Here is a 44,921-nt window from a genome sequence, read left to right as displayed (position 1 = left end):
ACTTCTTGCAGCAGTGACAGGAGGACTCCTTATCTCTAAAAAACGTAAGGAAGAAGAGTAAGCCATTACTCAAATAAAGCAAATCTAAGAATCTTGATTCTATGAGATTGCTAGAAAAACCGTAAGAAGAAATTCTTACGGTTTTTTGATTGGGCTACTTAATGGAAAAGTGGTAAAAAGTAAATTTTTAAAATGCTAGAAAATTATAGAAATTAAAGTGGAGAATTTCTATCGAGTATCATTAGGATGGTTGCTATAAAATAAAAGTTAACTATTTATTTTTAAAATATGGAGATAGAGCCTTGTAAACTAGGCAAACAAAAAAGAGGTTGGGACAAAAGATCCCGACCTCACTTTTTATTAGGAATCAAACTTTGACGCGGTAGCTGATTGAACTTTTTGTTCGTCTTTTAGACTCCAAAAAGCTCCTAATCATCCTCGCGGGGCTGGGACTACGAAATCGAGACTTTGTCTATCGATTTCTGTCCCACCGCCTTTTTAAAATATAATGGAGCCGGTGGGAGTCGAACCCACGTCCAAACACCTGCTAACATATTTGTCTACAACCATAGGTTATGTATTGTTTTAACAGCTCCTTGACACATAACTCAAGCCTAGAAACTGCGAGTCTATAAATCTCTTATCAAACTGCTAGACAAAGTTTGATCGTATCTCGCTAATAATAAGACCTGTCATTGAACACGAGCAATCCAAATCGGGTCACGCCTGCTGGTTTTTAGGCAGCTAGAGCGTAAGAAGTGTTATTTTTTGCAGTTATATTTAACTGAGCGTTTACGTCGCCACACGAGTCGCAAAATATGCCTCATAATGCCTGTCGAATCCGTAACGACCCCAAAAGACAATACAATTATTATACCTTATCTGAGGGGAAATTGCAAAAGTCAAGTAAAAAAAGGAATGACACTTTGGCATGTATATGTTTTAAAAGTGACTGTTTAGAGCGATGAAGAGTCATCAAATTAGTTAGAAAATCAAGAGAAAAACTGAAAATCATGTTATAATAAAACGATAGAATCGTAAGAAAGAGTGGATGATTTTTTTGATAATTCCTACTTATAATTGGCAATTTGCTCCGCAAGTTGAAGATGCGGATTTTACAAAGATAGCTAAGAAAGCTGGTTTGGGACCTGAAGTAGCTCGTTTGTTATTTGAACGAGGCATCAAGGATGAGACCAGTCTGAAAAAATTTTTAGAACCTTCTTTGGAGGATTTGCATGATCCCTACCTTCTGCATGATATGGAAAAGGCAGTGGAGCGGATTCGCCATGCTATTGAGCAAGGGGAGTTGATTCTCATTTACGGGGACTACGATGCGGATGGGATGACTTCTGCTTCCATTGTTAAGGAAAGTTTAGAACAGTTGGGTGCTGAGTGCCTGGTCTATCTTCCCAATCGCTTTACGGATGGTTATGGTCCAAATGCCAGTGTCTACAAATATTTTATCGAACAGCAGGGTGTGTCTTTGATTGTGACGGTGGACAATGGTGTGGCGGGGCATGAAGCCATTGATTTGGCTCAGTCTATGGGAGTGGACGTTATTGTGACCGATCACCATTCTATGCCTGAAGTTTTACCAGATGCCTATGCTATTATTCATCCTGAACATCCAGGGGCGGACTATCCTTTCAAACATCTAGCGGGTTGTGGAGTTGCTTTTAAGCTAGCTTGTGCCCTTTTGGAAGAAGTGCAGGTTGAGTTGTTAGACTTGGTTGCTATCGGTACAATTGCCGATATGGTCAGTTTGACTGACGAAAATCGTATCATGGTCCAATATGGTCTTGAGGTCTTGCGCAATACTCAACGAATGGGCCTGCAAGAAATGTTTGAAATCGCTGGGATTTCGAGTAGCGATGTGACAGAAGAGACGGTTGGTTTTCAATTGGCACCACGTTTAAATGCCCTAGGACGCCTGGATGATCCCAATCCAGCTATTGATTTGTTGACTGGATTTGACGATGAGGAAGTGCATGAAATCGCCCTTTTGATTCATCAAAAGAATGAAGAACGTAAGGAAATTGTTCAGTCGATTTACGATGAAGCTAAAGGCATGGTGGATCCTGAGAAAAGTATTCAAGTTTTGGCTAAGGAAGGCTGGAATCCGGGAGTTCTTGGAATTGTAGCTGGGCGCTTACTTGAAGAACTGGGTCAGACAGTCATTGTCTTGAATATCGAAGGTGGACGCGCCAAGGGGAGTGCTCGAAGCATTGAAGCAGTCGATATCTTTGAAGCCTTGGACCCGCATCGAGAACTATTTATCGCCTTTGGTGGTCACGCAGGCGCTGCAGGTATGACCCTTGAAGCGGATAAGTTGGAAGTCTTATCTGATATTTTGGAAGCCTATATCCGAGAAAAAGGCGCAGATGCCCAAGGTAAAAACAATCTATTTTTAGATGAAGAACTGGATTTAGAGACCTTGAGTCTGGAGACGGTGAAAAGTTTTGAACGTCTAGCTCCTTTTGGGATGGATAACCAAAAACCTGTCTTCTATATTCGAGATTTTCAAGTTGAAAATGCTCGCGTTATGGGGGCTGGTAATGCTCATCTCAAGCTGAAAATTTCCAAAGGTGAATCCAGTTTTGAGGTGGTCGCTTTTGGTCAAGGGAAATGGGCGACTGAATTCTCACAGACCAAGCAATTGGAATTGGCGGTGACTCTCTCTGTCAACCAATGGAATGGACAAACCACCTTGCAGTTGATGATGGTTGACGCCCGTGTAGAAGGTGTCCAGCTCTTTAACATTCGTGGCAAGAATGCCCTGTTACCAGAAGGGGTAGCCGTTTTGGATTTTACGCAAGAGCTACCTGATGTGACCTCTTGTTCAGCTATTGTCGTGAAGAATATTCCTGAGGATATATCCCTCCTTAAGAAAATCTGTCAGGAGCAGGAATTTTCAGCTCTTTACTTTAAAAATGATATAGCCAAGGCTTACTATTTGACGGGCTATGGCACAAGAGAGCAGTTTGCAAAATTGTATAAAACCATCTATCAGTTCCCAGAGTTTGACATTCGCTATAAACTCAAGGATTTGGCGGCCTATCTCAAGATTGAGCAAATCTTGTTAGTCAAAATGATTCAGATATTTGAAGAGCTTGGTTTTGTGACCATTGAAAATGGAGTCATGAGGGTGAATAAAGAGGCTGAAAAGCGTGATATAGCTGAGAGTCAGATTTATCAAAAGCTGAAACAAACTGTTAAAGATCAAGAGATTATGGCTCTTGGAACAGTCCAGGAAATCTATGATTTCTTAATGGAAAAAAATGAATAGAAATAGAAAGAGTTGGCTTGCTGACTCTTTTTATATTCATGAATAAGCTCCAATTGGAGTCGGTTTTGTGTTATAATGAGGAAAGAGGACTAGTTGGCAGATAAACTGGTCAAAGGAAAGTCTAGAGGTGTCAAATGGATAAGCTGAAGAAAAAGAGATTACGAGCGGACTATAAAAAGCAAGAAAGACAAAAATTCGAAGAAAGTTTGCCCCTGTCTAGGGAGCTCTTTTTTGACTTGTTTGACTTTTTGGATGTATAGCTTGAATATCAAACTTGTCAGGACGATTTTTTATTAACACAAACATTTCTAGAAGAGCACAATGTGGATGTCGAAACAGTTAGAGACTTTTTAGAAGCAAATGGAGCCTACTGTGACTGCGAAGTGCTATTCAATGTCGCGGAAAGATTTGAAGAGTGACAGGCAGCTAGTCAGAAAACATTCTTTTGAGGAGCTTGTAGTTCTCACTTGTTTGTGCATTTGAGAAGAGTTATTGATAGTTCTTTAACTGGAAACCTTAATTTTGAAAATTAGTAAAAAAATGGTATAATGAATGGAAAAGATTCGGCTGAAAGTGAATTGAACTTTCAGAAAAAGAGAGCATTAAAAGCTCTACAAACAGTAGAAGTGACTATTCGGAGGAAAAATGAATACTATTAAACTAACAACACTTGGGGGTGTACGTGAAAATGGTAAAAACATGTACATCGCAGAAATTAACGACTCGATTTTTGTATTAGATGCAGGCTTGAAATATCCTGAAAATGAACAGTTGGGTGTCGATGTCGTTATTCCAAATATGGACTATTTGTTTGAAAATAGCGACCGTATTGCTGGAGTTTTCTTAACACACGGGCATGCGGATGCGATTGGGGCCCTTCCTTATCTCTTGGCAGAAGCTAAGGTTCCTGTATTTGGCTCAGAATTGACTATCGAACTGGCTAAACTCTTTGTTAAGGGAAATGACAGCGTCAAGAAATTTGATGATTTCCATGTGATTGATGAAAATACAGAGATTGATTTTGGTGGAACGATAGTGTCCTTTTTCCGTACAACCCACTCTATCCCAGAAAGTTTGGGTGTGGTTTTGAAAACATCTGAAGGCAACATCGTCTATACAGGAGATTTCAAGTTTGACCAAACAGCTAGTGAATCTTATGCCACTGACTTTGGACGTTTAGCCGAAATTGGTCGTGAAGGAGTCCTGGCTCTTCTAAGTGATTCTGCGAATGCAGATAGCAATATCCAAGTAGCCAGTGAAAATGAAGTTGGTGTAGAAATCACGCAAACCATCTCTGACTGGGATGGACGCATCATCGTTGCTGCAGTTGCAAGTAACCTTTCTCGTATCCAGCAAGTTTTTGACGCAGCTGCGGAGACAGGACGTCGTGTTGTCTTGACAGGATTTGATATTGAAAATATCGTCCGTACAGCGATTCGTCTGAAAAAATTGTCTCTAGCAAGTGAAAATCTTTTGATTAAACCAAAAGATATGACGCGTTTTGAAGATCATGAGTTGATCATTCTTGAAACTGGACGTATGGGTGAACCCATTAACGGCCTACGCAAGATGTCTATCGGTCGTCACCGTTATGTTGAAATCAAAGAAGGTGACCTAGTTTATATCGTTACAACACCATCTATCGCCAAGGAAGCGGTTATGGCACGTGTAGAAAATATGGTCTATCAAGCAGGTGGAGTTGTTAAGCCAATTACTCATAGCTTGCGTGTGTCAGGACATGGGAATGCGCGTGATTTGCAATTGATGATCAATCTCTTGCAACCTCAGTATCTCTTCCCGATCCAAGGAGAATACCGTGAGTTGGATGCCCATGCTAAGGCTGCTATGGCAGTTGGTATGCTACCAGAACGTATTTTTATCCCTAAAAAAGGGACTACTATGTCTTACGAGCATGGGGACTTTGTTCCATCTGGTGCAGTTACAGCAGGCGATGTTTTGATTGACGGGAATGCTATTGGAGATGTTGGGAATGTCGTTCTTCGTGACCGTAAGGTCTTGTCAGAAGATGGGATTTTCATTGTGGCTATCACTGTTAACCGTCGTGAGAAAAAAATCATTGCTAAAGCTCGAGTGCACACGCGTGGATTTGTCTATCTCAAGAAGAGCCGTGATATCTTGCGCGAAAGTACAGAGTTAGTCAATCAAACAGTAGAAGACTATCTACAAGGTGAAGAGTTTGATTGGGCGGAACTCAAAGGTAAGGTACGTGATCATTTGGCCAAGTTCCTCTTTGACCAAACCAAGCGTCGCCCAGCTATCTTACCAGTAGTCATGGAAGCAAAATAGGATCAAATAGCAAGAGAAAGTCGAGTTTCGGCTTTTTCTTATCTTAAATGAATAAGGAGCAAGTTATGGCAGTAATGAAGATTGAGTATTACTCAGAAGTTTTAGATATGGAGTGGGGAGTGAATGTTCTCTACCCTGATGCGTCTCGGGTTGAGGAGCCAGATTCTACAGATATTCCTATTCTTTATCTCCTTCATGGGATGTCAGGGAATCACAACAGTTGGCTCAAACGGACCAATGTAGAGCGCTTGGTGCGAGGGACCAATCTGATTGTTGTCATGCCTAATACAAGTAACGGTTGGTATACAGATACTCAGTATGGCTATAACTACTATACAGCTCTAGCAGAAGAACTGCCTAAAGTGCTCAAACGTTTCTTCCCTAATATATCTAGCAAGCGTGAAAAAACTTTTATCGCTGGCCTTTCAATGGGAGGCTACGGTTCCTTCAAGTTGGCTTTGTCAACCAATCGTTTCTCACACGCAGCTAGTTTTTCTGGTGCTCTCAGTTTTGAGGAATTTTCTCCTGAAAGTCAAGATTTAGGGACGCGTGCCTACTGGCGAGGTGTTTTTGGTAAGCTTGATAACTGGGAAACTAGCCCTTACTCACTTGAAACACTCGCTAAAAAGTCTGATAAGAAAACCAAGCTCTGGGCTTGGTGTGGTGAACAAGATTTCTTGTATGCTGCCAATAACCTAGCGGTGAAGAACCTCAAAAGGCTTGGTTTTGATGTGACCTATAGCCATAGTGCAGGAACTCATGAATGGTATTATTGGGAAAAACAATTGGAACGGTTTTTGGCTACACTGCCGATTGATTTTGTTTTGGAAGAGAGATTGAGCTAGTTTTTTATCGATAAAATAATATAGACTATTTCTCTAAGGTTAAAAATGAAAATGAGAGTTTATTTTCACTAGACTTTTTAATTGAAAGTAGTAAAATAGTAATGAGATACTAGGTGAAAGAGAGTGAGATATGTATCGTTATCAAATTGGTATTTCTTCGTTAGAGCATGATCGATTTATCGAACAACATGAGTTGGTCAATATATTACAAAGCAGTGCCTGGGAAAAAGTGAAATCTGATTGGAATCATGAGAGACTTGGTGTTTATGAAGGGAAAACATTACTGGCTGTGGCTAGTATTCTCATTAAGTCTCTGCCTTTGGGGTATAAAATGTTTTATATTCCAAGAGGTCCCATATTGGATTATAGGGATACAGAACTTTTAAAGTTTGTCCTGCAGTCTATTAAGTCTTATGCTCGCAGTAAGAGAGCGGTTTTTGTGACTTTTGACCCAAGTATTTGCCTATCTCAAAGTTTAATCAATCAGGAAAAGACAGAATATCCTGAAAATTTGGCTATTATTGATAGTTTGCAACAAATGGGAGTAAGGTGGTCAGGAAAAACGGAGGAAATGGGAGACACTATTCAACCTCGTATTCAGGCGAAAATATACAAGGAAAATTTTGAAGAAGATAAACTTTCTAAGTCAACAAAACAGGCTATTCGAACAGCGCAAAATAAGGGAGTAGAGATCCAATTTGGTGGAACTGAATTATTAGCGCCTTTTTCCTTTTTGATGAAAAAAACCGAGAAGCGAAAAGAGATTCATTTGAGGAATGAAGATTATTATAAAAAATTGTTAGATAATTTTAAGGACAAGGCCTATATCACGTTGGCAACCTTGGATGTCTCTAAACGTTCGCAAGAATTAGAAGAACAGTTAGCGAAAAATAGAGCCTTGGAAGAGACGTTTACTGAGTCGACTCGCACTTCAAAAGTAGAAGCGCAGAAGAAGGAAAAAGAACGTTTGTTAGAGGAATTGACTTTCTTGCAGGAATATATAGATGCAGGTCAAGCAAGAGTTCCTTTAGCAGCTACCTTGACTTTAGAATTCGGACAAACTTCTGTCAATCTATATGCTGGTATGGATGATGTTTTTAAACGTTATAATGCACCAATTTTAACTTGGTATGAAACAGCTCGCTATGCCTTTGAGCGAGGTATGGTGTGGCAAAATTTAGGTGGTGTTGAAAACTCTCTCAATGGTGGACTTTATCATTTTAAGGAGAAATTTAATCCAACGATTGAAGAATACTTGGGTGAATTTACAATGCCCACTCATCCTCTCTATCCTCTGTTAAGACTTGCTCTTGATTTCCGTAAAACATTAAGAAAAAAACATAGAAAGTAAGTACATGGCACTAATTACACTCACGAAAGAAGAGTTTCGTACTTACTTCTAATCAGGTTTCTTCTCGTTCCTTTATGCAATCTGTCCAGATGGGTGATTTGATAGAAAAAAGAGGAGCTCAAATTGTTTATCTTGCTTTAAAACAAGAAGGAGAAATTCAAGTTGCAGCTCTGGTTTATAGCTTGCCTATGCTAGGTGGTCTGCATATGGAGCTCAATTCGGGGCCGTTTTATACCCAACAAGATGCCCTTCCAGTTTTTTATGCGGAGTTAAAAGAATATGCCAAGCAAAATGGTGTATTAGAGTTGCTTGTAAAACCCTATGAGACCTGTCAAGCTTTTGACAGTGATGGGAAGCCAATAGATGAAGAAGAAAAAGTATTATCCAAGATTTGTGTAATTTAGGCTACCAATTTGATGGTTTGCCAACCGGTTATCCTAATGGCGAAGTTTTTTGGCATTTTATCAAAGATTTGGAGGGTTACGATGAGAAATCTTTGCTGAAATCCTTTAATAAAAACAGTATTCGAAATATTCAATCAGCATATGATTTTAATCTGATTGTAAGAAATATAGAACGAGATGAAATTTCAAAATTCAAACAAATTATTGAAGAAACAGGGAAGAGACAAGGGTTTAAGGATAAGAATTTAGATTATTACTGTAAATTGTATGATGCTTTTGAGGACAAGACGGCTTTTCTAATTGCTGAAGTGAATCCTAAAAAATCAATCGAAGCTCTCGATGTGAAGCAGGCTGGTCTTGATGAAAGGTCAAAGCAATTTAAACAGCAATATCAAGCTTTACAAAAGAAAAAAGATCTTTTGAGGAACTTGGATAGTGAATCTGACAACATTGCTTTAGCTTGTGCTTTAATCATTTACACAAATACGGAAGTAGCATATTTGTTTGGAGGCTCATTTACAGAGTATCAGAAGTTTTCTGCTCCGTTTTTGCTTCAATATCATGCAATGAAGCAGGCTCTGGAAAGAAAAATTGGCAAATACAATTTTCTGGGTATTCAAGGGATTTTTGATGGAAGTGATGGCGTATTACGATTTAAGTAGAACTTTAATGGTTATATTGTGAGAAAGGCAGGAACTTTCCGATATTATCCAAATCCAATCAAGTTTAAGTGTTTACAATTTTTGAAAAAAATAATCGGAAGATAAGTGAACAAAGTGGTTTTAGTTTTCTTTCAGCTTACTCGAGTAAAATAAGAAATCTATCTTTAGAATGGGAAACCTTGGCTAAAAGATAGATTCTTATTTTTTTAGAAAGGCGGGAAATCATGTTCTGGATTATACGTGTTCTATGTCGATTGTTACTAGGGATTTGGCGCATGTTCTGGCGCCTTGTGTGGACTCTGGTAGTCTTAATGCTCATTGCTTTAGGGATTCTCTGGTATGTGACGGGAGATTTATCTGGTGTCTTCAATCAAGCGGGGCAACTTGTTCAAGTTGGTCAAGCAGGTTGGCATCAATGGCAAGAAACTGGTAAGTTGCAAGGCTTGTCTCAGACCGATCATCATCAAGATTCAGGAGTAAAATGGTCCCAAGCGCAGGCGACAATTTATATTGATCCCCAAATGGATACAACCTTTCAAAAGGCTTATGCCGAAGCTATTGCAAACTGGAATCAGACTGGCGCTTTTAATTTTGTAGTTGTGACAGAACCTGACCAAGCAACTATTTTTGCGACTGAAATGAATGATGGTTCCACATCTGTTGCCGGTGAGGCGGAGAGTCAGACAAACCTCCTAACCAAACAATTCATTTCAGTGACCGTTCGCCTGAATCATTATTATTTATCTAATCAAAACTATGGCTATACCTACGACCGCATCTTGCATACAGCAGAGCATGAGCTAGGGCATGCCATTGGTTTGGAACATACCAATGAAGTTTCGGTCATGCAGCCAGCGGGGTCATACTATGGTATTCAGGCTCAAGATGTTCAAGCAGTTCAGAAACTTTACGGCTCTGGAGAATAAGTGTTTTTAAGCTCAAATAGGACTTCTTGATGTCAGCAATGGTAAGGAGTTTTTGCTATAATGGAACTATGAATAACTTGATCAAATCAAAACTGGAGCTCTTGCCAACTAGTCCAGGTTGTTACATCCACAAAGACAAGAATGGGACCATCATCTATGTGGGGAAGGCTAAAAATCTGCGTAATCGTGTACGGTCCTATTTCCGTGGAAGTCATGATACCAAGACAGAAGCCTTAGTATCTGAAATTGTGGATTTTGAGTTTATCGTTACGGAGTCCAATATTGAGGCTCTTCTACTTGAAATCAACCTGATTAAGGAAAACAAGCCTAAATACAATATTATGCTCAAGGACGATAAGTCCTATCCTTTTATCAAAATTACCAATGAGCGTTATCCTCGTTTGATTATTACCCGTCAGGTCAAGAAAGACGGAGGACTCTATTTTGGTCCCTATCCGGATGTGGGCGCGGCCAATGAAATCAAACGGCTATTGGATCGGATTTTCCCTTTTCGCAAGTGTACCAATCCTCCTTCTAAGGTTTGTTTTTATTACCATATCGGCCAGTGTATGGCTCATACGGTTTGTCGCAAGGATGAAGCTTATTTTAAAGCTATGTCCCAAGAAGTCTCTGATTTTCTCAAGGGACAAGACGATAAAATCATTGATGACCTCAAGGAGAAGATGGCTGTGGCAGCCCAAAGTATGGAGTTTGAACGTGCCGCGGAATACCGTGATTTGATTCAGGCTATTGGCACCCTTCGGACTAAGCAACGAGTCATGGCTAAAGACCTCCAAAACCGTGATGTATTTGGTTACTACGTGGATAAGGGTTGGATGTGTGTTCAGGTTTTCTTTGTCCGTCAAGGTAAACTGATTGAACGCGATGTCAATCTCTTCCCTTACTACAACGATCCAGACGAGGATTTCTTGACCTATGTGGGGCAATTTTACCAGGAGAAATCTCACCTGATTCCCAATGAAATCCTGATCCCTCAAGATATTGACGAAGAAGCTATCAAGGCTTTGGTGGATACAAAGGTTCTCAAGCCCCAACGAGGGGAGAAGAAGCAACTGGTTAATCTGGCTATCAAAAACGCTCGTGTTAGTTTAGAGCAGAAGTTTAATCTGTTAGAGAAATCAGTTGAAAAGACTCAAGGAGCTATTGAAAATCTTGGACGACTTCTACAAATTCCAACCCCAGTCCGTATCGAGTCTTTTGATAACTCTAATATTATGGGGACTAGTCCAGTCTCTGCCATGGTTGTTTTTGTTAACGGAAAACCGAGCAAGAAGGATTACCGTAAGTATAAAATCAAGACTGTGGTCGGACCAGATGACTATGCAAGTATGCGAGAGGTTATTCGTAGACGTTATGGACGAGTCCAGCGTGACGGTTTGACACCACCAGATTTAATCGTCATCGATGGTGGTCAGGGTCAGGTCAATATCGCTAAACAGGTCATTCAAGAAGAGTTGGGGTTAGATATTCCGATCGCAGGCCTGCAAAAGAATGACAAGCACCAAACCCATGAATTGCTCTTTGGAGACCCACTTGAGGTGGTAGAGTTGTCTCGCAATTCTCAAGAATTTTTCCTCCTGCAACGCATTCAGGATGAAGTCCACCGCTTTGCCATTACCTTCCACCGACAACTACGTTCTAAAAATTCCTTCTCCTCTCAATTGGATGGAATTGAAGGCTTGGGTCCAAAACGCAAGCAGAATTTGATGAAATATTTCAAATCTCTGACAAAAATCAAGGAAGCCAGTGTGGATGAGATTGTCGCTGTTGGTATACCAAGAGCAGTGGCAGAGGCAGTTCATCATCACCTGAATCCAGAAGTAGACTCAGGGCTAGCTCAAGTAGCTGAGAAGCCTGTCGAGTATAAGGAATAAAGCAACAGTGGAATGTTTTAGCTTTAGTGAGTGCAAGCTAGTCGGATTTGTGGTAAAATAGATAAGATATGACAAAAGAATTTCATCATGTAACGGTCATGCTCCATGAGACCATTGATATGCTAGATGTAAAACCTGATGGTATTTACGTTGATGCGACCTTGGGAGGAGCAGGACACAGCGAGTATTTATTAAGTAAGTTAAGTGAGAAGGGGCATTTATATGCCTTTGACCAGGACCAAAACGCTATTGATAATGCACAAAAACGTTTGGCGCCTTACATTGAAAAGGGCATGGTCACCTTCATCAAGGATAATTTCCGTCATTTGAAGGACCGCTTACATGACTTAGGTGTGACTGAAATTGATGGAATTTGTTATGATTTAGGTGTGTCAAGCCCGCAGTTGGATCAGCGTGAACGTGGTTTTTCCTATAAGAAGGATGCACCGCTGGATATGCGCATGAATCAGGAAGCTAGTTTGACCGCTTATGAAGTCGTTAATCACTACGACTACCATGATTTGGTAAGAATCTTTTTCAAATATGGAGAGGACAAGTTTTCCAAACAGATTGCTCGAAAAATTGAACAGGCGCGTGAACAGAAACCGATTGAGACCACGACGGAATTGGCAGAGATTATTAAATCTGCCAAACCGGCAAAGGAGCTCAAGAAAAAAGGCCACCCAGCCAAACAAATTTTCCAAGCTATCCGTATAGAGGTCAATGATGAACTGGGTGCTGCAGATGAATCAATCCAGCAGGCTATGGATATGCTGGCTCTAGATGGCAGAATATCAGTGATTACCTTCCATTCGCTGGAGGACCGCTTGACCAAACAGTTATTTAAGGAAGCTTCCACAGTTGAAGTTCCTAAAGGTTTGCCTTTCATCCCAGACGATCTCAAGCCCAAAATGGAATTGGTATCTCGGAAACCGATTTTACCAAGCAAGGAAGAATTGGAAGCCAATAATCGTTCCCACTCAGCCAAGCTTCGAGTGGCAAGAAAAATTCACAAGTAAGAGGAAATAATGGCAGAAAACAGAGGAACAACGAGCCAATTGCTACAAGCTCGTATAAAAAAATTTTCACGTGTTGAAAAGGCCTTTTACCTTTCAATTGCCATCACGGCTCTCGTCTTAGCAATCAGTGTAGTCTATATGCAGACTAAACTTTTGCAGGTCCAGAATGATTTGACAACTGTTAACACACAGATTGAAGAGAAAAAGACAGAGCTGGATGATGCTAAACAAGAAGTTAATGAATTAATCCGATCAGAACGTTTGACCGGAATTGCAAATTCACAAGATTTGCAATTAAATAATGAAAATATCCGATCGGCGGAGTAGTAAATGAAAAACTGGAAAGAAAGAATCATACACTTTGCCATTAAGAATCGCAGAACTCCTCTAGAAAACCGCAGACGAGTTGGGAAAAGCCTTAGTCTCTTGGCTGTCATTCTCTTTGCTGTTTTTTTGGTTAACTTTGCGGTGATTATTGGTACGGGAAAGAAGTTTGGTGTTGACCTGGTCAAAGAAGCTTATAAGGTTCATCAAACAACTCGAACAGTCCCTGCTAAGAGGGGAACCATTTATGATCGTAATGGAACTCCCATAGCAGAAGATGCGACCTCTTATAATGTTTATGCTGTAATAGATAAAGAATATAAGTCCGCTAATGGTGATGTTCTTTATGTAGAAGAATCTCAGTACAACAAAGTGGCAGAAATTTTTCATAAATACTTAGATATGGAGGAGACTTACGTCAAAAATCAACTCTCTCAACCAAATCTCAAACAGGTTTCTTTTGGTGCTAAAGGGAATGGGATTACCTATGCTAATATGATGTCCATTAAACAGGACTTAGAATCTGCTAAGGTTGAGGGTATTAATTTTACGACTAGTCCAAATCGAAGTTATCCAAATGGGAAATTTGCCTCATCCTTTATTGGTTTAGCACAGTTACATGAAAATGAAGATGGCACGAAAAGTCTAATTGGGACATCTGGTATCGAGAGTTCCTTAAATAGTTTATTGGCAGGGACAGATGGTATTATTACATACGAAAAAGACCGTCTAGGTAATATTGTTCCTGGTACAGAACAAGTCACCCAACAGACCGTAAACGGGAAAGACGTCTATACGACCCTATCTAGTCCTTTGCAGTCCTTCATGGAAACTCAGATGGATGCCTTTCTAGAAAAAGTAAAAGGTAAGTATATGACCGCGACCTTGGTCAGTGCAAAGACCGGTGAAATCCTCGCTACCACCCAACGACCTACCTTTAATGCAGATACTAAAGAAGGAATCACTGAGGACTTTGTTTGGCGTGATATTCTTTATCAAAGTAACTATGAACCAGGATCAGGCATGAAGGTTATGACGTTAGCTTCTTCTATTGATAATAATACCTTCCCAAGTGGAGAATACTTCAATAGCAGTGAATTCAAAATAGCGGATGCGACGACTCGAGATTGGGATGTTAATGAGGGTTTGACTACTGGTGGGATGATGACTTTCTTACAAGGTTTCGCTCACTCCAGTAATGTTGGAATGAGTCTACTTGAACAAAAAATGGGAGATGCTACTTGGTTGGATTATCTAAAACGCTTTAAATTTGGGGTTCCAACTCGCTTTGGCTTGACAGATGAATACGCTGGTCAACTTCCAGCTGATAATATTGTTAGTATTGCTCAAAGCTCATTTGGGCAAGGAATTTCAGTGACACAAACACAAATGCTTCGTGCCTTTACAGCTATTGCTAATGATGGAGTTATGCTGGAGCCAAAATTTATAAGTGCTATTTATGATACTAACAATCAGTCTGTACGTAAGTCACAAAAAGAAATAGTAGGAAATCCTGTTTCCAAAGAGGCAGCAAGCACAACTCGAAATCACATGATCTTAGTTGGGACGGACCCTCTATATGGAACTATGTATAATCACTACACAGGAAAGCCAATTATAACAGTTCCTGGACAAAATGTAGCAGTTAAATCCGGTACGGCTCAAATCGCTGATGAGAAAAATGGAGGATACTTGGTTGGTTCTACCAATTATATTTTCTCAGTTGTGACTATGAATCCTGCTGAAAATCCTGATTTTATCTTGTATGTAACGGTTCAACAGCCTGAGCATTATTCAGGTATCCAGTTGGGAGAATTTGCCACCCCAATCTTGGAGCGGGCTTCAGCTATGAAAGAATCTCTCAATCTTCAGTCTACAGCTAAAAATTTAGATAAAGTTACGACAGAATCTTCTTATGCAATGCCTAGCATCAAGGATATTTCACCTGGTGAGTTGGCGGAAGCCTTACGCCGAAATATTGTGCAACCAATCGTTGTAGGTACTGGAACAAAGATTAAAGAGACTTCTGTAGAAGAAGGGACCAATCTTGCACCAAACCAACAAGTTCTCCTTTTATCGGATAAGGTAGAAGAAATTCCAGACATGTATGGCTGGAAAAAAGAGACTGCCGAGACCTTTGCTAAATGGTTGGATATTGAACTGGAATTTGAAGGTTCAGGTTCCGTTGTTCAGAAGCAAGATGTTCGGACTAATACAGCTATCAAAAACATTAAAAAAATTAAATTAACTTTAGGAGACTAATATGTTTATTTCTATTAGTGCTGGAATTGTGACATTTTTACTAACTTTAGTAGGAATTCCGGCCTTTATCCAATTTTATAGAAAGGCGCAAATTACAGGCCAGCAGATGCATGAGGATGTTAAACAGCACCAGGCAAAAGCTGGGACTCCTACAATGGGAGGAATAGTCTTCCTCGTAACAAGTGTTTTAGTTAGTTTAGTTCTTGCACTTTTGACTAATCAACTAACCAACAATGTCGGAATGATCCTCTTTATTCTCGTTTTGTATGGTTTGGTTGGCTTCTTAGATGATTTCCTCAAGGTTTTTCGTAAAATCAATGAAGGGCTCAATCCTAAACAAAAGCTCTTGCTTCAATTAGTAGGAGGAGTTATCTTCTATCTCTTTTATGAAAGAGGAGGGGATGTCTTAAATGTATTTGGGTATCCATTGCACCTAGGCGTTCTTTACATTTTCTTTGCTCTCTTCTGGTTAGTTGGTTTTTCGAATGCTGTTAACTTGACTGACGGAATTGATGGGTTGGCAAGTATCTCAGTAGTGATTAGCCTATCTGCCTATGGAGTCATTGCTTATGTACAAAACCAATTGGATATTCTCCTAGTGATTCTTGCCATGATTGGTGGTCTTCTTGGTTTCTTTGTCTTTAACCATAAGCCTGCTAAAGTTTTTATGGGAGATGTGGGAAGTCTTGCTCTTGGAGGAATGTTGGCCGCTATTTCTATGGCGTTACACCAAGAATGGACCTTGCTCTTGATTGGGATAGTGTATGTTTTTGAAACAACATCTGTCATGATGCAAGTTACCTACTTTAAGTTGACTGGAGGAAAACGTATCTTCCGGATGACACCAGTTCATCACCATTTTGAGTTGGGTGGATTTTCAGGTAAAGGCCAAGCCTGGAGTGAGTGGAAGGTTGACTTCTTCTTCTGGGGTGTCGGTTTGTTCGCAAGTATTTTGGCTTTGGCTTTTATGTATTTGTTTTAATCATAGAAAAATAAATCATAATAAAGGAGAAGGATTAAACCTTCTCCTTTTCTGTTTATGAATCTCTTTCTCAAAAAAGTAAATTTATGATAAAATGGAAAAAAGAAAGATGAGCCTATGAGTTATTTTAAAAAGTATACATTTGATAAATCTAAGTTTAAGTTAGGGATGCGAACGTTTAAAACAGGAATCGCTGTTTTTTTGGTCCTCATGATTTTTGGTTTTTTTGGATGGAAGGGACTTCAGATTGGAGCTCTTACAGCCGTTTTTAGCTTGAGAGAAGACTTTGATAAGAGTGTCCACTTTGGGACATCACGTATTCTCGGAAATAGTATCGGTGGTTTTTATGCCCTGATTTTCTTTCTCTTAAATAATCTTTTTCATGGCGCCTTCTGGGTAACCCTTCTTGTTGTTCCGATTTGTACCATGTTAACCATTATGACAAATGTTGCCATGAACAATAAGGCAGGTGTTATCGGTGGAGTTGCGGCTATGTTGATTATTACCCTATCAATTCCGAGCGGAGAGACTGTTTTGTACGTGTTTGCTCGTGTATTTGAAACTTTTATGGGTGTTTTTGCAGCAATTCTTGTAAATTACGATATTGATCGTTTACGGAGCATTTTACTGAAAAAAACAAAATAATGTCACAAGATATAACATTATTGATTGACGATTGATTTTTTTTAGACTATAATAGACAGAAAGAAGAGGAAGTGCACATGAAGGAAAAAGAATTTCGTCGCAATATGGCAGTTTTCCCTATTGGTAGTGTTATGAAGCTGACCGATCTTTCGGCGCGTCAAATTCGTTATTATGAAGATCAGGAGTTGATAAAGCCTGATCGCAACGAAGGTAATCGCCGGATGTATTCTTTAAATGATATGGATCGGTTGCTTGAGATTAAGGACTATATCTCTGAAGGTCTGAACATTGCTGCTATCAAGAAAAAATATGCCGAACGTGAGGCGAAAGCCAAGAAACCAGTTAGTCAAACTGAGGTTCGTCGGGCCCTTCGGAATGAAGTTCTTCAACAAAGTCGCTTTGCTTCTCAACAATCACCTTTTGGTCGCGGTTAGGCAACCGCAAGTCGTCATATATAAGGAGAAAAACCATGCCAATCACAGCTGCAGATATTCGTCGTGAAGTTAAGGAAAAAAATGTAACCTTTATCCGTCTCATGTTTTCAGATATTTTGGGAACAATGAAAAACGTCGAAATTCCTGCTACAGATGAACAACTAGACAAGGTCTTGTCAAACAAGGCTATGTTTGATGGATCTTCTATTGAAGGGTTTGTTCGTATCAATGAATCAGATATGTACTTGTACCCTGATCTGGACACATGGACTGTCTTCCCTTGGGGAGATGAGAACGGTAGTGTCGCAGGATTAATCTGTGATGTCTATACAACAGAAGGAGAGCCATTTGCTGGAGATCCTCGAAGCAATCTTAAACGAGCTCTTCATCACATGGAGAAAGTTGGATTCAAATCATTCAACCTTGGTCCGGAACCAGAATTCTTCCTATTCAAGCTTGATGAAAATGGAGACCCAACTCTTGAGGTGAATGACAAGGGTGGTTACTTTGATTTGGCGCCTACAGACCTTGCTGATAATACCCGTCGTGAGATTGTAAATGTCTTGACTAAAATGGGATTTGAAGTAGAAGCCAGTCACCACGAAGTTGCCGTAGGTCAACATGAGATTGACTTTAAGTACGATGAAGTTCTTCGTGCTTGTGACAAGATTCAAATCTTTAAACTTGTTGTAAAGACAATTGCGCGTAAACATGGTTTGTATGCAACCTTTATGGCTAAACCTAAATTTGGTATCGCTGGTTCAGGAATGCACTGCAATATGTCCTTGTTTGATGCTGAAGGGAACAACGCCTTCTTTGATCCAAATGATCCAAAAGGAATGCAATTGTCAGAAACAGCCTATCATTTCCTTGGTGGTTTGATCAAGCACGCTTACAATTACACAGCTATCATGAACCCGACAGTTAACTCATACAAACGTTTGGTTCCAGGCTATGAAGCACCTGTTTACATCGCTTGGGCTGGTCGTAACCGTTCTCCGTTAGTACGCGTTCCCGCTACTCGTGGAATGGGAACTCGTTTGGAGTTGCGCTCAGTAGACCCAATGGCAAATCCATATATCGCTATGGCTGTGCTTTTGGAAGTTGGTTTGCACGGTATTGAAAACAAAATCGAAGCACCAGCGCCAATCGAAGAAAATATCTACATCATGACTGCTGAAGAACGTAAAGAGGCTGGTATCACAGACCTTCCATCAACTCTTCACAACGCTTTGAAAGCTTTGACCGAAGACGAAGTCGTCAAAGCAGCTCTTGGTGAGCACATCTACACTAGCTTCCTTGAAGCTAAACGAATCGAATGGGCAAGCTATGCAACCTTCGTTTCACAATGGGAAATTGACAATTACCTAGATCTTTACTAATGATAAATCAGAAAGATTGTCCGTGAGGACGATCTTTTTTTTCTTGCATTTTATATCGAGGTGTGATATATTTTATATAACGAGGTGCGATATATCGAACTAAATAGGAGGTCTGATGAAATGGAATTAACAGATAAGATTAGGCGGGTTTATCTTCCCATGACTGAAACGGGTTTTTATATTTTGTTCTGTCTGCAAAAGGAGAATCATGGCTATGGTATTACTCAAAAGGTTAAAGAGATGACAGATTCACAGGTTTCCATTAGCCCTGGGACCATGTATGGAACCCTGTCAAAGATGGAAAAAGATGGTTTGATTTCCTTTGTTCGAGAAGAGGAAAAACGAAAGATTTATCAGATAACTGACTTGGGTCAGAAAGTTTTAGAAATTGAAGTCAAACGTATTGAACGGCTCTACAGAAATAGTCGGGAGGAGCTTTGATGGAAAAGAAAGTTGTTTATAGAATTGCTACCATTGCGGATTATGATAGAGAGGCTCTCTATCTCAGAGAAATGCATGCTCAAGGCTGGAAACTTAAGGAAGTAAGTTACTCTAACTTAGTAGTTGCGGTTAAGTATACTTTTGAAAAGTGCCAACCGGAGCAGGTGGTTTATCAGTTGGACTTTTATCCTATGAAGAAGTCAGAGAGAGCTTCCTATTTACAACTGTTTAAAGATTTTGGCTGGGAGCATATTACAAACTTTAATGGGTTTTCCTATTTTAGAAAGCTTTATTCTGGAGTTGAGTCGGATGCCGAGTTTGAAATTTATAATGACGCGGCCGGGAAGTTAGCCATGGTCAAGCGCATTTTAATAATGCGGATGATTCCTATTTTTCTTCTCTTTTCAGCTCTACTACCGGTTTTCTCAAAGTTACTCAGTGGAAGAAGTTATTTCAGTTGGGGAATGTTTTTGATTGTTATCATAGACTGTACTTTATTGATAGTTTTCACGATTCAGATTTCTTATATTTTTTGGAGATTGTTTCAAAAGTGGAGAGAATTATCTGATAAATAAGACCATTTTGGAGGTTAGACAATGAATAGCAAAGTACAATTTCGAATGTTTACCATTTTTGATTTGGATAAGGTTGAAGATTATTTGCATGAGATGCATCTGAAAGGTTGGAAATTTAAATCGAATCGTTTTGGCTTTTTCTATTTTGAGCAATGCCGACCAGATGATGTGATGTACTGTGTGTGGAATACTAGCTACCTTAGAAAAAATGAGGTGGATTTACAAAGAATTAAGGATAGAGGATGGGAATTTGTGGAAAATTGTTCTTATACTGTTTTTCGAAAAGCAACTTGTGATGTAGATTTAAATGATCAATCTTTCATGGACAATCGTCTTCAATGGGCTGATGTGAAATCTAGACTTCGTACATCTACAGTTTCTATCTCTGGCGGTCTAGTTATTTGTATGAGCTTGTTTCGCGAAAGTCTCTCTCAGTCTTTCTTCCTTATTTTTGCCCTTTATGCTTTCATGATTACTTATCTAATCTATAGTTTTTACAGACTTAAAAAGAAATATCTTGAGAATGTAAGATGATCTTCTAGGTCCTCAGACCGATTTTTAGCACTCTTGGTAAAAGAGTGCTAATTTTTTGAGTTTTTGTCTTGACATTCTTTTCTAAGGGTGTATAATAGAATCATAAGTTAGCACTTGGAAGTGTCGAGTGCTAAAAAAGATCTATCAGAGAGGAGTAGCGAGATGGTTACAGAACGTCAGCAGAATATTTTAAATCTGATTATTGACATCTTTACCAAAACGCACGAACCTGTTGGATCCAAAGCCTTACAAGAGTCTATCAACTCTAGTAGTGCTACCATTCGAAATGACATGGCGGCTTTAGAAAAGCAAGGTTTGCTTGAAAAGGCACATACTTCCAGTGGTCGGATGCCGAGTGTGGCTGGATTTCAATACTATGTCAAACACTCCTTATCCTTCGACCGTTTAGCTGAGAATCAAGTTTATGAGATTGTAAAAGCCTTTGATCAAGAATTCTTCAAACTTGAGGATATTCTTCAAGAGGCAATGAGAATCTTGACAGACTTGAGTGGTTGTACGGTTGTAGCACTGGATGTAGAACCAAGTAGGCAGAAGCTAACAGCTTTTGATATTGTTGTCCTCGGACAACATACAGCTCTTGCTGTTTTTACGCTTGATGAGTCTAGAACAGTTACCAGTCAGTTTTTGATTCCGAGAAATTTCTTGCAGGAGGATTTAAATCGCCTCAAGACCATGATTCAAGAACGTTTCCTGGATCAGACTGTTTTGGATATTCACTATAAGATTCGGACAGAGATACCGCAAATTATCCAACGTTACTTCACAACAACGGATAACGTTATGGATCTTATTGAGCATATCTTTAAAGAAATGTTTAATGAAAATATCGTAGTTTCTGGGAAAGTCAATCTTTTGAATTTCGCTAATTTAGCGGCCTATCAGTTTTTTGATCAGCCACAAAAGGTTGCTTTGGAAATTCGAGAGAATTTGATTGGCGACCAGATGCAGAGTGTCCGAGTTGCGGATAGCCAAGAATCTTGTCTTGCTGACCTAGCAGTGATTAGCAGTAAGTTTCTGATTCCCTATCGTGGATTTGGAATTCTTGCGATTATAGGTCCGGTTAATCTGGATTATCAACAATTGGTCAATCAACTTAATGTTGTCAATCGAGTTTTGACTATGAAGTTGACGGATTTTTACCGCTATCTCAGCAGCAATCACTATGAAGTGAATTAAGATTGAAATCATTAAAGGAGGCGAAAATGGCCCAAGATATTAAAAATGAAGAAGTAAAAGAAGAGGAAGTTGTGGAAACAGCTGAAGAAACAGCTCCTGAGAAATCGGAATTGGATTTGGCTAATGAACGTGCCGAGGAATTTGAAAACAAATATCTTCGTGCTCATGCAGAAATGCAAAATATTCAGCGCCGTGCCAATGAAGAACGTCAACTCTTGCAACGCTATCGCAGCCAAGATTTGGCAAAAGCAATCTTGCCATCACTGGATAACCTCGAACGTGCCCTTGCCGTCGAAGGCTTGACAGATGATGTGAAGAAGGGCTTGGAAATGGTCCAAGAAAGTTTGGTACATGCTCTGCAAGAAGAAGGTATCGAAGAAATCCCAGCAGATGGAGAATTTGACCATAATTACCACATGGCCATCCAAACGGTTCCAGCTGATGACAAACATCCAGCAGACACCATCGCACAAGTCTTCCAAAAAGGTTACAAACTCCATGACCGCATCCTAAGACCGGCTATGGTAGTGGTTTATAACTAGGCAATTCTGACGGTAGCTAAAGCAACTCGTCAGAAAACGGCAATCGCTATGGCGTTTGCCTAGCCTCCTTACTAACTCGTCGTCGAAATAATATCGATTTCGACTTCTCGTGTCGCAACCTATATACATTGAAACCTTGTCCGAAACGACACTAAACTATGAAAGAAAGATAAACAATGGTTCAGCTTTACCAATAATGAGCGAAGCGAACCAAAGGCGATACTCTTCGCCGTGGCGGTATCTTCGCAAACTTTGAGACCTTAGGCTCAAAGTTTAGTCAAAGAGATTGACGAAGTCAAGCTCTGACGGCGTCGCCACTTAAGAAGAGTATCAAAAAGAAAAAAGAGAAAAAATAACAAGGAGAAAAAACACATGTCTAAAATTATCGGTATTGACTTAGGTACAACAAACTCAGCAGTTGCAGTTCTTGAAGGAACTGAAAGCAAAATCATCGCAAACCCAGAAGGAAACCGCACAACTCCATCTGTAGTGTCATTCAAAAACGGTGAAATCATCGTTGGTGACGCTGCGAAACGTCAAGCAGTAACAAACCCAGATACAGTGATCTCTATCAAATCTAAGATGGGTACTTCTGAAAAAGTTTCTGCTAACGGTAAAGAATACACTCCACAAGAAATCTCAGCTATGATTCTTCAATACTTGAAAGGTTATGCTGAAGAATACCTTGGTGAAAAAGTAACTAAAGCAGTTATCACAGTTCCAGCTTACTTCAACGATGCTCAACGTCAAGCAACTAAAGACGCTGGTAAAATTGCTGGTCTTGAAGTAGAACGTATCGTCAACGAACCAACTGCAGCAGCTCTTGCTTATGGTTTGGACAAGACTGACAAAGAAGAAAAAATCTTGGTATTTGACCTTGGTGGTGGTACATTTGACGTATCTATCCTTGAATTGGGTGACGGTGTCTTCGACGTATTGGCAACTGCAGGGGATAACAAACTCGGTGGTGACGACTTTGACCAAAAAATCATCGACCACTTGGTAGCAGAATTTAAGAAAGAAAACGGCATTGATTTGTCAACAGACAAGATGGCGCTTCAACGTTTGAAAGATGCAGCTGAAAAAGCGAAGAAAGACCTTTCTGGTGTGACTTCAACACAAATCAGCTTGCCATTCATCACTGCTGGTGAGGCTGGACCTCTTCACTTGGAAATGATATTGACTCGTGCGAAATTCGATGATTTGACTCGTGACCTCGTAGAACGTACAAAAGTTCCAGTTCGTCAAGCCCTTTCAGATGCAGGTTTGAGCTTGTCAGAAATCGACGAAGTGATCCTTGTCGGTGGTTCAACTCGTATCCCTGCCGTTGTTGAAGCTGTTAAAGCTGAAACTGGTAAAGAACCAAACAAATCAGTTAACCCTGATGAAGTAGTTGCTATGGGAGCTGCGATCCAAGGTGGTGTCATCACTGGTGATGTGAAAGACGTTGTCCTTCTTGACGTAACACCATTGTCACTGGGTATTGAAACAATGGGTGGAGTCTTCACAAAACTCATCGACCGCAACACTACAATTCCAACTTCTAAATCACAAGTCTTCTCAACTGCAGCAGACAACCAACCAGCCGTTGATATCCACGTTCTTCAAGGTGAACGCCCAATGGCGGCAGATAACAAGACTCTTGGACGTTTCCAATTGACAGATATTCCAGCTGCACCTCGTGGTATCCCACAAATCGAAGTTACATTTGACATCGATAAGAACGGTATCGTATCTGTTAAGGCCAAAGACCTTGGAACTCAAAAAGAACAAACAATTGTTATCCAATCTAACTCAGGTTTGACAGACGAAGAAATCGACCGCATGATGAAAGATGCAGAAGCAAACGCTGAAGCAGATAAGAAACGTAAAGAAGAAGTTGACCTTCGTAACGAAGTAGACCAAGCTATCTTTGCGACTGAAAAGACAATCAAGGAAACTGAAGGTAAAGGCTTCGATGCAGAACGTGATGCTGCACAAGCTGCCCTTGATGATCTTAAGAAAGCTCAAGAAGACAACAACTTGGACGACATGAAAGCAAAACTTGAAGCATTGAACGAAAAAGCTCAAGGACTTGCGGTTAAACTCTACGAACAAGCCGCAGCAGCGCAACAAGCTCAAGCAGGAGCAGAAGGTGCACAAGCAACAGGAAACGCAGGCGATGACGTCGTAGACGGAGAGTTTACGGAGAAGTAAGAAGATTTATTTAGTTATATATAACATAATTTTCCCTGATTTTTAGATGGTTATACTTAAAGGAGAATGATATGGCTACTAGAGAAGAGAGAGATTACCTTTCACAGTACATCGATATTGCGGGTTCTCACTTGAATGATAGTGATGTAGAGTGGTTAATGCGTTTTATTAATTCAGTAGGGAATAGACATACTGAAGAAGGTAGCTTTGACAGTTGGAGCTCGGATGGTAAATATACTAGGAATTGGGTTAAAGAATACATCATTGAAAGTGATTATTCATTAACAAGTAATTATAGTTACGAAGATGATGATGGTACTAGTGGCAGTTATTCAGAAAATATAACTAATGCTCGAGATATTATCAACATAATCAGGGAGAATCCGAATTTGTTATAAGAAATCCAGAGGTTGCAACCCAGCCTCTGTTTTTCGGTAAAATAGAGGATGTTGCGTATGAAAAAAGTACTTTGTATCATTTATCCTAATTTTTCTCTTTATGAGATAACCACTTTAACGAGTACTTTAGCTCTGTCTTTTGATATCACGATTGATTATGTAGCTTCTGAGAATTCGAAGGTGATCTCTGAGGATGGTTTGTCCTGTCAACCGATCAAAACATTGGATCAAATCCGTATAGAAGAGTATTCTTGTGTGATTTTGCCAGGAATGGTTAACATTGGACCTGCTCTACAGGATGAAAAATTGATATCGTTTTTGAGGGAGCTTAGTGAGCAAGATGTCTTAATTGCAGCCATTTCTTCAGCCCCCCTTTTATTAGCCAAAGCAGGCTTGTTGAAGGACACGAAATTTACAGGTGGAATTTGGCAAAACTTCTTTGACTATTTTGAATTTCTTCCTCGTGAGAATTTCCAACCGAAAGTCCTTGTGCAAGATAAACAGATCATTACGGCTATAGGATTCGCACATCAAGAGTTTGCAAGGAAAGTGATTCTAAGTCTAGGTTTGGCAGAAAATACTGACAACTATTTTAAAGAAAAAAACGAGTACTCTGAAGAGGATTTGATATTTACTCTATCAGATGAAGAGTTTGATCAAGTGGAGCGATGTATAGAAAACACCCTCTAAAGATTTACATGAAATTTATAGAAAGGAACAAAGAGTGTTTGGGAAATTGTAGCCGAGCTCTGAAGTTTCTTACTCAATATAAAAGAAAGGAATTGAACCCGACCTACATCGAGGTTTGATTTACAACATCAATAGAAAGGACAAAGAGTGTTCGGGGAATTGAACCCGAGCGGAAAGCTTGGAAATTAGATAAACCGCCTAAGAAATCAGGATTTCTTGTCGGTTTCCTAAATTTCAGTCGCTTTCTGTCCGCTCTTAGTATCTTGTATGAACAATACTGAATTTTACGACCGTTTGGGCGTTTCGAAAAATGCATCTCAAGATGAGATCAAGAGGGCCTATCGGAAATTATCTAAAAAATATCACCCAGATATCAACAAGGATCCTGGTGCTGAGGACAAGTACAAGGAAGTTCAAGAAGCTTATGAAACTTTGAGCGATGAACAGAAACGTGCTGCCTATGACCAATATGGTGCTGCTGGTGCCAATGGTGGTTTTGGTGGTGCTGGCGGTTTCGGTGGCTTCGATGGAGCAGGTGGTTTTGGCGGATTTGAGGATATCTTCTCAAGCTTCTTTGGTGGTGGAGGTGCCTCACGTAATCCAAACGCCCCTCGTCAAGGTGACGACCTCCAGTATCGCGTTCATTTGACTTTTGAAGAAGCTATTTTTGGTACAGAAAAGGAAGTCAAATACAATCGTGAAGCAAGCTGTCGTACTTGTAATGGGTCTGGTGCTAAACCTGGAACAAGTCCAGTTACTTGTGGACGCTGTCATGGTTCAGGTGTGATCAATGTTGATACCCAAACACCTCTCGGCATGATGCGTCGCCAAGTAACCTGTGATGTCTGTCATGGCCGTGGTCAAGAAATCAAAGATCCATGTACAACCTGTCATGGAACTGGTCATGAAAAACAAGCCCATAGTGTACACGTAAAAATCCCTGCTGGTGTGGAAACAGGTCAACAGATCCGCCTAGCTGGTCAAGGTGAAGCAGGATTTAACGGTGGACCATATGGTGACTTGTACGTGGTGGTTTCAGTTGAAGCTAGTGATAAGTTTGAACGTGAAGGAACCACTATCTTCTACAATTTGAACCTCAATTTTGTTCAAGCAGCACTTGGTGATACAGTAGACATCCCTACAGTTCATGGTGATGTAGAATTAGTCATTCCAGAAGGAACTCAGACTGGTAAACGATTCCGTCTACGTGGTAAAGGTGCGCCTAGCCTTCGTGGTGGTGCCCTTGGTGACCAATACGTTACTGTCAATGTCGTGACTCCAACAGGCTTGAACGAACGACAAAAAGCAGCCTTGAAAGAATTTGCAGCTGCAGGTGATCTAAAAGTCAATCCAAAGAAAAAAGGCTTCTTTGACCATATTAAGGATGCCTTTGAAGGAGAATAAAGCATAAAGTAAAAAGAGCCTTCGGGCTCTTTTTCGTGCAATCTTAAGACTTTTATACTCAATGAAAATAAAAGAGCAAACTAGGAAGCTAGCCGCAGGCTGTACTTGAGTACGGTAAGGCGACGCTGACGTGGTTTGAATTTGATTTTCGAAGAGTATTAGCATGGGAGAAAGAATCTCCAACTAGTTTACTATTGATATTTTTGAATGAGTAAGCCAGCCTCATCCATGTCCTGGATGAGTTGCTTAAGTTCTGCTTCCTTGCCAGGCTTAACGGTGACGGTATCAATGCGCTTAATCGCCGAATTGTCCTGGATATCCACCAAGGTCAAAGCTTTTTCATAAAATGCGATTCCCTTTTTCATGCTTTCTGGATCCCTCCAAGTGAGAATAAAGTAGGAAGGATCTGATTTCTTTCCGATTTCTTGGAAATACTTCCTGCTTTCCTCCTCTAAAAATTGGAATAAACCATGATTGAATAAGTTGTCTTCTACTGAATGGTAGGAAATATCTCCTGTGTTTAAGACATAGACTTTGAGTCGGTTTTTAGTAATGTTTGGGCTTTCTTTTAGGACTGGGTGGCTATTGACGACATCATCAGAGAATGTCACATAAAAATCTAAGCCCCCACCCTCGAATTGATAGCTTCCATTTGATTCTACTTTCTCAGGAGGCAGGTCAAGGGAGACAAAGATTTGTTTTAAGGCCTCATTTCCTTCTCGGATGTCACTCGGTGAGGCCTTGAACAGATTGGCCAGTATTAGAAATGCCAGAGCTACAAGAAGGCTGAGGCCACCACAAATAATCAGGATGATCCGTGTCAAAACTTTAAAAAACTGTTTCATTTTCATGCCCTCACTTGTCTATTAGGATCTGCTAACCCAAAATGGATTTAAAGGGGATATAAGGAAAGTTGGAATTTTCCTCTCCTTAGTTTTCTTCAGTTTCTTGTAATTCTTTTATCACACTAAGTCTTGCTTGAAGGTCTTTTTCAAAGACTTTAAACTTATAGGTCAAATCTTTTTGATATTCCTTGATGAGTTCTTTTTGTTGGTCGATAATTTGCAGGCTATCTTGGATGATATCCAAGTCATCCTTAATGGCTTCAACGCGATCAGTAGTATCTAAAACTTCTTCAGTGATAGCTTGGCGATTCTTAACGAGGAGGTATGAACCGACTGCAGAGCCTGCAAAAAGTAGTAAATTTGATAGTTTCATAGTGACTCCTTAAGCGTTTTTGATTGTTTCAGCGACTTGGGCAAGTTTGTCGAAGTCTGGTTCATGTGCGATAAAGTCAATTTTTAGGTCATCATCTGCACTATAGCGAGGAACGAGGTGGACATGGGTATGGAAAACCGTTTGTCCAGCAACTTCTTCACAGTTGGCGATGATATTCATACCTTCAGCTTTGGTAGCTTTCATGACTTTTTGAGCAATCTTTGGAACTTGGGCGAAAAGTTGGCTAGCACTTGCAGCATCCATTTCTAAAAGATTGCGGTAGTGTTCTTTTGGTACGACCAAGGTGTGACCAGGTGTTACTTGTGAGATATCAAGGAAGGCAAGAACTTGATCATCTTCGTAAACCTTTGATGCGGGAATCTCCCCTGCGATAATTTTACAAAAAATGCAATCTGACATAAAATCTACCTCTACTGTATTGAATTTTGATATAATATAGCTACATTATACCAGATTTGGAGAAAATATGTTAGAAATTAAAAATCTGACAGGTGGCTACGTTCATGTCCCTGTCTTGAAAGATGTGTCCTTTACAGTCGAGAGTGGACAGTTGGTCGGTTTGATCGGTCTCAATGGTGCAGGAAAATCAACGACCATCAATGAAATTATTGGTTTGTTGACACCTTATAGTGGAGAAATAAACATCGACGGGCTAACCTTAGGTGCTAATCCTCGTGAATATCGTCAGCAGATTGGTTATATTCCTGAAACTCCTAGTTTGTACGAGGAATTGACTCTCAGAGAACATATCGAGACGGTTGCTATGGCCTATGGTATTGAGCGAAATCTAGCTTTTGAACGTGTAGAATCGCTTTTAAAAATGTTCCGTTTGGATCAGAAATTAGACTGGTTCCCAGTTCATTTTTCAAAAGGGATGAAGCAGAAGGTCATGATTATCTGTGCCTTTGTCGTGGATCCGAGTCTCTTTATCGTCGATGAACCTTTCCTTGGTCTTGATCCCTTGGCAATTTCAGACTTGATTCAGCTTTTGGATCTTGAAAAGAAAAAAGGCAAGTCTATCCTCATGAGTACCCACGTTCTTGACTCTGCTGAAAAAATGTGTGATTCTTTTGTTATTCTTCACAAAGGACAAGTGAGAGCTAAAGGGGATCTTGAAGAGTTGAGACAAGCTTTTGCCATGCCTCAAGCAAGTCTCAATGATATCTATTTGGCTTTGACCAAAGAGGAGGACCGATGAAAGACTTGTTTCTAAAGCGAAAGCAGGCTTTTCGTAAGGAGTGTCTTGGTTATCTGCGCTATGTACTCAATGACCACTTTGTCTTGTTTTTACTGGTCTTGGTAGGTTTTCTAGCCTATCAGTATAGTCAACTGCTCCAGCATTTTCCTGAGAATCACCTACCAATCCTATGTTTAATTGGAATTGTCTCTGTTTTACTCATGCTTTGGGGTGGAATCGCGACCTATGTGGAAGCACCTGATAAGCTCTTTCTCTTAGTAGCTGAAGAAGAAGTAAGAGAACACATACAGAAGCAAAGTCTAGTTTCCTTCATCTCTTGGGTTAGTGTACAGACTCTCTTCTTGCTTCTTTTTGCTCCTCTATTTTTAGCCATGGGCTTAGGCTTAGGAGTTTTTGGGGTCTATGTTCTTCTTTTGGGAGTCGGGAAATATTTCCTGTTTCAGAAAAAAGCTGGCAAGTTTTTTAGTGCAAATCATCTGGACTGGGACTATGTGATTGCCCAAGAAAGTAAACGCAAGCAGTTTTTACTCCGTTTCTTTGCCCTCTTTACCCAAGTCAAGGGAATTTCAAACAGCGTCAAGAGACGAGCTTATCTAGATGTTATCCTAAAAGCAGTTCAGAAGGTGCCGAGCAAGATTTGGCAGAACCTCTATCTTCGTTCTTATTTGCGAAATGGAGATTTTTTTGCCCTCAGTCTTCGCCTCCTCTTCCTATCTTTGCTGGCGTTGATCTTTATCGAGCAGTCTTGGATTGCGACAGCAGTAGTGGTTCTATTTAACTACCTCTTGCTCTTTCAGTTATTGGCCCTCTATCACGCCTTTGACTACCAATATTTGACCCAACTTTTCCCGCTAGATAAGGGGCAAAAGGAAAAGGGATTACAGGCAGTTGTCCGAGGATTGACTGGTTTTGTTTTATTGGTTCAACTGATAGTTGGTGTGATTACTCTCCAAGAAAAACTAGCCCTTCTAGCCCTCCTTGGAGCTGGACTGGTCTTACAAATTTTGTATCTCCCTTATCAGGTGAAACGTCAGATGCAGGACTAATACTGTTCGAAAATCTCTTCAAACTACGTCAGCATCCATCTGTAACCTCAAAGCGGTGCTTTGAGCAGCCTGCGGCTAGCTTCCTAGTTTGCTCTTTGATTTTCATTGAGTATAACATTGCTTATATGATACTAAAAAAGAAGTTGAGTTCAATCTGTCTCAGCTTCTTTTTAGTTACTACAGGATAGTGGTTGGTCCGTAGAGACTCAACTTGGTCTTGACTTGGTCAAAGTGGAAGCGGTCATAGGCTCTCCAAGCGGCGCGAGTAGGAGCGTCTGGATTGAGAGCACTGAGGCCCATGAGAAGACTGGAAGTTTGGTAAAATTTTTCCAGCTCAATCAAGAATCGATTATCCACTGTCTCAGCTTTAGAGAGAAAGCGGAGGATATTGTCCAGTTGCTCCTGAAAACGGACATCGTCAGCTGTTGCCTGTTTGCAGACTTGGTAAGCTTTGTTTAACTCAGTTATCAGTGCCTGGGCAGTTTTGATTGGATCTGTATCCGTCATGAGAATTCCTCCTTTGTGATGGTTTTAAAGTTGTTTTAAGCCTTTGTCTTTCTATAATCCTAGCCTATCACTTTTTACTCTTTTTTTACCTACAAATCTTTAATTGTCATTGAAATTTCCTGAATGGTAATAGCGGGATTTTATGATAAAATAGTTGTAAGGTTATCATAGTTATTTCGGAAAAACTTCGACACTTTAGGAATTTTTGATAACCGTTTAGGATTTGGCAAAAAATGGATTCTAGACTTATGGTATCCTCTCTTCAGGAGGTTTTATCCATGAACTATATTATTATCCAAAAAGAGAAAGAAATTTTCAAATTAAACATAAAGGATATCTACTACATCCAAACGCATCCAAGTAAAGCCCATACCGTGCAGATTGTTACAGAAGACGCTAGCTTTGATCTGTTTCAAAATTTAAGCAAGCTTGAAAAACAATATGGGGAAACCTTAACAAGATGTCATCGAAATTGTCTGGTCAATCTTGAACGAGTAAAATCCATGGAACTCCAGTCAAAGACTCTTTTTCTTGGAGAAGAAGGTCAATATGCTGTTCAGTATTCCAGACGTCGTTATAGAGAAATTCGCCAAAAATGGTTGAAACAAGGAGAATAAGAAGATGAGAATATTTGTTTTAGAAGATGATTTTTCCCAACAAGCCAGAATTGAAACGACGATTGAGAAACTTTTGAAAAAACAGAGTATCGTTCCCAGCTCTTTTGAAGTCTTTGGCAAGCCAGATCAACTGCTGGCAGAGGTGCATGAGAAGGGAGCACATCAGCTATTCTTTTTGGACATTGAGATTCGAAATGAAGAGATGAAGGGTCTAGAGGTGGCTAGAAAGATTCGGGATCGGGATCCTTATGCCCTGATCGTCTTTGTGACGACTCATTCGGAGTTTATGCCCCTGTCTTTTCGCTACCAAGTGTCAGCTTTGGACTACATTGATAAGGCCTTATCGGCAGAGGAGTTTGAATCTCGGATCGAGACAGCCCTTATCTATGCCAATAGTCAAGATAGTAAAAGTTTGGCGGAAGATTGCTTTTACTTTAAATCAAAATTCGCCCAATTCCAGTATCCCTTTAAAGAGGTTTACTATCTCGAAACGTCCCCAAGACCCCATCGTGTTATTCTCTATACCAAGACAGACAGGTTAGAATTTACGGCGAGTTTAGAGGAGGTTCTCAAGCAGGAGCCCCGTCTCTTGCAGTGCCATCGCTCTTTTCTAGTTAATCCAACTAATGTAGTTCGTTTGGATAAGAAAGAAAAACTCCTTTTCTTTCCCAATGGTGGAAGCTGTATAATAGCGCGTTATAAGGTCAGGGAAGTATCTGAGGCTATCAATAACTTGCATTGAGTTAGGAGAACTTATGTATAATATTTGGATTATATTGTATACACTTGTTACTCAGGGACTAGAAATTGTCATATTCTTTAAGGTAGATGGAATTGGTCTCACTTTTGAGAGAATTTTTAAGGCCTTTCTTTTTAAGATACTATTGGCCTTTGTTTTTGTAATGATTAGCTATATAGTAGGAAATACTTACCTATCTTATTTTATGGAACCCTTGTACGGTATCGGCTTATCTTTCTTATTGTTAAGAGGGCTTCCTAAAAAACTCCTTTTCTTTTATGGTCTCTTTCCAATGATATTGGTGAATCTCTTTTATAGAGGTATTTCTTATTTTGTGCTTCCATTTTTGGGACAAGGGCAAGTATATAATGACTACTCATTTACTGGGTTATGTATAATAATTTTCAATTTCTTCATTTCTCTAGCCTTTTTGAAATGGTTGGACTATGATTTCACTAGCTTGAGAAAGGAGATTCTCGATAAAGGTTTTCAAAAGTCCCTTACTACGATTAACTGGATAATGGGGGCCTACTATCTAGTCATGGAAAATCTGTCTTTCTTTGAATATGAACAAAGCATCCAATCAACGACTGTTCGCCATCTCATCCTAGTGTTTTACCTGCTCTTTTTTATGGGGATTATCAAGAAATTGGATACCTATTTGAAGGACAAACTCCATGAGAGACTGAACCAAGAGCAGGACTTGCGCTATAGAGATATGGAACGCTATAGTCGGCATATAGAGGAGCTTTATAAGGAAGTGCGGAGCTTTCGCCATGATTATGCCAACCTCTTGACCAGCTTACGTCTGGGCATTGAAGAGGGGGATATGGAGCAGATAAAAGAGGTCTACGACTCCGTCTTGAAGGATTCTAGCCAAAAATTGCAGGACAATAAATATGACCTAGGTAGGTTGGTGAATGTTCGGGATCGTGCCCTTAAAAGTCTCCTAGCAGGAAAATTTCTAAAAGCCAGAGAAAAGGATATTGTCTTTAATGTCGAAGTTCCTGAGGAGATTCAAGTCGAGAGTATGAGTCTGCTTGATTTTCTGACTATTGTGTCTATCCTTTGTGACAATGCCATTGAAGCTAGTGCAGAGGCCAGTCAACCTCGTGTCTCAATCGCCTTTATAAAAAATGGAGCACAGGAAACCTTTATCGTTGAAAACTCCATCAAAGAAGAGGGGATAGATGTTTCTGAAATCTTCTCTTTTGGAGTTAGTTCTAAAGGGGAGGACCGAGGTGTTGGTCTCTATACCGTCATGAAGATTGTGGAAAGTTATCCCAATGCCAGTCTCAATACCACCTGTCAAGATCAAGTCTTTCGTCAGGTTTTGGCGGTTCATTTGCTGTCAACTTCTGATTAGAGAATGTGTGAACAAGAGGACCTAGGCATTTTAGGTTGAAAAACACTGCTACGATTTGTCCTTATCCAGCCTGACTTTTTATAATATTCGAGGAAAAATAAATGAACCAGAAATCTTATTTTATAGCTTGTTCTGTACTGATCATCCTATCCAATCTTCTCATGTTTTCTCTAGTCAACGAAGGAGAAGGTACAGGAGCTAATCTGATAATAATTGTTTCAACCTGTGTCTTGCTGCCAGCCTTTTTACATGCAGTTGAAAATCAGCAGACATCATTGGTTAGGGCAGAATCCTTGCTCCTCATTCAGATGGCAGTGGTTTCCTTAGTCCGTCTCATCAGCCGAATAGAGAGGACACCTGAAATCTTACATACAGGCCTCACCCTTCTAGTTTTAGCGAGCTGGGTAGCCTTTATCCTCCTAGCTATCATGAGAATGTATCAGAAAAAAGGGAAGTAAAGATGAGTGCATTTTGATTTGTTAAGATATATTAGGGCAAGCATGTTTTCCCTGCTTGCTTTTTATTTTTTCTACAATTTAGGAGGTTTTGATGACCATTCATGATTTGGGGAAATTAAGGTCAAAAGGAGTGCTATACTAAGAGTGTAAAGGTTCTTGCTCAACAAATATTTATGAGGAAATCTTATGAAGAAAAAAATACTTGTCATTTTCATCTTGTATCTAATCATGTCTCCTCTTGGGGATAGTAATTGGTATCATTTATTTTATACAATAGCCTATCTGATTGCAGTTATAATCTATTTTGCTATCATTAAAAAGAAAGGAGCAAAGAAATGAAAACTATTCTTGCTAAAAAACGGAACATCTTCCTTGCGAGATTGTTCCTAGGTCAGTTACCTGTACTGATCTATACTTATTTATTTCTCTCTCGTCAGTTTTTGCATTTTTCCTTAGTTTTTCAATTGCTTTTAGTGGTTGTTAACTTGGCTTCTATTTTGGTGATTGTTTACCTCACTAGAGAAATGAGAGTGAGAAAGTTTGAAGATGATGAGTTGGTTAATCCTAGAACCAATCAACTCATGTTCATCGGATTGACAGGTTTTATGTCTATTATCGGTTTGTATAGAGGTATAACGGCGGCAGAATCCTATCAACAACTGATTGGTTATATTGCTTCTGTTCTCTGCTTAATCATCATGCTGCTGCTCATTTGGGGCTTGAAGTATTATAAAAAGTAAGCTCACAAAAAGAACTTACAGGCAGTGTTTTCAGACTACGGGATTTTTCAAGAGGGGTTCTTGCAATTTAAGAGTTTTTGATGACCATTTAAGATTTGGATGCAAAACCTAAAAAAGCAGTGCCATACTAAAAGTGTAAAAGTTACAAGGATACCAATGCTAAACTGAAATAAAGGAGTGATTCTTATGGCGAAAAAAATAATTACGATTGTCATCTTGTATGTAATCATGCAAACTTGTCTTTATCCGCTTAGGGGAAATGAGTGGTATTATGTAATGGATGCACTAGCATACTTTGCTTCGGTTTATATCTTCGTTCAGTTCAATAAAAAATGGAGAAAAAGCCACTTTAAATCTTGAACATAGAAGTTTTATAGGTCTGGAATAGATCATCAAAATAAGATGGATGATTTTAAAATAATATCTGCTAAGTATTATCTGTAAAATGCAAAATTCTTGAATCCTTATTTTGATGATTCTAAATAGGAGAGAGGTTGTGTTTATGGCCATTTTTAATAAATGTCATGCTGTGTTTGTTGGATTTTTAGCCTTTATAATAGTTACTACAGTAGGCTATACCATCAATCAAGGAGATTTTTTTCAAAACGAGTACCTATTTATTATCGCAAAGACTTTCTGGATTTCACTGAGTGTTGCCTATGCGAAATGGTTTGATATGGTTTCGCTAAGAAGGTTAACGAAGAAAGAAATTCTACTTTTTATTGGAAGCTTTCTTATTTGTGTGCTGGTAAATATAGGTTATTATAGTTTTTTTACAGTCTCTTCTGGTGCTGGATATCAACACCTTGAGGCTACTAGTACAGGAATTTCCTTATCCTTTATTGCAAGCGTGACAGTTTTTGGGCCTATTTTGGAGGAATTTGTTTTCAGAGGTATCCTTCAAGGTGCGGTTTTTGAAAATTCTTGGTTGGGGCTTGTACTGACTGCCTCTCTCTTCTCATTCCTGCATGCACCTTATGATTTTCCTTCGTTTTTCTATTATCTATTTGGAGGTTTGGTGCTGGGCTTTGCTTATAAAAAGAGTCAAAATCTATCGGTGCCTATCTTAGTCCATATTTGTTACAATTGTTTATCATTCTTCTAGTAGTTGACAGTGGTTAAATTTACAAAGGAATGTAGAGGATGATCAGTTGGCATCATAGTGACTAGGGAACTGACCTGGTAGATGTGAAATCAATAGATGGAGGAATCAGATGAAAAAGTATGTCGAATTGTTAGATTTATTTGCCCGAGTTGTAATAATATTGCTATCTCTTGTTCTTTGTATAAGAGTACTCATGATTTCGACAGAACTCTGGAGACATGTTCTTGTACTGGTAAGTACCCCTGTTACGATCTATAGCCTGCTAAAACATAGACCAGGTAAGAAGAACATAAAAACCCTGTGAGAATCTTAAAAGAAAGATTAAAAAGATGCAAGCAAAATATAAAAATCAAATAGTAGAAGTTTGGGAAATTGGTAAAGATACTCCTAAAACAAGTTGGGTAGAAGACGCCTTTCAAAAGAATTACATAGTATGGCTAGACAATCATGTCCGAATTTTAATGGCAGGGCTTCAGTCTTCCTTTGTAACCAATCTCAAAATTGGCCTAGTCGGAACGGCAGGAGGGGGTTTTGCTGGTTATAGTATGTATGTCCTTGGCTATCCAGGAGATTATCTTGACCTCACAAATCATAGAGTGGTATCTGCCGCAACTTTTCATCGAGTGTATCAAGCTTTATAAAATGATCGGGTAGAAAAAGGATGATGGTTTATCATTTTGAAAAGAATTGACTGCCTAGATGATGAAAAATATAAAGTTTTTAACGGCAACAAAAGTACACAAGGGTAGATGTATTGGCTTATCAAAGTCATGGTGATAGCTACCGAGACTGAATGATAGAGGATTAATACTCAATGAAAATCAAAGAGCAAACTAGGAAGCTAGCCGCAAGCTGTACTTGAGTACGGTAAGGCGACGCTGACGTGGTTTGAATTTGATTTTCGAAGAGTATAAATGATAATTGGTGGCAGTTACGATAGCAAAGCTATGAGGGAGTTTCTATGAAAAAATATTCTATTCTTTTCAAAACAAGTGCAGTCCTTTCCTATTTATTTTTGTTTTTCGGGTTGTCTTGGACAACCCAATTTTGGAGAAATTATTGGGAGTTCTCGTCTTGGGTAGGAAATCTTATCTGGATTCGAAACATCATCAGTGTTCTCTTTATCGGTTTGGTGATGTGGTTCTTGGTTAGGTCGGGCCATGCTTATCTCTTTCGTATCCCTAGGAAAAAGTGGTTGAGTTATTCTGTTCTGACGATGTTAGCAGCTGTCGTTCTTATAAGCTTTAACTATTTGACAGCTAACCATGTTCAGGGGACAAACGAAGGTTGGAGTTTATTTATTGCCTATAGTGAGACCAACTTTGCGGAGTTCGGTGTTTACCTAACCTTAATAGTACTAGGACCTCTGATGGAAGAATTGGTATGTAGGGGACTACTTCAACATGCCTTCTTTAAGAATTCAAGATGGGGAATGGATATTCTATTTCCGTCGGTTTTGTTCGCCTTGCCTCATTTTTCAAGTTTTCCTAGTCTACTAGACCTTCTGGTTTATACAGCAGTTGGATGTATATTTGGTGGTTTGACACGCTATACCAAGACTATCTATCCTTCTTATTCGATTCATATTGTTAATAATATCATCGCAAACTTACCATTTATCATGACTTTTTTGCATAGGGTATTTGCATGATGAGAACCAGTTAAAAGCTTGAATTATCAGATTAAGCATAGATTTTTTCCTTACAATTTTCTGCTAAAAAAATTGAATGACCAAGGCTAGGCAGATCTCTCTGCTTGCCTTTTTCTTTTAACAAGATTGGATAAAGGGCTTTTATTTGAGAATCAGGTCGGGACTGGTTGACGAATAGCCTAAAAACTAGTAGAATAGTAAGGAAACTTTATACGGAGGAAAGAAATGGACTTGGGTGATATTGAGCTAACGCTGACCCCTATACCTGGGAAAAGCGGAAAAGCTTATATGGGAAGCTACCCTGATGGGAAGCGCGTCTTTATTAAAATGAACACCTCTCCAATCCTACCTGGTTTAGCCAAGGAACAAATCGCTCCTCAATTATTATGGACTCGCCGTTTATCGGATGGGCGTGATATGTGTGCCCAAGAATGGTTGAATGGTAAAATTTTGACCCCTTATGATATGAATCGCAAGCAGATTATCAATATTTTGAGCCGCTTGCATCGTTCGCGTCCTTTGATGACGCAATTGACTCGTTTGGGCTATTCTTTAGAAACACCTTTTGACTTGCTTCAGGCTTGGTTAAAAGATGCTCCAGAATCCTTGAAGAACAATCAATATCTAAGAATGGTAGTAGAGGATTTGCGAGGAAGCTTGCCAAACTTTAGGGAAGATTATGCAACGATCGTTCATGGAGATGTACGACATAGTAATTGGATTGAGACAGAGAGCGGTCTTGTTTATTTAGTGGATTGGGATTCCGTTCGTTTAACGGATCGCATGTTTGATGTAGCGCATATGCTATGTCACTATATTCCAGACTATCAGTGGAAAGAGTGGTTGACTTATTACGGTTACAAATACAACCAAACAGTCATCAACAAACTATTTTGGTATGCTCAGTTATCCTTCTTGAGCCAGATTGCCAAATATTATACAAATGAAGATCTAGAAAATGTCAATCGGGAGATCTATGCCTTGCGTATCTTCCGTGACAAGTATGGAAAGAAGAGATGAGAGTTAGAAATCGTAAAGGGGCAACAGAATTACTAGAGGCTAATCCTCAGTATGTTGTCTTAAATCCTTTAGAAGCCAAAGGGAAATGGCGAGATTTATTTGGAAATGACAATCCTATCCATGTTGAGGTTGGTAGTGGTAAGGGTGCTTTTGTGACAGGTATGGCCAAACAAAACCCTGACATCAACTATATCGGGATTGATATTCAAAAGTCTGTTTTGAGTTATGCCTTGGACAAGGTCTTGGAAGTTGCTGTACCCAATATCAAGTTGTTGTGGGTTGATGGTTCTGATTTGACCGACTACTTTGAAGATGGTGAGATTGATCGCTTGTACCTAAATTTTTCAGATCCGTGGCCTAAAAAACGCCATGAAAAGCGTCGTTTAACCTATAAGAGTTTCTTGGATACCTTCAAGCGTATCTTGCCTGAACACGGTGAGATTCATTTCAAGACAGATAACCGTGGCTTGTTTGAATACAGCCTAGTGAGTTTTTCTCAATATGGCATGAAGCTTAATGGAGTTTGGTTGGATCTGCACGCCAGCGACTTTGAAGGCAATGTCATGACAGAATATGAGCAAAAATTCTCAAGTAAGGGTCAAGTTATCTACCGAGTTGAGGCAGAATTCTAAGAAAAAGCTTAAAATCAAGCCTTCTGAGTGCTTATACTTTACATAAGTAGTCAAAAGTGCTATACTGTAAGTAAGAATATGAGAAAGTGAGGCGGGGAAATATCTTCGCCTCTTGCTTATGAGGAGGTGGACGCAATCGCAACTATCGTAGAATTAGTCAGAGAAGTCGTAGAACCTGTCATTGAAGCTCCCTTTGAACTCGTGGATATCGAGTACGGAAAGATTGGCAGTGACATGATTCTTAGTATTTTTGTAGATAAACCAGAGGGAATTACCTTGAACGACACAGCGGACTTGACAGAGATTATCAGTCCTGTCCTAGATACTATCAAGCCAGATCCCTTCCCAGAACAATATTTCCTAGAGATCACCAGTCCAGGCTTGGAGCGTCCTTTGAAAACCAAGGAAGCAGTCGCTGGAGCAGTTGGAAAATACATCCATGTTGGACTTTACCAAGCCATCGATAAGCAAAAGGTCTTTGAAGGAACCTTGCTAGCCTTTGAAGAGGATGAGTTGACGGTGGAATATATGGACAAGACTCGTAAGAAAACAGTCCAAATCCCATACAGTTTGGTATCGAAAGCACGTTTAGCAGTAAAATTATAGTAAAAGAAAGGAAGCTTTTGAAGATTCAAAAGTGAATAGAAGATGAGTAAAGAAATGCTAGAGGCCTTCCGCATTTTGGAAGAAGACAAGGGAATCAAAAAAGAAGACATCATTGATGCAGTGGTGGAATCACTTCGTTCAGCCTATCGCAGACGCTATGGGCAGTCTGACAGTGTAGCCATTGATTTCAACGAAAAGACAGGTGACTTTACAGTTTATACTGTTCGTGAAGTTGTTGATGAAGTATTTGATAGCCGTTTGGAAATCAGCTTGAAAGATGCTCTTGCCATTAACTCAGCTTACGAGCTTGGGGACAAGATTAAATTTGAAGAAGCACCAGGTGAGTTTGGTCGTGTAGCAGCCCAGTCTGCAAAACAAACCATCATGGAAAAAATGCGCAAGCAAACACGTGCTATCACCTACAACACATACAAAGAGCATGAACAAGAAATCATGTCAGGTACAGTGGAGCGCTTCGACAATCGCTTTATCTATGTCAACCTTGGCAGCATCGAAGCTCAATTGTCAAAACAAGACCAAATCCCTGGTGAAGTCTTTGCTTCTCACGATCGTATCGAAGTTTATGTCTACAAGGTTGAAGACAATCCTCGTGGTGTGAATGTCTTTGTAAGTCGTAGCCACCCAGAAATGATCAAACGCTTGATGGAACAAGAAATTCCTGAAGTTTATGACGGAACAGTTGAGATCATGAGCGTGGCTCGTGAAGCAGGTGACCGTACAAAGGTTGCTGTTCGTAGCCACAATCCAAACGTGGATGCGATCGGGACAATCGTCGGACGTGGTGGTGCTAACATCAAGAAAATTACTAGCAAATTCCACCCAGCTCGCTACGATGCTAAGAGCGATCGTATGGTTCCAATCGAAGAAAACATCGACGTTATCGAATGGGTAGCCGATCCAGCTGAATTTATCTACAACGCTATCGCTCCTGCAGAAGTTGACCAAGTTATCTTTGATGAAAACGACAGCAAACGTGCCTTGGTCGTTGTGCCAGATAACAAGCTTTCTCTTGCGATCGGTCGTCGTGGACAAAACGTTCGTTTGGCAGCTCATTTGACTGGCTACCGTATCGATATCAAGTCTGCAAGTGAGTTTGAAGCCATGGAAGCAGCAGAACAAGCTGACCAGGTAGAAACAGACGAATTGGTCGAAGAATAAAAGCTGATCAGAGGAGGGAAGGATGAAAACTAGAAAAATCCCTTTGCGCAAGTCTGTTGTTTCCAACGATGTGATTGACAAGCGAGATTTACTTCGTATTGTCAAGAACAAAGAAGGTGAGGTCTTTATCGACCCGACAGGCAAGGCTAATGGCCGGGGCGCTTATATCAAGCTAGACAATGCAGAAGCCCTAGAGGCTAAAAAGAAAAAAGTCTTTAACCGTAGCTTTAATATGGAAGTTGAAGAAAGCTTTTATGACGAGTTGATCGCCTATGTTGATCACAAAGTAAAAAGAAGAGAGTTAGGACTTGAATAAGCAAAAAGTAAGTAATCTCTTGGGATTGGCTCAGCGAGCAGGGAAAATTATCTCGGGTGAAGAAATGGTTGTCAAAGCCATTCAAGACCGGAAAGTTAAATTGGTATTTCTAGCTCATGATGCTAGCCCAAATCTAACCAAGAAGATTCAGGATAAAAGCCACTATTATCAAGTAGAAGTTATTACCGTGTTTTCAACACTGGAATTAAGCATAGCAGTCGGAAAATCGAGAAAGGTTCTGGCTGTAACAGATGCTGGATTTACAAAGAAAATGAGGTCTCTTATGGAATAGAAGAGGAGGACATGATTTGTCTAAGAAAAGATTGTACGAAATCGCAAAAGAACTTGGAAAAGAAAGTAAGGAAGTTGTAGCGCGTGCAAAAGAGTTGGGCTTGGAAGTAAAGAGCCACTCGTCAAGCGTTGAAGCAGATGCTGCTGAAAAAATTATAGCTAGCTTTAAGCCTGCTGCTCCTAAGGCAGAGGCAAAAGCAAGTGTAGAAAAGAAAGTTGAAAAGCCTGCATCAGCTAAACCAGTTGTCGCTAAGGAAGAAAGCAAACCAGCTACACCTGCAGCTTCTAAGGAAGAAAAAGTTGTAGCTGCAAGACCGCAGAGTCGAAACTTTAAGGCGGAACGTGAAGCGCGTGCCAAAGAGCAAGCGGAAAGACGCAAGCAAAACAAGGGTAACAACCGCGATCAACAACAAAACGGTAATCGTCAAAAGAACGATAACCGTAATGGTGGGAAACCTGGTCAAGGGAACCGTGACAATCGTCGTTTTAACGACCAAGGGAAGAAACCACAAGGCCAAGGAAATCGTGGCAATGATTATCGCCAACAAGCTGATAATCGTCCCAACCAAGCTGGTCCTCGTATTGACTTTAAAGCCCGAGCAGCAGCTCTGAAGGCTGAGCAAAATGCAGAATACGCACGCTCAAGCGAGGAACGCTTCAAACAGTCTCAAGTTGCCAAAGAAGCCTTGGCTCAAGCTAATAAACGTAAGGAGCCAGAGGAAATCTTTGAGGAAGCTGCTAAACTAGCTGAACAAACTCAGCCTGTAGTTGAAGTAGCTCCTGTAGCCAAAGAGGCTGTAGTGGATACACGTCGTAAAAAGCAAGCTCGACCAGACAAAGATCGTGATGATTACGATCACGAGGAAGATGGTCCTAGAAAACAACAAAAGAATCGAAGTAGTCAGAATCAAGTGAGAAATCAAAGAAATAGTAACTGGAATAACAATAAGAAAAATAAAAAAGGCAATAAACAAAATAACCGTAATCAGGCTCCAAAACCTATTACAGAGCGTAAATTCCATGAATTGCCAACAGAATTTGAATATACAGATGGTATGACTGTTGCGGAAATCGCAAAACGTATCAAACGTGAACCAGCTGAGATTGTTAAGAAACTATTTATGATGGGCGTTATGGCCACTCAAAACCAATCTTTGGATGGAGAAACAATCGAACTCCTCATGGTTGATTATGGAATTGAAGCTAAACAAAAGGTAGAAGTGGACAATGCGGATATCGAACGTTTCTTCGTAGAAGATGGATATCTAAATGAAGACAAGTTGGTTGAACGTCCACCAGTTGTAACTATCATGGGACACGTTGACCATGGTAAAACAACCCTTTTGGATACCCTACGTAATTCTCGTGTCGCTACAGGAGAAGCAGGTGGGATCACTCAGCATATTGGTGCCTACCAGATTGAGGAAAATGGTAAGAAGATTACCTTCCTTGATACACCAGGACACGCGGCCTTTACTTCTATGCGTGCACGTGGTGCCTCTGTTACCGATATTACGATCTTGGTCGTAGCGGCAGATGACGGGGTTATGCCTCAAACTATCGAAGCCATCAACCACTCAAAAGCAGCTAATGTTCCAATCATCGTTGCTATTAACAAGATTGATAAACCAGGTGCTAACCCAGAACGCGTTATCGGCGAATTGGCTGAACACGGTGTTATGTCAACAGCTTGGGGTGGAGATTCTGAGTTTGTAGAAATCTCAGCTAAGTTCAACCAAAATATCGATGAACTCTTGGAAACTGTTCTTCTTGTAGCTGAAATTCAAGAGCTCAAAGCAGACCCAACCGTACGCGCCATCGGTACTGTTATCGAAGCCCGTTTGGATAAAGGAAAAGGTGCGGTTGCAACCCTCCTTGTTCAACAAGGTACCTTGAATGTCCAAGACCCAATCGTTGTTGGTAATACTTTCGGACGTGTCCGTGCCATGACCAATGACCTTGGACGTCGTGTTAAGGTTGCAGGACCATCAACACCAGTATCAATTACAGGTTTGAACGAAGCACCGATGGCGGGTGATCACTTTGCTGTATACGAAGATGAAAAATCTGCTCGTGCAGCTGGTGAAGAACGTGCCAAACGTGCTCTTATGAAACAACGTCAAGCTACACAGCGTGTAAGTCTTGAAAACCTCTTTGATACTCTTAAAGCTGGTGAACTTAAGTCTGTTAACGTCATCATCAAAGCCGACGTACAAGGTTCAGTTGAAGCCCTTTCTGCCTCACTACAAAAGATTGATGTGGAAGGTGTAAAAGTCACCATCGTCCACTCAGCAGTTGGTGCTATCAACGAATCTGACGTGACTCTTGCGGAAGCTTCAAATGCCTTTATCGTTGGTTTCAACGTACGTCCTACACCACAAGCCCGCCAACAAGCAGAAGCCGACGATGTAGAAATCCGTCTCCACAGCATTATCTACAAGGTTATCGAAGAGATGGAAGAAGCCATGAAAGGTATGCTTGATCCAGAATTTGAAGAAAAAGTTATCGGTGAAGCGATTATCCGTGAAACCTTCAAAGTGTCTAAAGTCGGAACAATCGGTGGATTTATGGTTACTAGCGGTAAAGTTACCCGTGACTCTAAAGTCCGTGTTATTCGTGACGGTGTCGTTATTTACGATGGTGAACTTGCAAGCTTGAAACACTATAAAGATGATGTCAAAGAAGTTACAAATGGCCGTGAAGGTGGTCTCATGATTGATGGCTACAATGATATCAAGATGGATGATGTGATTGAGGCCTATGTCATGGAAGAAATCAAGAGATAAAATTTTTGCTCCTTTCTTAGGTGGTGAGGGACGCAAGCAAACCGATGGTTTCATTGCTTATTTTTGAGCCTAGAGTCTCAAAAATCCCCAGTGATTGAACTGAATTATCAGCCTAATCACTTTCACCACGGCGAAAGAAGCCGATGAGTTCAAATTGAACTTCGTTCCAATTTGAATTGAAAATCAATAAGTTTAGAAAAAGCTAGGTCTGCTGGCCTAGCTTTTGGTTCAATAGAGAGGAAGGAATAGCATGGCAAATCATTTCCGTACGGATCGTGTGGGCATGGAGATCAAGCGTGAAGTCAATGAGATTTTGCAAAAGAAAGTCCGTGATCCGCGTGTCCAAGGCGTGACCATCACAGATGTTCAGATGCTTGGGGACTTGTCTGTAGCTAAGGTTTACTACACAATTTTGAGTAATCTTGCTTCAGATAATCAAAAGGCCCAAATTGGGCTTGAAAAAGCAACCGGAACTATCAAACGTGAGCTTGGTCACAATTTGAAATTGTATAAAATTCCAGACTTGACCTTCGTCAAAGACGAATCCATAGAGTATGGAAACAAGATTGACGAAATGTTACGCAATCTGGATAAGAAATAAGAAAGAGGGGGAACCCTCTTTTTTTGTGGAAAATAGGTGGAATTTAAAATGGAAAAATATTCTTTTAAAAATGAGATTCTGTATTTATAAAATGTTTGCTAATCAGAAAATGCTTTTTTTTTT

44 protein-coding genes, 1 other RNA gene and 2 pseudogenes are annotated in these 44,921 nt (G+C 40.0%); 42 read left to right on the top strand and 5 right to left on the bottom strand.

Features of this window, described 5'->3' with window-relative positions; translation table 11 throughout:
• Window positions 1-506: 506 nt before the first annotated feature.
• Window positions 507-854: a transfer-messenger RNA gene (ssrA, locus tag HMPREF2619_RS06820) on the bottom strand.
• Between the two features lie 206 nt (window positions 855-1,060).
• Between ssrA and recJ the strand changes: the two genes are divergently transcribed.
• The 24 genes and pseudogenes from recJ to dnaJ all read left to right on the top strand — a co-directional run bounded on the left by recJ (window position 1,061) and on the right by dnaJ (window position 26,701).
• Window positions 1,061-3,286: a single-stranded-DNA-specific exonuclease RecJ gene (gene recJ, locus HMPREF2619_RS06815; protein WP_070460282.1), complete on the top strand. Its 2,226-nt coding sequence runs from the start codon at window positions 1,061-1,063 to the stop codon at window positions 3,284-3,286.
• Between the two features lie 278 nt (window positions 3,287-3,564).
• Window positions 3,565-3,705, top strand: a pseudogene (locus tag HMPREF2619_RS11805) (DUF2695 domain-containing protein); the annotation flags it as partial.
• Window positions 3,706-3,931: 226 nt separating this feature from the next.
• Entirely contained in the window at window positions 3,932-5,593 is a 1,662-nt protein-coding gene (locus HMPREF2619_RS06805; protein ID WP_070460261.1) for a ribonuclease J, read from the top strand.
• Between the two features lie 65 nt (window positions 5,594-5,658).
• On the top strand, window positions 5,659-6,438 hold the full coding sequence (locus tag HMPREF2619_RS06800; protein ID WP_070460259.1) for an alpha/beta hydrolase: 780 nt from the start codon (window positions 5,659-5,661) through the stop codon (window positions 6,436-6,438).
• A 130-nt stretch (window positions 6,439-6,568) separates the two neighbouring features.
• On the top strand, window positions 6,569-7,789 hold the full coding sequence (locus HMPREF2619_RS06795) for a peptidoglycan bridge formation alanyltransferase MurM (protein ID WP_049494141.1): 1,221 nt from the start codon (window positions 6,569-6,571) through the stop codon (window positions 7,787-7,789).
• A 4-nt stretch (window positions 7,790-7,793) separates the two neighbouring features.
• A pseudogene (locus HMPREF2619_RS06790) lies at window positions 7,794-8,960 on the top strand (peptidoglycan bridge formation glycyltransferase FemA/FemB family protein).
• A gap of 119 nt (window positions 8,961-9,079) precedes the next feature.
• Window positions 9,080-9,781, top strand: coding sequence for a M57 family metalloprotease (locus tag HMPREF2619_RS06785; RefSeq protein WP_070460257.1), 702 nt, complete (start codon window positions 9,080-9,082; stop codon window positions 9,779-9,781).
• A 68-nt stretch (window positions 9,782-9,849) separates the two neighbouring features.
• On the top strand, window positions 9,850-11,676 hold the full coding sequence (gene uvrC, locus HMPREF2619_RS06780; protein WP_045614564.1) for an excinuclease ABC subunit UvrC: 1,827 nt from the start codon (window positions 9,850-9,852) through the stop codon (window positions 11,674-11,676).
• 68 nt (window positions 11,677-11,744) lie between these two features.
• Window positions 11,745-12,695 (top strand): 16S rRNA (cytosine(1402)-N(4))-methyltransferase RsmH, encoded by a 951-nt coding sequence (rsmH, locus tag HMPREF2619_RS06775; protein WP_036754792.1) that lies wholly within the window; start codon window positions 11,745-11,747, stop codon window positions 12,693-12,695.
• Between the two features lie 9 nt (window positions 12,696-12,704).
• Window positions 12,705-13,022, top strand: coding sequence for a cell division protein FtsL (gene ftsL, locus HMPREF2619_RS06770; RefSeq protein WP_070460255.1), 318 nt, complete (start codon window positions 12,705-12,707; stop codon window positions 13,020-13,022).
• 3 nt (window positions 13,023-13,025) lie between these two features.
• Window positions 13,026-15,281 carry a penicillin-binding protein PBP2X gene (gene pbp2X / locus HMPREF2619_RS06765; RefSeq protein WP_070460253.1) on the top strand — a complete coding sequence of 752 codons (2,256 nt, stop codon included), beginning with the start codon at window positions 13,026-13,028 and terminating at the stop codon, window positions 15,279-15,281.
• Between the two features lies 1 nt (window position 15,282).
• On the top strand, window positions 15,283-16,263 hold the full coding sequence (mraY, locus tag HMPREF2619_RS06760) for a phospho-N-acetylmuramoyl-pentapeptide-transferase (protein ID WP_070460251.1): 981 nt from the start codon (window positions 15,283-15,285) through the stop codon (window positions 16,261-16,263).
• Window positions 16,264-16,380: 117 nt separating this feature from the next.
• Window positions 16,381-16,908 carry an FUSC family protein gene (locus tag HMPREF2619_RS06755; protein WP_070460249.1) on the top strand — a complete coding sequence of 176 codons (528 nt, stop codon included), beginning with the start codon at window positions 16,381-16,383 and terminating at the stop codon, window positions 16,906-16,908.
• 77 nt (window positions 16,909-16,985) lie between these two features.
• Window positions 16,986-17,342 (top strand): transcriptional repressor GlnR, encoded by a 357-nt coding sequence (glnR, locus tag HMPREF2619_RS06750; protein WP_000659542.1) that lies wholly within the window; start codon window positions 16,986-16,988, stop codon window positions 17,340-17,342.
• Window positions 17,343-17,377: 35 nt separating this feature from the next.
• A complete protein-coding gene (gene glnA, locus HMPREF2619_RS06745) occupies window positions 17,378-18,724 on the top strand; it encodes a type I glutamate--ammonia ligase (protein WP_070460247.1) in 1,347 nt (448 codons plus the stop codon).
• A 120-nt stretch (window positions 18,725-18,844) separates the two neighbouring features.
• Complete coding sequence (locus tag HMPREF2619_RS06740; RefSeq protein WP_070460245.1) at window positions 18,845-19,165, top strand: PadR family transcriptional regulator; 321 nt, start codon at window positions 18,845-18,847, stop codon at window positions 19,163-19,165.
• Entirely contained in the window at window positions 19,165-19,740 is a 576-nt protein-coding gene (locus HMPREF2619_RS06735; protein WP_070460243.1) for a DUF2812 domain-containing protein, read from the top strand. The genes HMPREF2619_RS06740 and HMPREF2619_RS06735 overlap by 1 nt, the downstream gene beginning before the upstream one ends.
• A 21-nt stretch (window positions 19,741-19,761) precedes the next feature.
• A complete protein-coding gene (locus HMPREF2619_RS06730; RefSeq protein ID WP_070460241.1) occupies window positions 19,762-20,274 on the top strand; it encodes a DUF2812 domain-containing protein in 513 nt (170 codons plus the stop codon).
• 162 nt (window positions 20,275-20,436) lie between these two features.
• Window positions 20,437-21,471, top strand: coding sequence for a heat-inducible transcriptional repressor HrcA (gene hrcA, locus HMPREF2619_RS06725; protein ID WP_070460239.1), 1,035 nt, complete (start codon window positions 20,437-20,439; stop codon window positions 21,469-21,471).
• Between the two features lie 26 nt (window positions 21,472-21,497).
• Window positions 21,498-22,013, top strand: a complete 516-nt coding sequence (gene grpE / locus HMPREF2619_RS06720; protein ID WP_070460237.1) for a nucleotide exchange factor GrpE — start codon at window positions 21,498-21,500, stop codon at window positions 22,011-22,013.
• Between the two features lie 372 nt (window positions 22,014-22,385).
• Complete coding sequence (gene dnaK, locus HMPREF2619_RS06715; RefSeq protein WP_070460235.1) at window positions 22,386-24,209, top strand: molecular chaperone DnaK; 1,824 nt, start codon at window positions 22,386-22,388, stop codon at window positions 24,207-24,209.
• Between the two features lie 71 nt (window positions 24,210-24,280).
• Window positions 24,281-24,607, top strand: coding sequence for a hypothetical protein (locus HMPREF2619_RS06710; protein ID WP_070460234.1), 327 nt, complete (start codon window positions 24,281-24,283; stop codon window positions 24,605-24,607).
• Between the two features lie 57 nt (window positions 24,608-24,664).
• Window positions 24,665-25,297, top strand: coding sequence for a DJ-1/PfpI family protein (locus HMPREF2619_RS06705; RefSeq protein ID WP_070460232.1), 633 nt, complete (start codon window positions 24,665-24,667; stop codon window positions 25,295-25,297).
• Window positions 25,298-25,564: 267 nt separating this feature from the next.
• Window positions 25,565-26,701: a molecular chaperone DnaJ gene (gene dnaJ / locus HMPREF2619_RS06700; RefSeq protein WP_001066325.1), complete on the top strand. Its 1,137-nt coding sequence runs from the start codon at window positions 25,565-25,567 to the stop codon at window positions 26,699-26,701.
• Between the two features lie 191 nt (window positions 26,702-26,892).
• On the opposite strand, the gene HMPREF2619_RS06695 is transcribed toward dnaJ, so the two are convergent.
• The 3 genes from HMPREF2619_RS06695 to HMPREF2619_RS06685 form a co-directional block, all read right to left on the bottom strand.
• A complete protein-coding gene (locus tag HMPREF2619_RS06695) occupies window positions 26,893-27,546 on the bottom strand; it encodes a hypothetical protein (RefSeq protein WP_083279613.1) in 654 nt (217 codons plus the stop codon).
• Window positions 27,547-27,631: 85 nt separating this feature from the next.
• Window positions 27,632-27,919 (bottom strand): hypothetical protein, encoded by a 288-nt coding sequence (locus HMPREF2619_RS06690; RefSeq protein WP_000777764.1) that lies wholly within the window; start codon window positions 27,917-27,919, stop codon window positions 27,632-27,634.
• A gap of 9 nt (window positions 27,920-27,928) precedes the next feature.
• Entirely contained in the window at window positions 27,929-28,339 is a 411-nt protein-coding gene (locus HMPREF2619_RS06685) for an HIT family protein (RefSeq protein ID WP_070460226.1), read from the bottom strand.
• Between the two features lie 67 nt (window positions 28,340-28,406).
• Here HMPREF2619_RS06685 and HMPREF2619_RS06680 point away from each other — a divergent pair, with 67 nt between their 5' ends.
• The gene (locus HMPREF2619_RS06680; protein WP_070460224.1) at window positions 28,407-29,138 is read left to right on the top strand and encodes an ABC transporter ATP-binding protein; all 732 of its coding nucleotides are present in this window, start codon (window positions 28,407-28,409) and stop codon (window positions 29,136-29,138) included.
• Window positions 29,135-30,184, top strand: a complete 1,050-nt coding sequence (locus tag HMPREF2619_RS06675; RefSeq protein WP_070460223.1) for an ABC transporter permease — start codon at window positions 29,135-29,137, stop codon at window positions 30,182-30,184. Before HMPREF2619_RS06680 ends, HMPREF2619_RS06675 begins: the two co-directional genes overlap by 4 nt.
• 177 nt (window positions 30,185-30,361) lie before the next feature.
• On the opposite strand, the gene HMPREF2619_RS06670 is transcribed toward HMPREF2619_RS06675, so the two are convergent.
• Window positions 30,362-30,691, bottom strand: coding sequence for a helicase BlpT (locus HMPREF2619_RS06670; protein WP_070460221.1), 330 nt, complete (start codon window positions 30,689-30,691; stop codon window positions 30,362-30,364).
• Window positions 30,692-30,969: 278 nt separating this feature from the next.
• Here HMPREF2619_RS06670 and HMPREF2619_RS06665 point away from each other — a divergent pair, with 278 nt between their 5' ends.
• The 16 genes from HMPREF2619_RS06665 to rbfA all read left to right on the top strand — a co-directional run bounded on the left by HMPREF2619_RS06665 (window position 30,970) and on the right by rbfA (window position 44,798).
• Window positions 30,970-31,308: a LytTR family DNA-binding domain-containing protein gene (locus HMPREF2619_RS06665; protein ID WP_070460220.1), complete on the top strand. Its 339-nt coding sequence runs from the start codon at window positions 30,970-30,972 to the stop codon at window positions 31,306-31,308.
• A gap of 4 nt (window positions 31,309-31,312) precedes the next feature.
• A complete protein-coding gene (locus HMPREF2619_RS06660; protein WP_070460218.1) occupies window positions 31,313-32,050 on the top strand; it encodes a response regulator transcription factor in 738 nt (245 codons plus the stop codon).
• 13 nt (window positions 32,051-32,063) lie between these two features.
• Window positions 32,064-33,413 carry a sensor histidine kinase gene (locus HMPREF2619_RS06655; protein ID WP_070460215.1) on the top strand — a complete coding sequence of 450 codons (1,350 nt, stop codon included), beginning with the start codon at window positions 32,064-32,066 and terminating at the stop codon, window positions 33,411-33,413.
• 101 nt (window positions 33,414-33,514) lie between these two features.
• Window positions 33,515-33,871, top strand: a complete 357-nt coding sequence (locus HMPREF2619_RS06650) for a hypothetical protein (RefSeq protein ID WP_070460213.1) — start codon at window positions 33,515-33,517, stop codon at window positions 33,869-33,871.
• A 335-nt stretch (window positions 33,872-34,206) separates the two neighbouring features.
• Window positions 34,207-34,611, top strand: coding sequence for an immunity protein (locus HMPREF2619_RS06645; RefSeq protein WP_070460212.1), 405 nt, complete (start codon window positions 34,207-34,209; stop codon window positions 34,609-34,611).
• 502 nt (window positions 34,612-35,113) lie between these two features.
• Window positions 35,114-35,716, top strand: coding sequence for a CPBP family intramembrane glutamic endopeptidase (locus tag HMPREF2619_RS06640; protein WP_049527008.1), 603 nt, complete (start codon window positions 35,114-35,116; stop codon window positions 35,714-35,716).
• Between the two features lie 329 nt (window positions 35,717-36,045).
• Window positions 36,046-36,357 carry a role in replication gene (locus HMPREF2619_RS06630; RefSeq protein WP_070460211.1) on the top strand — a complete coding sequence of 104 codons (312 nt, stop codon included), beginning with the start codon at window positions 36,046-36,048 and terminating at the stop codon, window positions 36,355-36,357.
• Between the two features lie 320 nt (window positions 36,358-36,677).
• Entirely contained in the window at window positions 36,678-37,367 is a 690-nt protein-coding gene (locus HMPREF2619_RS06625) for a CPBP family intramembrane glutamic endopeptidase (RefSeq protein ID WP_070460210.1), read from the top strand.
• Between the two features lie 225 nt (window positions 37,368-37,592).
• On the top strand, window positions 37,593-38,387 hold the full coding sequence (ccrZ, locus tag HMPREF2619_RS06620) for a cell cycle regulator CcrZ (protein WP_000362994.1): 795 nt from the start codon (window positions 37,593-37,595) through the stop codon (window positions 38,385-38,387).
• Window positions 38,384-39,019 carry a tRNA (guanosine(46)-N7)-methyltransferase TrmB gene (gene trmB / locus HMPREF2619_RS06615; protein WP_070460207.1) on the top strand — a complete coding sequence of 212 codons (636 nt, stop codon included), beginning with the start codon at window positions 38,384-38,386 and terminating at the stop codon, window positions 39,017-39,019. The genes ccrZ and trmB overlap by 4 nt, the downstream gene beginning before the upstream one ends.
• A gap of 126 nt (window positions 39,020-39,145) precedes the next feature.
• Window positions 39,146-39,625 carry a ribosome maturation factor RimP gene (gene rimP, locus HMPREF2619_RS06610; RefSeq protein ID WP_070460205.1) on the top strand — a complete coding sequence of 160 codons (480 nt, stop codon included), beginning with the start codon at window positions 39,146-39,148 and terminating at the stop codon, window positions 39,623-39,625.
• Between the two features lie 42 nt (window positions 39,626-39,667).
• Window positions 39,668-40,804, top strand: coding sequence for a transcription termination factor NusA (nusA, locus tag HMPREF2619_RS06605; protein WP_000032287.1), 1,137 nt, complete (start codon window positions 39,668-39,670; stop codon window positions 40,802-40,804).
• 22 nt (window positions 40,805-40,826) lie between these two features.
• Window positions 40,827-41,120, top strand: a complete 294-nt coding sequence (gene rnpM, locus HMPREF2619_RS06600; protein WP_004251817.1) for an RNase P modulator RnpM — start codon at window positions 40,827-40,829, stop codon at window positions 41,118-41,120.
• The gene (locus HMPREF2619_RS06595) at window positions 41,113-41,412 is read left to right on the top strand and encodes a YlxQ-related RNA-binding protein (RefSeq protein WP_004251819.1); all 300 of its coding nucleotides are present in this window, start codon (window positions 41,113-41,115) and stop codon (window positions 41,410-41,412) included. The genes rnpM and HMPREF2619_RS06595 overlap by 8 nt, the downstream gene beginning before the upstream one ends.
• A gap of 16 nt (window positions 41,413-41,428) precedes the next feature.
• Window positions 41,429-44,197 carry a translation initiation factor IF-2 gene (infB, locus tag HMPREF2619_RS06590; protein ID WP_070460204.1) on the top strand — a complete coding sequence of 923 codons (2,769 nt, stop codon included), beginning with the start codon at window positions 41,429-41,431 and terminating at the stop codon, window positions 44,195-44,197.
• 250 nt (window positions 44,198-44,447) lie between these two features.
• Window positions 44,448-44,798, top strand: coding sequence for a 30S ribosome-binding factor RbfA (rbfA, locus tag HMPREF2619_RS06585; protein ID WP_070460202.1), 351 nt, complete (start codon window positions 44,448-44,450; stop codon window positions 44,796-44,798).
• Window positions 44,799-44,921: the final 123 nt, after the last annotated feature.

Source organism: Streptococcus sp. HMSC074B11 (assembly GCF_001808705.1).
Lineage (GTDB): Bacteria > Bacillota > Bacilli > Lactobacillales > Streptococcaceae > Streptococcus.
The sequence above is the reverse complement of the archived record's forward strand: the minus strand, read 5'-3'. Positions and strand labels throughout refer to the sequence as shown.

Coding starts and splice junctions, on each gene's coding strand:
- HMPREF2619_RS06805 (WP_070460261.1), top strand. CDS start 3,932: ATGAATACTATTAAACTAACAACACTTGGGGGTGTACGTGAAAATGGT.
- HMPREF2619_RS06800 (WP_070460259.1), top strand. CDS start 5,659: ATGGCAGTAATGAAGATTGAGTATTACTCAGAAGTTTTAGATATGGAG.
- HMPREF2619_RS06795 (WP_049494141.1), top strand. CDS start 6,569: ATGTATCGTTATCAAATTGGTATTTCTTCGTTAGAGCATGATCGATTT.
- HMPREF2619_RS06785 (WP_070460257.1), top strand. CDS start 9,080: ATGTTCTGGATTATACGTGTTCTATGTCGATTGTTACTAGGGATTTGG.
- uvrC (WP_045614564.1), top strand. CDS start 9,850: ATGAATAACTTGATCAAATCAAAACTGGAGCTCTTGCCAACTAGTCCA.
- rsmH (WP_036754792.1), top strand. CDS start 11,745: ATGACAAAAGAATTTCATCATGTAACGGTCATGCTCCATGAGACCATT.
- ftsL (WP_070460255.1), top strand. CDS start 12,705: ATGGCAGAAAACAGAGGAACAACGAGCCAATTGCTACAAGCTCGTATA.
- pbp2X (WP_070460253.1), top strand. CDS start 13,026: ATGAAAAACTGGAAAGAAAGAATCATACACTTTGCCATTAAGAATCGC.
- mraY (WP_070460251.1), top strand. CDS start 15,283: ATGTTTATTTCTATTAGTGCTGGAATTGTGACATTTTTACTAACTTTA.
- HMPREF2619_RS06755 (WP_070460249.1), top strand. CDS start 16,381: ATGAGTTATTTTAAAAAGTATACATTTGATAAATCTAAGTTTAAGTTA.
- glnR (WP_000659542.1), top strand. CDS start 16,986: ATGAAGGAAAAAGAATTTCGTCGCAATATGGCAGTTTTCCCTATTGGT.
- glnA (WP_070460247.1), top strand. CDS start 17,378: ATGCCAATCACAGCTGCAGATATTCGTCGTGAAGTTAAGGAAAAAAAT.
- HMPREF2619_RS06740 (WP_070460245.1), top strand. CDS start 18,845: ATGGAATTAACAGATAAGATTAGGCGGGTTTATCTTCCCATGACTGAA.
- HMPREF2619_RS06735 (WP_070460243.1), top strand. CDS start 19,165: ATGGAAAAGAAAGTTGTTTATAGAATTGCTACCATTGCGGATTATGAT.
- HMPREF2619_RS06730 (WP_070460241.1), top strand. CDS start 19,762: ATGAATAGCAAAGTACAATTTCGAATGTTTACCATTTTTGATTTGGAT.
- hrcA (WP_070460239.1), top strand. CDS start 20,437: ATGGTTACAGAACGTCAGCAGAATATTTTAAATCTGATTATTGACATC.
- grpE (WP_070460237.1), top strand. CDS start 21,498: ATGGCCCAAGATATTAAAAATGAAGAAGTAAAAGAAGAGGAAGTTGTG.
- dnaK (WP_070460235.1), top strand. CDS start 22,386: ATGTCTAAAATTATCGGTATTGACTTAGGTACAACAAACTCAGCAGTT.
- HMPREF2619_RS06710 (WP_070460234.1), top strand. CDS start 24,281: ATGGCTACTAGAGAAGAGAGAGATTACCTTTCACAGTACATCGATATT.
- HMPREF2619_RS06705 (WP_070460232.1), top strand. CDS start 24,665: ATGAAAAAAGTACTTTGTATCATTTATCCTAATTTTTCTCTTTATGAG.
- dnaJ (WP_001066325.1), top strand. CDS start 25,565: ATGAACAATACTGAATTTTACGACCGTTTGGGCGTTTCGAAAAATGCA.
- HMPREF2619_RS06695 (WP_083279613.1), bottom strand. CDS start 27,546: ATGAAACAGTTTTTTAAAGTTTTGACACGGATCATCCTGATTATTTGT.
- HMPREF2619_RS06690 (WP_000777764.1), bottom strand. CDS start 27,919: ATGAAACTATCAAATTTACTACTTTTTGCAGGCTCTGCAGTCGGTTCA.
- HMPREF2619_RS06685 (WP_070460226.1), bottom strand. CDS start 28,339: ATGTCAGATTGCATTTTTTGTAAAATTATCGCAGGGGAGATTCCCGCA.
- HMPREF2619_RS06680 (WP_070460224.1), top strand. CDS start 28,407: ATGTTAGAAATTAAAAATCTGACAGGTGGCTACGTTCATGTCCCTGTC.
- HMPREF2619_RS06675 (WP_070460223.1), top strand. CDS start 29,135: ATGAAAGACTTGTTTCTAAAGCGAAAGCAGGCTTTTCGTAAGGAGTGT.
- HMPREF2619_RS06670 (WP_070460221.1), bottom strand. CDS start 30,691: ATGACGGATACAGATCCAATCAAAACTGCCCAGGCACTGATAACTGAG.
- HMPREF2619_RS06665 (WP_070460220.1), top strand. CDS start 30,970: ATGAACTATATTATTATCCAAAAAGAGAAAGAAATTTTCAAATTAAAC.
- HMPREF2619_RS06660 (WP_070460218.1), top strand. CDS start 31,313: ATGAGAATATTTGTTTTAGAAGATGATTTTTCCCAACAAGCCAGAATT.
- HMPREF2619_RS06655 (WP_070460215.1), top strand. CDS start 32,064: ATGTATAATATTTGGATTATATTGTATACACTTGTTACTCAGGGACTA.
- HMPREF2619_RS06650 (WP_070460213.1), top strand. CDS start 33,515: ATGAACCAGAAATCTTATTTTATAGCTTGTTCTGTACTGATCATCCTA.
- HMPREF2619_RS06645 (WP_070460212.1), top strand. CDS start 34,207: ATGAAAACTATTCTTGCTAAAAAACGGAACATCTTCCTTGCGAGATTG.
- HMPREF2619_RS06640 (WP_049527008.1), top strand. CDS start 35,114: ATGGCCATTTTTAATAAATGTCATGCTGTGTTTGTTGGATTTTTAGCC.
- HMPREF2619_RS06630 (WP_070460211.1), top strand. CDS start 36,046: ATGCAAGCAAAATATAAAAATCAAATAGTAGAAGTTTGGGAAATTGGT.
- HMPREF2619_RS06625 (WP_070460210.1), top strand. CDS start 36,678: ATGAAAAAATATTCTATTCTTTTCAAAACAAGTGCAGTCCTTTCCTAT.
- ccrZ (WP_000362994.1), top strand. CDS start 37,593: ATGGACTTGGGTGATATTGAGCTAACGCTGACCCCTATACCTGGGAAA.
- trmB (WP_070460207.1), top strand. CDS start 38,384: ATGAGAGTTAGAAATCGTAAAGGGGCAACAGAATTACTAGAGGCTAAT.
- nusA (WP_000032287.1), top strand. CDS start 39,668: ATGAGTAAAGAAATGCTAGAGGCCTTCCGCATTTTGGAAGAAGACAAG.
- rnpM (WP_004251817.1), top strand. CDS start 40,827: ATGAAAACTAGAAAAATCCCTTTGCGCAAGTCTGTTGTTTCCAACGAT.
- rbfA (WP_070460202.1), top strand. CDS start 44,448: ATGGCAAATCATTTCCGTACGGATCGTGTGGGCATGGAGATCAAGCGT.